The sequence below is a fragment of the Pedobacter sp. Bi27 genome, assembly GCF_918698255.1.
Classification (GTDB): Bacteria; Bacteroidota; Bacteroidia; order Sphingobacteriales; family Sphingobacteriaceae; genus Pedobacter.
The window spans coordinates 1-49601 of record NZ_CAKKMW010000015.1; the positions used below are offsets into that span (position 1 = coordinate 1).

The 49601-nt window shown below is 38.6% G+C and carries 46 protein-coding genes; 31 read left to right on the forward strand and 15 right to left on the reverse strand.

Going from position 1 to position 49601, the window contains the following annotated elements; all coding sequences use genetic code 11:
* The first annotated feature begins 765 nt into the window (after window positions 1-765).
* Window positions 766-2532, forward strand: a complete 1767-nt coding sequence (locus LQ227_RS25120; RefSeq protein WP_371824756.1) for a S8 family peptidase — start codon at window positions 766-768, stop codon at window positions 2530-2532.
* 23 nt (window positions 2533-2555) lie between these two features.
* Here the strand turns inward: LQ227_RS25120 and LQ227_RS25125 are convergent, their stop codons facing one another.
* The 3 genes from LQ227_RS25125 to LQ227_RS25135 are packed head-to-tail and all read right to left on the reverse strand — an operon-like array spanning window position 2556 to window position 5453.
* Complete coding sequence (locus tag LQ227_RS25125; RefSeq protein WP_230151845.1) at window positions 2556-3338, reverse strand: polysaccharide deacetylase family protein; 783 nt, start codon at window positions 3336-3338, stop codon at window positions 2556-2558.
* A 1-nt stretch (window position 3339) separates the two neighbouring features.
* Complete coding sequence (locus LQ227_RS25130; RefSeq protein ID WP_230146417.1) at window positions 3340-4272, reverse strand: glycosyltransferase family 2 protein; 933 nt, start codon at window positions 4270-4272, stop codon at window positions 3340-3342.
* Window positions 4269-5453, reverse strand: coding sequence for a glycosyltransferase family 87 protein (locus LQ227_RS25135; protein ID WP_230146416.1), 1185 nt, complete (start codon window positions 5451-5453; stop codon window positions 4269-4271). The genes LQ227_RS25130 and LQ227_RS25135 overlap by 4 nt, the downstream gene beginning before the upstream one ends.
* Before the next feature lie 172 nt (window positions 5454-5625).
* Between LQ227_RS25135 and LQ227_RS25140 the strand changes: the two genes are divergently transcribed.
* The 7 genes from LQ227_RS25140 to LQ227_RS25170 all read left to right on the forward strand — a co-directional run bounded on the left by LQ227_RS25140 (window position 5626) and on the right by LQ227_RS25170 (window position 16345).
* Entirely contained in the window at window positions 5626-6591 is a 966-nt protein-coding gene (locus LQ227_RS25140) for a phosphatidylinositol-specific phospholipase C (protein WP_230146415.1), read from the forward strand.
* 394 nt (window positions 6592-6985) lie between these two features.
* Window positions 6986-7582 carry an RNA polymerase sigma factor gene (locus LQ227_RS25145; protein WP_230146414.1) on the forward strand — a complete coding sequence of 199 codons (597 nt, stop codon included), beginning with the start codon at window positions 6986-6988 and terminating at the stop codon, window positions 7580-7582.
* A gap of 164 nt (window positions 7583-7746) precedes the next feature.
* A complete protein-coding gene (locus LQ227_RS25150) occupies window positions 7747-8739 on the forward strand; it encodes a FecR family protein (protein ID WP_230146413.1) in 993 nt (330 codons plus the stop codon).
* A gap of 269 nt (window positions 8740-9008) precedes the next feature.
* The gene (locus tag LQ227_RS25155; protein ID WP_230151847.1) at window positions 9009-12302 is read left to right on the forward strand and encodes a TonB-dependent receptor; all 3294 of its coding nucleotides are present in this window, start codon (window positions 9009-9011) and stop codon (window positions 12300-12302) included.
* A gap of 11 nt (window positions 12303-12313) precedes the next feature.
* The gene (locus LQ227_RS25160) at window positions 12314-13693 is read left to right on the forward strand and encodes a RagB/SusD family nutrient uptake outer membrane protein (RefSeq protein WP_230151850.1); all 1380 of its coding nucleotides are present in this window, start codon (window positions 12314-12316) and stop codon (window positions 13691-13693) included.
* A gap of 38 nt (window positions 13694-13731) precedes the next feature.
* Complete coding sequence (locus LQ227_RS25165) at window positions 13732-14853, forward strand: AhpC/TSA family protein (RefSeq protein WP_230151852.1); 1122 nt, start codon at window positions 13732-13734, stop codon at window positions 14851-14853.
* 4 nt (window positions 14854-14857) lie between these two features.
* A complete protein-coding gene (locus LQ227_RS25170) occupies window positions 14858-16345 on the forward strand; it encodes a redoxin domain-containing protein (protein WP_230151855.1) in 1488 nt (495 codons plus the stop codon).
* Between the two features lie 70 nt (window positions 16346-16415).
* On the opposite strand, the gene LQ227_RS25175 is transcribed toward LQ227_RS25170, so the two are convergent.
* Together LQ227_RS25175 and LQ227_RS25180 are read right to left on the reverse strand one after the other, a co-directional pair.
* A complete protein-coding gene (locus LQ227_RS25175) occupies window positions 16416-17078 on the reverse strand; it encodes a Crp/Fnr family transcriptional regulator (RefSeq protein ID WP_230151858.1) in 663 nt (220 codons plus the stop codon).
* Window positions 17079-17150: 72 nt separating this feature from the next.
* On the reverse strand, window positions 17151-17348 hold the full coding sequence (locus tag LQ227_RS25180) for a cold-shock protein (protein WP_230151861.1): 198 nt from the start codon (window positions 17346-17348) through the stop codon (window positions 17151-17153).
* Between the two features lie 942 nt (window positions 17349-18290).
* Here LQ227_RS25180 and LQ227_RS25185 point away from each other — a divergent pair.
* The 7 genes from LQ227_RS25185 (at window position 18291) to LQ227_RS25215 (ending at window position 25925) form a co-directional block, all read left to right on the forward strand.
* Window positions 18291-18368, forward strand: a complete 78-nt coding sequence (locus LQ227_RS25185) for a potassium-transporting ATPase subunit F (protein WP_082035969.1) — start codon at window positions 18291-18293, stop codon at window positions 18366-18368.
* A 39-nt stretch (window positions 18369-18407) separates the two neighbouring features.
* Window positions 18408-20126 (forward strand): potassium-transporting ATPase subunit KdpA, encoded by a 1719-nt coding sequence (kdpA, locus tag LQ227_RS25190; RefSeq protein WP_230151864.1) that lies wholly within the window; start codon window positions 18408-18410, stop codon window positions 20124-20126.
* Window positions 20127-20134: 8 nt separating this feature from the next.
* Window positions 20135-22162, forward strand: coding sequence for a potassium-transporting ATPase subunit KdpB (gene kdpB / locus LQ227_RS25195; RefSeq protein ID WP_230151867.1), 2028 nt, complete (start codon window positions 20135-20137; stop codon window positions 22160-22162).
* A gap of 107 nt (window positions 22163-22269) precedes the next feature.
* A complete protein-coding gene (locus tag LQ227_RS25200) occupies window positions 22270-22830 on the forward strand; it encodes a K(+)-transporting ATPase subunit C (protein WP_230151869.1) in 561 nt (186 codons plus the stop codon).
* Between the two features lie 169 nt (window positions 22831-22999).
* Window positions 23000-24070: a porin gene (locus LQ227_RS25205; RefSeq protein ID WP_230151871.1), complete on the forward strand. Its 1071-nt coding sequence runs from the start codon at window positions 23000-23002 to the stop codon at window positions 24068-24070.
* Between the two features lie 274 nt (window positions 24071-24344).
* A complete protein-coding gene (locus tag LQ227_RS25210) occupies window positions 24345-25475 on the forward strand; it encodes a sensor protein KdpD (protein ID WP_230146402.1) in 1131 nt (376 codons plus the stop codon).
* A gap of 87 nt (window positions 25476-25562) precedes the next feature.
* Window positions 25563-25925, forward strand: coding sequence for a hypothetical protein (locus LQ227_RS25215; protein ID WP_230146401.1), 363 nt, complete (start codon window positions 25563-25565; stop codon window positions 25923-25925).
* A gap of 157 nt (window positions 25926-26082) precedes the next feature.
* Here LQ227_RS25215 and LQ227_RS25220 read toward each other — a convergent pair whose 3' ends face one another.
* On the reverse strand, window positions 26083-26823 hold the full coding sequence (locus LQ227_RS25220) for an SDR family oxidoreductase (protein WP_230146400.1): 741 nt from the start codon (window positions 26821-26823) through the stop codon (window positions 26083-26085).
* A gap of 120 nt (window positions 26824-26943) precedes the next feature.
* Here LQ227_RS25220 and LQ227_RS25225 point away from each other — a divergent pair, with 120 nt between their 5' ends.
* From LQ227_RS25225 to LQ227_RS25265, 9 genes are all read left to right on the forward strand, one after another.
* Window positions 26944-27519: a Crp/Fnr family transcriptional regulator gene (locus tag LQ227_RS25225; RefSeq protein ID WP_230146399.1), complete on the forward strand. Its 576-nt coding sequence runs from the start codon at window positions 26944-26946 to the stop codon at window positions 27517-27519.
* A gap of 227 nt (window positions 27520-27746) precedes the next feature.
* A complete protein-coding gene (locus tag LQ227_RS25230; protein WP_230146398.1) occupies window positions 27747-28541 on the forward strand; it encodes an SDR family NAD(P)-dependent oxidoreductase in 795 nt (264 codons plus the stop codon).
* A 164-nt stretch (window positions 28542-28705) separates the two neighbouring features.
* Window positions 28706-29800, forward strand: coding sequence for a hypothetical protein (locus LQ227_RS25235; RefSeq protein ID WP_230146397.1), 1095 nt, complete (start codon window positions 28706-28708; stop codon window positions 29798-29800).
* Between the two features lie 127 nt (window positions 29801-29927).
* A complete protein-coding gene (locus tag LQ227_RS25240) occupies window positions 29928-30530 on the forward strand; it encodes an RNA polymerase sigma-70 factor (protein ID WP_230146712.1) in 603 nt (200 codons plus the stop codon).
* A gap of 10 nt (window positions 30531-30540) precedes the next feature.
* Window positions 30541-31500 (forward strand): FecR family protein, encoded by a 960-nt coding sequence (locus LQ227_RS25245; RefSeq protein WP_230151874.1) that lies wholly within the window; start codon window positions 30541-30543, stop codon window positions 31498-31500.
* Window positions 31500-33236, forward strand: a complete 1737-nt coding sequence (locus tag LQ227_RS25250) for an STN and carboxypeptidase regulatory-like domain-containing protein (protein ID WP_230151876.1) — start codon at window positions 31500-31502, stop codon at window positions 33234-33236. Before LQ227_RS25245 ends, LQ227_RS25250 begins: the two co-directional genes overlap by 1 nt.
* Window positions 33237-33306: 70 nt before the next feature.
* Complete coding sequence (locus tag LQ227_RS25255; protein WP_230151878.1) at window positions 33307-33468, forward strand: hypothetical protein; 162 nt, start codon at window positions 33307-33309, stop codon at window positions 33466-33468.
* 268 nt (window positions 33469-33736) lie between these two features.
* A complete protein-coding gene (locus LQ227_RS25260; protein WP_230151880.1) occupies window positions 33737-34327 on the forward strand; it encodes a YdeI family protein in 591 nt (196 codons plus the stop codon).
* Between the two features lie 52 nt (window positions 34328-34379).
* On the forward strand, window positions 34380-35348 hold the full coding sequence (locus LQ227_RS25265) for a YafY family protein (RefSeq protein ID WP_230146391.1): 969 nt from the start codon (window positions 34380-34382) through the stop codon (window positions 35346-35348).
* A 327-nt stretch (window positions 35349-35675) separates the two neighbouring features.
* Here LQ227_RS25265 and LQ227_RS25270 read toward each other — a convergent pair whose 3' ends face one another.
* Together LQ227_RS25270 and LQ227_RS25275 are read right to left on the reverse strand one after the other, a co-directional pair.
* Window positions 35676-36134, reverse strand: coding sequence for a DinB family protein (locus LQ227_RS25270; RefSeq protein WP_230151882.1), 459 nt, complete (start codon window positions 36132-36134; stop codon window positions 35676-35678).
* A 102-nt stretch (window positions 36135-36236) separates the two neighbouring features.
* The gene (locus LQ227_RS25275) at window positions 36237-36629 is read right to left on the reverse strand and encodes a helix-turn-helix domain-containing protein (protein ID WP_230146389.1); all 393 of its coding nucleotides are present in this window, start codon (window positions 36627-36629) and stop codon (window positions 36237-36239) included.
* A gap of 92 nt (window positions 36630-36721) precedes the next feature.
* On the opposite strand from LQ227_RS25275, the gene LQ227_RS25280 reads away from it, so the two are divergent.
* On the forward strand, window positions 36722-37462 hold the full coding sequence (locus LQ227_RS25280) for an SDR family NAD(P)-dependent oxidoreductase (RefSeq protein WP_230146388.1): 741 nt from the start codon (window positions 36722-36724) through the stop codon (window positions 37460-37462).
* 75 nt (window positions 37463-37537) lie between these two features.
* On the opposite strand, the gene LQ227_RS25285 is transcribed toward LQ227_RS25280, so the two are convergent.
* Window positions 37538-38296, reverse strand: a complete 759-nt coding sequence (locus tag LQ227_RS25285; protein WP_230151885.1) for a response regulator transcription factor — start codon at window positions 38294-38296, stop codon at window positions 37538-37540.
* An 84-nt stretch (window positions 38297-38380) separates the two neighbouring features.
* On the opposite strand from LQ227_RS25285, the gene LQ227_RS25290 reads away from it, so the two are divergent.
* The 3 genes from LQ227_RS25290 to LQ227_RS25300 are packed head-to-tail and all read left to right on the forward strand — an operon-like array spanning window position 38381 to window position 41694.
* Window positions 38381-38629 (forward strand): hypothetical protein, encoded by a 249-nt coding sequence (locus tag LQ227_RS25290; protein WP_230146386.1) that lies wholly within the window; start codon window positions 38381-38383, stop codon window positions 38627-38629.
* Window positions 38630-38634: 5 nt separating this feature from the next.
* Entirely contained in the window at window positions 38635-39366 is a 732-nt protein-coding gene (locus LQ227_RS25295; RefSeq protein ID WP_230151887.1) for a DUF3667 domain-containing protein, read from the forward strand.
* 54 nt (window positions 39367-39420) lie between these two features.
* Window positions 39421-41694: an alpha-galactosidase gene (locus LQ227_RS25300; RefSeq protein WP_230151889.1), complete on the forward strand. Its 2274-nt coding sequence runs from the start codon at window positions 39421-39423 to the stop codon at window positions 41692-41694.
* A gap of 784 nt (window positions 41695-42478) precedes the next feature.
* Here LQ227_RS25300 and LQ227_RS25305 read toward each other — a convergent pair.
* The 4 genes from LQ227_RS25305 to LQ227_RS25320 are packed head-to-tail and all read right to left on the reverse strand — an operon-like array spanning window position 42479 to window position 45611.
* Window positions 42479-43849 (reverse strand): HAMP domain-containing sensor histidine kinase, encoded by a 1371-nt coding sequence (locus LQ227_RS25305; protein ID WP_230151900.1) that lies wholly within the window; start codon window positions 43847-43849, stop codon window positions 42479-42481.
* On the reverse strand, window positions 43791-44465 hold the full coding sequence (locus tag LQ227_RS25310; protein WP_230151903.1) for a response regulator transcription factor: 675 nt from the start codon (window positions 44463-44465) through the stop codon (window positions 43791-43793). The genes LQ227_RS25305 and LQ227_RS25310 overlap by 59 nt, the downstream gene beginning before the upstream one ends.
* 5 nt (window positions 44466-44470) lie before the next feature.
* A complete protein-coding gene (locus LQ227_RS25315; protein WP_230146381.1) occupies window positions 44471-45322 on the reverse strand; it encodes a hypothetical protein in 852 nt (283 codons plus the stop codon).
* 4 nt (window positions 45323-45326) lie between these two features.
* Complete coding sequence (locus tag LQ227_RS25320; RefSeq protein ID WP_230146380.1) at window positions 45327-45611, reverse strand: hypothetical protein; 285 nt, start codon at window positions 45609-45611, stop codon at window positions 45327-45329.
* Between the two features lie 194 nt (window positions 45612-45805).
* Here LQ227_RS25320 and LQ227_RS25325 point away from each other — a divergent pair, with 194 nt between their 5' ends.
* Both LQ227_RS25325 and LQ227_RS25330 read left to right on the forward strand, forming a co-directional pair.
* Window positions 45806-46603, forward strand: coding sequence for a DUF4382 domain-containing protein (locus LQ227_RS25325; protein WP_230146379.1), 798 nt, complete (start codon window positions 45806-45808; stop codon window positions 46601-46603).
* Window positions 46604-46633: 30 nt separating this feature from the next.
* Complete coding sequence (locus tag LQ227_RS25330; RefSeq protein WP_230151904.1) at window positions 46634-47140, forward strand: hypothetical protein; 507 nt, start codon at window positions 46634-46636, stop codon at window positions 47138-47140.
* A gap of 50 nt (window positions 47141-47190) precedes the next feature.
* Here LQ227_RS25330 and LQ227_RS25335 read toward each other — a convergent pair whose 3' ends face one another.
* Window positions 47191-47361: a quinol oxidase subunit 4 gene (locus tag LQ227_RS25335; protein WP_230151906.1), complete on the reverse strand. Its 171-nt coding sequence runs from the start codon at window positions 47359-47361 to the stop codon at window positions 47191-47193.
* Window positions 47362-47563: 202 nt separating this feature from the next.
* Window positions 47564-47815 (reverse strand): hypothetical protein, encoded by a 252-nt coding sequence (locus tag LQ227_RS25340; protein ID WP_230146375.1) that lies wholly within the window; start codon window positions 47813-47815, stop codon window positions 47564-47566.
* Between the two features lie 598 nt (window positions 47816-48413).
* Between LQ227_RS25340 and LQ227_RS25345 the strand changes: the two genes are divergently transcribed.
* Window positions 48414-49289, forward strand: a complete 876-nt coding sequence (locus LQ227_RS25345) for an alpha/beta fold hydrolase (protein WP_230151909.1) — start codon at window positions 48414-48416, stop codon at window positions 49287-49289.
* The last annotated feature ends 312 nt before the right edge of the window (window positions 49290-49601 follow it).

Sequence of the window (49601 nt, forward strand, 5' to 3'; positions counted from 1 at the left end):
TGCCATTAAAGGGATTAAGATGGGTTAAGGGCCTGTTCCCGCAGATTATGCTGATCTCCGCTGAGTTTTTACACCTTCCGTCCCAGGTTCACTAGCCCTGATGGCAGCGGAAATCCCTTTTTGGCAGCGGTAGATTGTCTATCCCAAGGGTTTCCAAAAAGGATTGCAGCGTACAGCAGGACGGAACCCAAACTATATGTTACTGTTACTGCGCTCCAGATAATCAAAATGAAGGGTTCTGATTAAGTACTATTGGCATAGCTCCAGATGATTTATTTATACCATTAAGGAGTGAAGAGACGTTAAGAACTGTTTATGCTGATCTCCGCTGAGTTTTTACACCTTCCGTCCCAGGTTCACTAGCCCTGATGGCAGCGGAAATCCCTTTTTGGCAGTGGTAGATTGTCTATCCCAAGGGTTTCCAAAAAGGATTGCAGCGGACAGCAGGACGGAACCCAACCTACATGTTACTGTTACTGCGCTCCAAAGCATCAAAATATTAATCATCTGGATTATGCTTAACAAATAACTTAAACGCCGCATTAAGACTATATTTCTCCACAGCGAAGGATAGCTAAGAAATTATTTAAGTTTACCATTCTTAATGGTAAAAGGACCTCGATTATTGCCAGGCATTTAAGGATTAGTCTACTCTTAAAGTAGCTGCTCTAAATTGATTATTATACGCTTGTTAAAAAATGTAAAATCTTTCAACCTCAAGGTAATAAAACCGTATTATTGTAATATTACGTACATATTATGATGATGAATGTGAACCTGAAGAAATTAACTTTTCTTGCTTTTATTTTGTGTATAAATTTTAGTGCTTTTGCTCAAAGTAAAAATGTACAACTCCCTGCCAATTGGTTTAACCTCGATTTATTGGAGAATGGATATTTTGGTATCAGTACAGAGAAAGCTTATCGTGAGCTTTTAAAAGATAAAAAACCTAAGCAAAATATTATTGTAGCAGTAATTGACGGTGGAGTGGATACCGAGCACCCTGATTTGCAACGTGTTTTATGGACGAATAAAAAAGAGATCCCCGGAAATGGAATAGATGATGATGGCAATGGTTATGTTGATGATATTCATGGCTGGAATTTTATAGGTTCAAAAAAGGGTAATCTAGAGTTTGATAATTTGGAACTGGTGCGTTTATTAAGGATTTATACACCAAAATATCAATCGACAACTAATTTGACACCTCTAGATAGTATACAAAAAGAAGAATTTAAACTTTATAAGAAGATGGTTGGCGATTTTGGCAAAAAGTACGAGGATGCCAGCAATACCTTTTCAGTTCTGATTGCCATTAACAATGTTTTAGATTCTGTAGCCAAGATCAATAAAAAAGAGATCCCTACGATGGAGGATATTGACCGTTATAAAGCTGATGATGAAACTGAAGAGCAGGTAAAAACAATCATCAGAAAAGGCGCTAAAGAGGATGGTAGTTTCGAAAAATTTTATAAGAATATAAAAGACGGGTACAAGCAATACGATGCAATGTTGAAGTACAACTTAAACCCTAAGTATGATATGCGTGCAGAATTGGTTGGCGATGATTATAGCAATCCTTATCAGAAAGATTATGGGAACAATGACGTAAAAGGCCCTGATGCTTTTCACGGTACACACGTGTCGGGAATTATTGGCGCTGATCGCACAAATTCTGCAGGTATTTTGGGTGTAGCCAATAATGTGAGTATTATGGCCATTAGGGTGGTACCTACAGGTGATGAGCGGGATAAAGATGTAGCCAATGGCATCAGATACGCGGTTGATAACGGTGCTAAGGTAATCAACATGAGTTTTGGTAAAAGTTACAAGTGGGATAAAAAAGCAGTAGACTCGGCAGTAAAATATGCAGAACTTAAAGGTGTATTGTTGGTACATGCAGCTGGAAACGATAACCAGAATAATGATATCGAAGAGAATTTTCCTAATAAGTTTTTTGAAAGTAAAGAAGCTGAAGCTTATAAGGAAGCCAATAAGAAACCTAGCAAGCCAGATTTTACGCCACCCAAGCCGATGTCACAAAATAACGGAATGGGCATGAGGCCATCTTATGACCGATCTGCATTAACAAAGCCAGTGCCGATAGACTCAGCAAAGTTTAATCTGCCTCATGCCAATAATTGGATTGAAGTAGGTGCAAGTGCTTATAAAGATGATGATAACCTGAAAGCCGATTTCTCTAATTATGGCAAATATAATGTAGATGTTTTTGCCCCTGGATTTCTAATCAACTCAACGGTGCCAGGTAACAAATATGAAGAAGCTGATGGAACGAGTATGGCCTCGCCTGTTGTTGCTGGCCTGGCGGGGTTAATTTTAAGCTATTACCCAGATTTAAAACCAGCGCAGGTAAGAGAGATTATCATGAAATCTGTTTCGAAAGTAGCACACAAGGTGAAATATAAAAATGAAAGAGGTGAGAATGTTAGAACACCTTTTAGCGAAATATGTGTTAGCGGAGGTATTGTTAATGCCTATAATGCACTTAAATTGGCCGAAACGTATAAATAGTTTTCAAATTACAATGGCAGTTATCAGTTTGAAGAAATAGTACGGATAAATTCCTGAAAGGTGCCAAAGGGATAATTTTTAGCCTTCATCCATGAAATAAGATCTTCTGTGCGTTTTGCCATTTTTGTGCCCGTGTTTTTTCTTACGTAAGCCGGGAAACCAAAGCGTTCAAAATCTTCTAAATCTGTAAATTCCCAAGGGTGGAAATAAACATTCAGGTACTTATCTTTTTTGTATGTCCAGCTGGCTAATGTTTTGTAAATGCCTAAAGGCAGATTGTGGAATGACAGCCAAAACAGCGGAAACCTAATTAACGGGCTTACCGAAGCTGGAATCTGTAATACATTATTTTTGATGAAATGTGTTCTGGAAACATTAAAATTGTTGTAGCGCCCTGGCAAATAGGTTGGATTAATAGACGTATTATAAACATATCCGGCTTTTTCAATTTCCTTTTCGTCAACAGGCATCATTCTCGCCATGCGGTAACCTGTAATTTCTTTGCCAGAGAGTTCTTCTAATTTTAGTTTGGATTGGAGAAGATGTTCGGGCTTAAAATCAGAATGATAATAACCATGCGAGGCAAGTTCGTGGCCCGTTTCTGTAATCCTTTTAATCAGATCCGGAATATTTTCAGCAAAGGTAACCGTACAAAAAAAAGTAGCCTTTACTTCGTATTTATCCAAAATGTCTAAAATGGTTATGGTGCCAGCCCTCGAAATGGCAATCTGATCTTGAAATGAAATATCTTTTCCGTATTCAAAAGGCATATCAAACTCTTCGATATCAAAACTTAACAGTACCATCTTATTTTTGCTGAATATTGGTTGAACGGATAATATAATTAGGACGGTTTTTAGACTGCATAAACATTTTACCTACATATATGCCTATAATACCTAAGATAATGAGCTGTAACCCTCCAAAAAAGACGATAGTCATAATTACAGATGCCCAACCAGAAACCTCTACATGATTTACAAATGCGTAAATAATATAGGGTATGTACAATACAGAGGCAAAAGAAAGGATGAAACCCAGGTATACCGCAGAATACAATGGTTTTATGCTGAACGAGGTAACGCCGTGCAGTGCCAGCCTTAACATTTTTTTAAAGGTATACTTGCTATTCCCTGAAAAGCGTGCCGCAGGATTGTAACGAATGGCAAACTGCTTGAAACCAAGCCACTTTACCAAACCACGTAGAAAGGGCTCGTTTTCGTGAAAATTCCTAAAAACGCTAACAACCTTTTGATCAAGCAGGCGGAAATCGGCTGCACCTGGTTCGAGATCAATATCCGATAGCCAGTTTAAGGTTTTGTAGAATAGATTTGATGAACTTCTTTTTCCTTTTGACAAATTTTTATCTTCTTCCCTGATGGTGTATACCACCTCAAAGCCTTCCTGCCATTTCTGTAGCATTTCCGGAATCAGTTCCGGAGGATGTTGCATATCGCAGTCCATAGAAATTACACAATTGCCAAAAGCATGGTCCATACCCGCTTTAACCGCTAATTGATGGCCAAAATTTTTAGAGAATTCGAGAAAGAATATATTGTCTGCGGTTGAAGCATAATCCTTTATTTTTTCGAGCGTATGATCCGCACTTCCATCATCAACCAGAATAATTTCATAATCGTAGTTGATGGTCGAAAAAACTTTTTTTATACTTTCGGCTATTACAAAAATATTATCGGCTTCGTTGTAAGCAGGAATTACTATAGAAACTAGTTTATTCATTTATCGGCAATCAGATAAGACTCAAAATCTTCTTTCATCATTTGATAGACTATGGTTAGCCAAATGATAACGCAAGGTAGGGCTTTAAGCGAATATAGACGAATAAATTCTTTAACCGGCCTTGGGAAAATATCGGTTGGCGATAGGCTGGTTAATATAAATGCAAAAATAAATAAGGCAATTATCCATCCTTTTTTAGGGTTTTGCTGCACCATAAACCAAATGGCAATACCTGCAAAAGCGATAACATAGGTTGGAGATTCAGAACCGCTGCTAAATATAACCGTAAAAATAAGTGTCGATGCCAATAACATTAACCTAAAGCCGAGGTGTTTATATTGCTTAATCCGTAAATAGGGCAAACCAAATAATACAAGACCAACCAATAAAAATGGAGTATTTGGAATGTTTATGTTACCTGTTGCCCTTCTTACAATACCCATTAAAGAAATATCCTGGAATGAAGTCAATGATGCATTTAAATCATTTTTATGGGCAAGGGAATGATACCAGTCGCTATATGATTGAATTACAAATGCCGGAGATGAAATAACCATTGGCAAAGCAAATAATACCGCAAAAGCAATAAAACAGCCTATGATAAATTTTAGCTTGTTCTTGCTAAAAAAGAAAAATGCCAGTCCAACAATTCCATATAGTTTAACCAAAGTACCAAAAGCGATAAAAAAAGCAGACTGTATTTCTTTCTTTTTAATAAGGTAAGAAAAGCTGAGTAAAATAATCCCTGTTAGGGCAATATTAAACTGAAAACTAAAGAGTGCAGTTAAGGCTTCGTGTGCACAGATCCAGGCAATAATAGTGCGTTTGTTTAATGATATCGGAAGACTGTAAATTCCCCAAAGCAAAATCAATACATTGGCTACATTCCAAAAAACAGCACCTAGACCATCGGGCAACAGTGCAAAAGGCGCAATAAAGATTGAAAATACAGGTCCGTAGTGGTTACTGTCTAAATATTCTGGATAATTATTGTATAAATTTTGCAGATCTACAGTATGCCAGTATACATATTTGAAAATCAGATAATTATTGTAAGAATGATGGTGATACTGTTTGTAACCCGCAACAATAGCCAGTAGAAGATAAATGGCAATTACGCATTGCTTTTTTAAAAGAAATGAAGATAGCTTCGTCAGATTGGTTTGTGTGAACGTGTTCATTATGATTAATGCTGCTAATATAACTATTTCGGTCCATCAATCCGAAATGGATCAGCTTAGCCCGATCAATATTAATTAATTATGAAATTATTTATGGTATATCGATTTAGTAAAACCTTTTACTAGCTTTATTATCCTGAACCAAATAGATCATCAATCTTTCTAAAAAACTATGAGAAAATTACAACTACCACTTATTGTGGCCCTGGTGCTAACCTTTAGTGCCTGTAAAAAAGAAGAACAACCAAAAGGCAATTTTTCAAACTCCAATCTAAAAAGCACGGCAAATGCAAATGCTCAATTGTTAAGCTTTTCATTAAACAGTTGGATGAGTGTAGTAGCCGACCAAACAAGCATCGCTGCCATTTCTATTCCTGGTACGCATGATTCTGGCGCAACACAAGAGCAAGTTGCAGGTACTGCAAAATGCCAGAACCTGAGTATTACCGATCAATTAAATGCGGGCGTCCGTTATCTAGACATTCGCTGCAGGCACATTGATAATGCTTTCGCGATCCATCACGGGGCAATTTATCAGAACCTTAATTTTAATGACGTACTAAATGCGTGTATCAATTTTCTGAACAGCCATCCAACCGAAACAATCATTATGAGTGTTAAAGAGGAGCATACGCCAACAAACAACACCAGGTCGTTTGAGCAAACTTTTGATGCTTATGTTCAGCAAAATCCTGCAAAATGGGATTTGGGGAATAATATTCCAACACTGGGCAGTATCCGTGGAAAAATCAGACTCTTAAGAAGGTTTTCCGGATCATCGCCTAAAGGAATCGATGCTACGGCCTGGGCTGATAATACCACATTTGATATCAATAATGCTGCAACGTTAAAAGTTCAGGATTTTTACAATGTTAACGATGTGAATACTAAATGGACAAAAGTAGAAACATTGTTAAATGAGGCAAAAAATGATGCTTCCAATAGGCTTTATCTGAACTATGCAAGTGGTTATAAGGCAGGTATATTCAGTATCCCAAGTATTACTACTGTATCGAATTTCATCAATCCAAAAATCAATACGTTTTTTACCAACAATACCCATGGTAAATTCGGGATTATTCCACTTGATTTTGTTGATTCTGGCAGAAGCCAATTAATCATTAATACAAATTTCTAATCTTAACGCATAGGTTTATTGGTTCAGTAAAATATAAAATGTTGCACTGTATTGTAAAGTACGGTGCAACATTTTATAAAAATTCATACATTTCGATGATTAATTTTAATTCTTGATTTATTTTTGAAGTGACTGATCATATTTTTACTGTTTAGCAGTTTTTATTGTTAAATTATAGAAGAATTAGAAATAATTGTGGGATTTTTTTGTAGTCTTACCAAAAATTATAGATTCGGACCGAAGATATAATTTGCAACCATTGTAGGTTAGGGACTAATTTTTTGGCACTTATGGATTGTTTTTAAATTCAGTGTAATTAATGAATGAGACGTTTTGGCACTGCAAAAACATATCACCAGCCAAAAAACCTGCTTTGAAAATATTATATTAGTATATGCAAAATAAGGAATTGGGAGAGGAAAGGGATTTAATTCTCAAAATAGCTGTTGGCGATCAACAGGCCTTTCGCTTGATTTTTGATGCTTATAAAAATAAAGTTTTTTCTTACGCCAACCGCTACCTTAAATCTAAAGAAAAAGCTGAAGAGATCGTTCAGGAAACCTTCCTTAAAATCTGGTTAAAAAGAGAAAATCTGAATGCTGTTGAAAACTTTGGTGGCTACATTCGAAGAATTGCCGTTAACCTTACTTTAGACTTGCTTAGGGCTATTGCCGCTGAAAACAAAACATCAGACTTACAGAAAGTTGTGTGGAGCGAGCAGGACACAGGAACTGAAGATGCCATTATGCGGAAAGATGCGCAAAGCTACGTTGATCAATTACTGGCTAAGCTCCCTAAGCAACAAGGATTGGTTTATCGGATGTGCCATATTGAAGGGATGAAACAAAAAGAAGTTGCAGAAATACTTCATATTGCACCCGCTACTGTTAAGGTTCATTTAAGAGAGGCCTTAAAAACATTACGCACCCTGGTTGGTGAAAATAATGCCATACCACTCATCTCTTTCGTTTTTCTCGGATTATTAAAATAAGCGCTCCATCAATTCTATTGGATTTTGCTAAGATTTAAGTTGTTTTCTTAGTATTAGGTTGTTTTTTTTAAAAAAAAACTTTTTTTTGACTACCTCTTTTTGTGTTTCACAAACGTCAACTATTAAAACGAACAAAATAATATCTTTTCTATATCGCCATTTGTATGAAAAATGAAGAAATAAGTGAACTTCTGGAGAAGTATGCTCAAAATACGATCTCCGAAGAAGAAAAGAGCGTTTTATTTAATCATCTTAACGCCTCAAGCAATGTTGAATTTGAAAAACGCTTAATGGAAAAGGATTGGGATTTATTTCAATCTGAAGAAACTATAGCAGAAAGTAAGGCCAATAAAATTTTTAATGAAATTGTCAGCGGGGAAGAAAAGAAGTCGTTTAAATTAAATTTTGCCTGGATAGGTTGGGCCGCTATATTATTAATTGCAGGTTTTTCTACTTTTTATTTTTTAAAACCTGCCACACAAAAAATAACCGCTAAAACCAATAGAGCAGTTGTTAATGTAGTAGCAGACACAGAACATAAAAAAATAGTATTACCGGATGGGAGTACAGTGATATTAAATAGTGGTGCGGTTTTGCTGTATCCCCAAAACTTTGATGGCAATACCAGAGAAGTTACACTTAAAGGAGAAGGATATTTTGATATTGTTCATGATTCGGCCAAGCCCTTTATTGTTTATGCAGGAAAAGTTAAAACAACTGTCTTAGGTACCGCTTTCAATATTAAAGCCATTGACGGACAGCAGGTTGTGGTAACAGTAACGCGTGGAAAAGTAAGTGTGCAAGATCATCAAAAGCTTTTAGGGGTACTTACACCTAATCAACAGCTAACCTTTGACGAGAAGAGAAAAATGCCAAGCTTGACCAAAGTGATATCGCAGGAAGTTGTAGACTGGCAGGCAAAAGATATTTTCTTTGAGGATATTACCATGAAAGATGCCATTGACGTATTAGCCAAACGTTTTGGAACCAAAATTACTTTTGTAGATGACCGGGGCAAAAATTGCCGTTTTACCACTACTTTTCAAAAGGGTGAAAGCCTTGATGAGATTTTGCAGGTGATAACTTCTTTTAATAATGCAGCATATGTAACCAAAGCCAACGAGATTTTTATTTCGGGCAAGGATTGCAATAATTAAATAATCAATCAACTAAAACCAAACAGACCAAACTACATGAAAGAACTCTACTATTTCCACATCTGATGAAAAAATCTCCCTGTCCTTGCAAGACAGAGAGATAAAATTTGCACTGTTCCAGCTGGAATTGGAACAGCATGTATTAAACAATTTAGGCATCATTTAAAACATTTAAAATTATGAAATTTTCTGCACAATCAGCAGAGGGCGGGAATCCCTGTAAGAAATTTTTCGCTTCCAAAAAATCACGATATCTAATTCGTCAGATTATGCGTTTAAGCTTTGTATTAGCTATAATAACTTTTGCCACCTCTTCATTAATCTTTGCTTCTAATACCAACGGTCAATCGATCTCCAATACAGAAGTAGTGCTTGGATTAAATCATGAGAGTGTATTCTCTGCTATTGAAAAAATTCAAAAGCAAACACCTTTTATTTTTATTTACAGGAATACCGATCTTAAAGAACTAAAGGAAATAAATATCCCGGTGCAAAAACGTACGGTTCAGGAACTGCTTGATGTGCTGTTTAACTCCAAACGTTTTAAAATAACCCAGTTAAATAACAGAATTTTAATTTCTTCGATAAAACCAGAAGTTAAAGCGGTGCCTGTTGACATCAGAATTTCTGGTATTGTGGTAGATGAAGATGGAGTTCCCATCCCAGGGGTTTCAATCCTGCTGAAACAAAGTAATAAGGTGAGTACAGCGACTGATAGAAACGGCCAGTTTGGAATTAACCTTCCGGATGAGGGAACGAAAGTGCTGCTTTTTACCTGTATTGGTTATCAGAATACGGAACAGGTTATTGGCTCAGAAAATTCGTACAAGATTGTAATGAAACCTTCGGTAGGCAGCCTGAATGAGGTACAGATTATTGGTTATGGCACTACAACCAGAAAAACAAGTACCGGATCTGTTGCATCCATTACGGCGAAAGAGATCGAAAAACAACCTGTTGGTAATCCATTAGCGGCACTATCGGGCAGGATGTCGGGTGTATTGATTGCCCAGAACAATGGTGTTCCGGGTGGAGCGATCCAGGTGCAGATCAGAGGGCAAAATTCACTGTCGCAGGGAGGAATTCCATTATATGTAATTGATGGGGTTCCGTTTACCAATTTTAATGGAGGTCAGCCTGCAACAGATAATTTAAATGCCTTTGGAACTTCTGGCGCAAGTGGAGGTGTAAGTCCTTTTAGCATGATCAATCCATCTGATATTGAGCGTATCGATATTTTGAAAGATGCAGATGCCACTTCAATTTATGGATCGAGAGGTGCAAATGGCGTAGTTTTAATTACGACTAAAAAGGGGACATCAGGACGCGTTAAAATTAATGTAAATTTAAATACTGGCTTTACCGAAGTAAACAGATTTATTCCCGTATTAGATCTCCAGGAGTACCTTGCTTTAAGAAAAGAAGCTTTTAAAAACGACAATGTTGTTCCTGATGCTGCAAATGCACCCGACTTAACTGTTTGGGACCAAAATAGTAGTACTGATTTTCAAAAACTATTAATTGGAAACAGAGGGCATATCAACGAAGTCCAAGGATCGATGTCGGGCGGCAATGATCAGACCCGGTTCTTCTTCAATTCTGCTTACCGCAGAGAAAGCACCGTGTTTTTAGGGGATAACGCAGCAAAAAGATTTTCATCGAGACTGAATTTAGATCATAGCTCGCTAAACAAGAAGTTCAATGCTTCATTTTCAGTTAGCTATAGTAATGATAATACAGATGTACCCACTTCCGATGTATCATCAGTATATAATGTGCCACCAAATTTGCCACTTTACGATGCTGCTGGTAAATTATTTTGGGCTACAGGTTTTACAAACCCCTTGGCCAGTTTATTAAGAAGATATAACGGAGTAACTAATAATTTAATTGCCAATGCCAATCTTAAATATACCATTTTACCAGGTTTAACCGCTAAAGCAAATTTTGGCTATACCAATACCAGGCTCGAGCAGGTTGCCACTACACCCGCATCATCTCAAAACCCTGCAAACAACCCTACAAGTTCTGCAGTTTTTACTAACCTTAACGCCCAAAACTGGATCGTTGAGCCAACATTGGATTATGTAAGAACAATTGAGGAGGGGAAATTTACAGCACTTATTGGAGCAAGTTTTCAACAAAACACATCCAATGGACTTTATCTTTCTGGAACCAATTATAGCAATGAAGCACTCTTGGGCACATTGGGTGCTGCAGGTACTACCACTGTATTGTACAATAATATTGTTAAGTATAAATATGATGCTGTTTTTGCCAAACTAAACTACAACTGGCAGGAAAAATATCTTTTAAACGCCACTTTCAGAAGGGATGGTTCCTCGAGATTTGGCCCTCCTTACCGTTTCGGTAATTTTGGTGCAATTGGCGCAGGATGGGTGTTCTCAAATGAAGGTTTTATAAAAGATAATTTATCATTCTTAAGCTTTGGTAAAATTAGAGGAAGTTTTGGTACTACCGGAAATGATCAGATTCCTAATTTTATTTATCTTCCACTATACTCCAATACTACAGCTTACGCAGGCAATGCAGCAACAGTTGTTACAACTATTCCAAATGAAGATATAAGATGGGAAACCACTAAAAAACTAGAGTTTGGTATTGATTTAGGCTTTTTAAAAGACCGCATTTCATTTACAGCCAACTATTATAGAAACAGGTCATCTGATCAAATAGCTTATAATACTTTGGCTACCCAAAGTGGGTACAATTCATACCAGGCTAACCTACCTGCGTTGATTCAGAATAAAGGTTTGGAGTTAGAATTGAACAGTACAAACTTGGTTATTAAAGATTTTAGCTGGAAAACAAATGTCAACTTCACTTTTACTGCAAATAAGTTACTCGAATTTCCAAATCTCGATAAATCTTTTTCTGCTTCAAGCTACGTGGTGGGTGAATCAATCAATTTATTCCGTCTCTATCATTTTCTAGGAGTAAATCCTACAAATGGAACGGCTATGTATGAAGATAGAGATGGTAATGGTGTAATTGATATAAATGACCGTTATGTAGCCGATCTTGGAACACCTTTCTTTGGTGGCTTTGGTAATACTTTTACTTATAAAGGTTTTGAACTGGGGGTATTCTTCCAATTTAACCATCGCTTTGGTGTTACGCAAATCGTGAATACCAGACCTGGGGCGCTGGCTAACCAGAATGACTATTGGTTGGGAAGATGGACGCCAACGAACACCAATAGCAATATTCCCGGAGCATCGGCAACCGCTGGAAAACCAATAGCTGCATCTTATAATTTGTATACTTCTTCTGATGCCGTGTATGGCGATGCATCTTACCTTAAGTTGAGGTCTGTTAATTTATCTTACACGCTTCCTCAAGAATGGCTGAAGCCTATAAAAGTAGCCAATGCTAGCGTATTCGTTCAAGGCCAAAACTTATATACCTGGGCGAAAAACAAGTATATTTTAGATACAGAAACTACGGTTCAGGGTGGGCCTTCAGGTTTAGGTACTGGTACAATTGGTCAGGTATTACCTCCGTTAAGAACAATTGTATTTGGTGTTAACTGTTCATTTTAACTGATAAAATCATGAAAAAAATATATAAAAATTTCTTTTATAAAACATTAATAATAGGAACAGTTTTAACTGTTTCATCCTGTAAAAAGTTCGTAGAATTGGGTGCCCCACCAACACAAATTTTATTCGAAGATGCTTTCAGAACTGATGCAAGTGCACAAAGTACTGTACTAGGCCTCTACTCTAATAATGTTACAACATCTAGTATTGGTAATTTCAGTTTTTTCTCTGGTATTTCTGCTGATGACCTTCAATATAATGGCGTAGACGCTGCTCTGCAAGAGTTTGCAAATAATGCTATTACTACTACAAATATTACTGCTAGCAATATTTGGGCTAATACCTATGGACTGATAAAAAACACAAACAATGTTATTAGTGGTATTAGTGCATCCAATACTTTAACTCCATCAATAAAGAATCAACTTTTGGGCGAGGCTAAATTTATGAGGGCTTATGCCTATTTTTATTTGGTAAATCTTTATGGTGACATCCCCTTACCTTTAAAAGATGATTATTCTGCATTTGAAAATGCAACGCTTCCACGTATTCCTGCCGCCCAGGTTTATGCACAAATCATCAAAGATCTAACTGAGGCACAAGGTCTGTTACCTGTAGAATATGTCGCTAATAATTTAAGAATTAGAGTGAATAAATATGCTGCAACTGCACTTTTAGCACGTGTTTATCTATATCAAAAAGACTATGTTAATGCAGAGGCGCAGGCTACCCAGATCATAGGTGCCAACATTTATGGTATGCCAGGGCCTAATGCCTCATTTTTAAATAACAGCAGTGAGGTTATATGGCAATTGGCTACCTTAACCGGTTTCTCAACCTTCGGAGCCAACTATGTTACTACAACAGCTACCTCGATACCTGTTTTTTCTTTGGCTGATGTTAGTTATCAGGGGTTTGAGAGTGCCGCAGATTTACGCAGATCAACCTGGATTACTCCCAAAATTGTTTCAGGTAAAACCTACTATGGTATTAGTAAATATAAACTAACGTCGGGTAACGGTACTGAATATAATATTGTTTTAAGGTTGGCCGAACAATATTTGATCCGCGCAGAGGCACGTGCGCAACAAAACAACCTTTCTGGTGCAAAAACAGATATAGATATGGTTAGAACCAGGGCTGGTTTAGATGGTGTGAGTGCTACCTTAGATCAAGGGCAGATGTTAACAGCCATTGAACAAGAAAGAAAAGTAGAGTTTTTTGGAGAATGGGGCCACCGCTGGTTAGATTTAAAAAGAACTGGTCGCGCAAATGTTGTAATTAACGCATTAAAACCAACCTGGAAATCAACTTCCGTTTTATTCCCGATTCCGCAGGCACAGATTCTTGCTAATCCATCTCTAACTCAAAATCCAGGTTATCAAAATTAATTATTGGGAGCTTGTTGGCTCCCATAACTACATCAATCATGAAAAAGACAATAAAATTAATAGCAACAGCTACCTTGGTTATTTTGGTAGCAAGTGCGTTTAACATACAAAGAGGGTATAAATTAACGGGTAAGATAAAAGGGATAGAGACGGGATTAATTTATCTTTCGCATAACATTGGCGAGAAAGAAATTAAGGATTCTGCTGTTATTACCAATGGCAGTTTCACTTTTAGTGGTACCGTGCCTGAGGTTAAAATGTATGCTTTAAAGCTTAAAGGCGGTAAACAACAAAAAAACTTTCTTTTAGAAAATAGAAACATCACAATCGTTGGCGATAAGGATTCGTTGTTTATGGCCAAAGTGATCGGTTCGCCAGAAACCGATGTTTATTTTGGTTTTTATAATGGCCCTTGGAAATCGATAACAGCAAAAGCCGGTGATATTTACCGTCGTTTAGATAGCGCAAACCAAAAAGGTAAAGTAACCTTAAGCCCGGCACAGCATAAACCCTTCGATGATGAATTTAAAGCACTCGATGTGCTTAACCAAAATGCAATAAAAGCTTATGTAATATCACATGCATCTTCGGTAGCAGTTGCGGCAATTGTAGAAGACCGCTTTATTAATTATCCATATCCGGAACAAGCAGCAGCCATGTATGCATTATTTGCACCAGCGGTTAAAGCTTCATTTTACGGTAGAACTATAAAAGAAAGTTTAGCATTAACCAATAAAACTGCTCCGGGAAAACTGGCTCCGGATTTTGTAATGAATGATGTAGATGGAAAACCACTTAAACTTTCTGCACTTCGCGGAAAATATGTTTTAGTAGATTTTTGGGCAAGCTGGTGTGGTCCCTGTCGTAAAGAAAATCCGAATGTAGTTGCAGCCTACAAAAAATACCATGATAAAGGTTTCGAAATTTTAGGCGTATCGTTAGACAGTAAAAAAGAAGCCTGGCTGAAAGCAATTAACGATGATGGTTTAACCTGGAAACATGTTTCTGAACTTAAAGGCTGGTCGAATTCTGCTGCTGCATTATATGGTGTGAAATCGGTTCCCGCAAGCTTTTTATTGGATAAAGATGGAAAAGTGGTTGCAAAAGATTTACGTGGAGAAGAATTGAACAATACATTGTCAAACCTATTTAAAGATTAGTCACATGAGCATATTAAATATCAGTAACAAAATATTAGGATTACTTTCTATCCTCATTTTAGGAAGTGTTAGTGCTTTAAAAGCACAAACCAAACCAGTAGATACAACCAGGATTTATCTAGACAAACTGGTAGCTTCGAAGGAACCTGCAGATAAAGTACTATTGGCAGCCAAATTACAAAAACTGGCTGCTGCAGATCAGGAAAAAGATGTTGACCTGGCCATTAATTACTATTATCGGTTAAAAAACGTAAAAGCTTCCGATTCGCTTGTTCAGGTAGAATTACAGAAGTTTCCTAAAGGTTCGAGAGCGAGGGCGCAGGAAGCCAGCAAAATTTATGATGAGAAAACGGCGCTGGCGAAAGAAAATGCCTATAAAATATGGATTAAGAACTTTCCGGTTTCGGGTTCTGGAGAAGAATTAATTGTGTACGATTATGCGGTATCGGCTATTGCTTCCGAATATGCCAGAGAAAAAAATGCGGCTAAGGCTATTGAGTATATTAACAAGCTGCAGGTAGATTTTTGGAAAGGAAACGGGTTTGGTGGTGTTGCAGAGGCTTTTTATAAAACCGGCGATTTAAAAAATGCAGCTGTATATTATAAAAAAGCCATGGAAAGTGCTAAAACTTATTATGACGGAAAGTTGCCTAACGAAAATTCATCTAAATTTGCCGCATCGGGTTACCCGGGTTTAACCATGACTTATGCAGGTATTCTTTTCGAACAAAAAAATTATAATGAAGCCCTTGTTTATGCCGATTTAGCAGCTAAAAATCCAAAAACTGCTTCGCCGAGATCGAATTTTCAATACGCCAAAATATTAATGGCATTGAATAGAAATCAGGAGGCTTATACTAAATTGGAAGAGGCCGTAAAATCAGGCAAGGCCAATGATGAAATGAGTAGTGCCTTTAAAACACTTTATATCAAAGTAAAGGGAAGTGATGCGGGTTTCGATGCCTATGCTGCTGAAATCAGAAAAGGGATTCTCGCCAATCTACAGCAAAAACTCAATAAAGAAATTATCAATAAACCAGCTGTAGATTTTACATTAACCGATATTGAAGGCAAAAAAGTTACACTAAGCAGTTTAAAGGGTAAGGTGGTAATCCTCGATTTTTGGGCTACCTGGTGTGGGCCATGTAAGGCTTCTTTTCCTGCCATGCAAATGGCGGTTAATAAATATAAAGAAGATCCAAACGTGAAGTTTTTGTTTATTCATACCTGGGAGAAAACAACTACCCCAACTCAAGATGCGAGCGATTATATTAAATCGCAGAAATATAGTTTCGAAGTGTTAATGGATACCAAAGATCCTGATTCGAAAATTAACAAGGTGGTTACTGATTATAAAGTATCGGGCATTCCTTCAAAATTTGTGATCGATCCTGCAGGAAACATCAGATTTAACCTGATGGGTTTTGATGGTAGCAATGAAGCTGCAGTAGATGAAATTTCGATGATGATCGATATGATTAAAAAAGGTTAAATCCTTCGTGTTTACTAGAATTTTTAACCCTGTACAAATAATTGTATGGGTTTTTTTTTAAAAATAGCCACTATTTCTCTATTAATAAGGCAACATCGCGATGTACACTTTTATGCAGTTCTTTGCTTCTAACCCTGCTTAAGGTTTCTAATCTCATTCCTAAATAGCTTGCCAAATAGCGGAGCGGTATTTTGTTTAAGTCTACTTTTCCGCTTTCTGCCAGCTTTTGGTACCGTCGCAATGCATTGGGTATTCTGGCCAGTATAGATCTTTCGGATGCAGCATAATAGTGCACCGCTAACAGTTTTCGCCCGATAATGTTGGCTTCTTCGAAATGGGAATACGCATAGTCGATTAAAGTATAAGGAATGCGGATCAATTCGCAATCTTCTAAGGCCTGTAAATATTCTACAGAGTGGCTAGCTTGTAAATCAGGGTGACGAATGGCGCCTACAATATTATTCCCAAAACAAAACCAAGTGGTAATATCCTTGGCACCATCTTTTATAAAACCACGAACAATACCACTTTTTACAAAGTAAAGTGCTGCATTACTATCAACAGGGGAAACAATGTGTTTATTCTTTCTGACTATGACCAATGAACAATGTTTTTCATACTGTTCAATAAGGCTACTGGAAAGCTTATGGTATTGTTCCATATACTGGAGAAGTGGCAGTACAAAAGAACTGTTGTTAGAATTGGGCATAATGTTATAAACTTTTAGGTTCAAAAAGTGGTCTTTTTTGATAAATAATCATCCTGCTATTTTTATAATATACAAAAATAATCTGAAAACGTACATTTAAATAAGTAATAATTGGCGAAGGTTGGTGGCCGTAAGCCCATGCGCCATTAGTTCGATTTTGAATTCTACCTGGTCACCTATATTAATATTTCCATTAAGATCTGCTAAACAAAATGCAATTTCCTGTTCGTTTTCATCTTGTATAAATCCAAAGCCAACTGATCGATCGATGTGTATTACCGTGCCCTTTCTCATTATACGTCTGTTTGCATTTAACTAACATACGTGTAATGTGGCTACAAAGTTTTTTGGCTCTCTTGGTCTTAGCATCTCGCTAAGGCTAAGTTTTTGCCACGGAGACTCGGAGAACACGGAATTAAATTGTGGGGTCTTAGCGAGATGCTAAGACCAGAAATTTTATTTCTTTAACTGATACGCCCCGGGTGCGATTGTCATCCTGAGCGGAGTCGAAGGATCTCTTTCCTAGTCTTAGCATCTCGCTAAGGCTAAGTTTTGCCACGGAGACTCGGAGAACACGGAATTAAATTGTGGGGTCTTAGCGAGATGCTAAGGCCAGAAATTTTATTTCTTTAACTGATACACCCCGGGTGCGATTGTCATCCTGAGCGGAGTCGAAGGATCTCTTTCCTGGTCTTAGCATCTCGCTAAGGCTAAGTTTTTGCCACGGAGACTCGGAGAACACGGAATTAAATTGTGGGGTCTTAGCGGGATGCTAAGACCAGAAATTTTATTTCTTTAACTGATACACCCCGGGTGCGATTGTCATCCTGAGCGGAGTCGAAGGATCTCTTTCCTAGTCTTAGCATCTCGCTAAGGCTAAGTTTTGCCATGGAGATTCGGAGAACACCAATTACATTATGAGGGGCTTAGCGGGATGCTAAGGCCAGAGTTAGGCTGTCGTTTCTTCTCAGCAATGACGAACTAATTTTTCCCAAATGAAAAAAACCTTTCCAAAATGGAAGGGTTTTTTTATGCCTAATTTAAATTTAAAAGCCTTTTTTGTTTGTAACTATCTGTAAATCATTTGTTTGTGACTTATTTTTCTTTTGTGGTATAAGAGTTGGCTAATGGCATGAAAAATCAATACAATCATGACCATACTCTTTTTTTTAATCCTAATCCTGCTCTGCTGGGCTATTTACAAATCAATCGACTGGTTCGAAAAAATCTAATATTATGATCGCATTATTTATTATCGCCATCGCCGTATTTATCTATATGATCTACGTGCTGATCAAACCCGAAAAATTTTAATCTTTTCTCCTGTACGGAGCGCAATTAACAAATCAAAAAATGAATATTGAATTAACAGGCATTATCGCCACCTTCCTGCTCACCCTGGTCATCGCAATACCATTGGGTAAATACCTGGCTAAGGTTTTTGCAGGAGAAAAAGTCTGGACAGATTTTTTAAAGCCATTGGAAACTGGTATTTACAAGCTTTCCGGAATCAATATTAAAGAACAAATGAACTGGAAACAGCAGTTAAAAGCACTGCTTACCATTAATATACTATGGTTGTTTTACGGCTTTTTTGTACTCATCTTTCAGGATAAACTCCCATTCAATCCGGATGGAAACCCTGGGATGACGCCAGATCTTGCTTTTAACACCATTATCAGCTTTGTTGCCAACTGTAACCTGCAGCATTATTCGGGTGAGAGTGGTGTAAGTTACCTCACTCAGCAATACGTACTGATGTTTCTTCAGTTTGTAAGTGCTGCAACAGGTATTGCAGCTGCAGTAGTCCTTTTTAAAGCCTTTAGAGATAAAACAACTACAGAACTGGGCAACTTTTGGGAGTTTTTTGTAAAATCAATTACCCGTTTATTATTGCCATTATCTTTTGTAATGGCCTTAATCTTGACTTTTAATGGTACCCCTGCGAGCTATGAGGGTAAAGATCAATTTATTTCCCTGCAAGGCGATACCGTACATGTTTCGAGAGGGCCAGCTGCTCAAATGATTGCTATTAAACATTTGGGTACTAATGGTGGAGGTTATTTTGGTGCCAATTCGGCGCATCCATTTGAAAATCCAAGTTATTTTACCAATATGGTTGAGTTGATTGCACAGGTAATCATCCCTATTGCAATGGTTATTGCATTTGGTTATTTCATCCGCAGGAAAAAACTAGCCTGGACCATCTTTGGTGTTATGACCATCGGTCTGTTTATGCTGCTTTTACCGATGCTCAGCTCTGAGCTGGGTGGTAATCCGGCATTGGCTAAAATGGGGATTTCCCAAACCACTGGTGCTATGGAAGGTAAAGAGGTCCGTTTTGGCCCGGCTGCCTCCGCTTACTGGGCAACTGTAACGACAATTATTTCTACTGGATCGGTAAACAGCATGCACGATAGTACCATGCCGATGTCGGGCACATGGCAATTACTTGGAATGATGATCAATTCATTCTACGGAGGCTGCGGCGTAGGTCTATTGAATTATTTTATTTACCTCATTGTTGCTGTATTTATTTCAGGTTTGATGGTGGGAAGAACACCGGAGTTTCTTGGGCATAAAGTAGAGGCCAGAGAGATCAAGATTGCGGCGATTATCACTTTGTTAAGCCCGTTTTTGATCCTTGCCGGAACAGCCATTGCAAGTTATATTTTTACCAGTCATGGCGATGCCGCATGGGCAGTGCAACCTAAAAACTGGCTCAATAACCCTGGTTTCCATGGATTTTCAGAAATGTTATATGAAATGACATCATCCAACGCCAACAACGGCTCAGGGTTTGAAGGATTGGGTGATAACAATATCTTCTGGAATCTATCTACCGGTATTGTGATTTTTCTTGGTCGTTTTTTACCGATTATCGGCCCTGTTGCCATCGCTGGATTATTAGGTGCTAAAAAATTCATTCCTGAATCGGCCGGTACGCTTAAAACAGATACCAAAACCTTTGCCCTGATGACTTTTGCAGTTATTCTGGTACTGAACGCATTATCTTATTTCCCTGCCTTGGCACTAGGTCCTTTGGCAGAATATTTTACCATGCTTAAATAAACATACAAATGAAACCCAATAATAAATTGTTCGAACCTGCCTTGGTGCAGACCGCACTAAAACAATCTTTTATCAAACTAGATCCAAGGGTAATGGTCCGCAATCCGGTCATGTTTACTGTCGAAATCGGAACACTGGTAATGGCTTATGTTACTGTGTACTCTTTTAGCCATAGCGGACAAGGATCACCTTTATACAATTTCTTCATCTTTTTAATTTTATTGCTTACTGTGCTGTTTGCAAACTTCGCCGAGGCCATTGCAGAGGCAAGAGGTAAGGCACAGGCCGACAGTCTGCGTAAAACAAGAGAAGAAACACCTGCAAAAGTACTTTTGGCCAACGGAACCATCGAAATCCGTTCATCCAGCCAGCTAAAAAAAGGAGATGTGTTTATTTGCGAAACAGGCGATACCATTCCAACTGATGGAGAGATTATTGAAGGTATTGCCACTATTGACGAATCGGCCATTACCGGTGAGTCTGCTCCTGTAATACGCGAATCAGGTGGTGATAAATCTTCGGTAACAGGCGGTACAAAAGTATTATCTGATGAGATTAAAGTTCAGGTGAGTACTGCCCCAGGCGAAAGCTTTTTAGATAAGATGATTGCCTTGGTTGAAGGTGCATCGCGTCAGAAAACACCAAACGAAATTGCTTTAACCATTTTACTGGCCAGTTTTACCCTGGTGTTTATCATCGTATGTGTAACGCTGAAACCTTTTGCCGATTATGCCAATACGCCGATTACCATTGCTGCACTGATCTCGCTGTTTGTATGTCTGATCCCAACCACCATAGGCGGACTTTTATCTGCCATTGGTATTGCCGGAATGGACAGGGCGCTAAGAGCCAATGTAATTACCAAATCGGGTAAAGCGGTAGAAACTGCAGGTGATATTGACGTATTGCTTTTAGATAAAACCGGAACAATCACTATTGGTAACCGTAAAGCGACCAATTTTTATCCAACTGCAGGTGTAAACATTAAAGCTTTTACTGATGCCTGTGTGCTGAGCTCTTTAGCGGATGAGACCCCAGAGGGAAAATCAATCATAGAACTTGCTGCTGAGCAGGGGGTTAAATCTGCCGGAACACCTCAGGGATCTACTTTTATAAAATTTACCGCCGAAACCCGCTCAAGTGGATTAGATACCCTTGACGGAAGAAGAATTAGAAAAGGGGCTTTCGATTCGATCAGGAATATTGTAGAAAAAGCTGGAAATATTTTTCCTTTCGATATCGAAAATCATGTAAAGGCCATTGCTACCAATGGAGGAACACCACTTGTAGTGTCTGAAAATGAAAAGGCCCTTGGCGTAATCGAACTTCAGGATATTATTAAACCAGGGATCAGCGAACGTTTCGAACGTTTAAGGAAAATGGGTGTGAAAACCGTGATGGTTACGGGTGATAATCCATTAACAGCTAGATATATCGCAGAGAAAGCTGGTGTTGACGATTTTATTGCTGAGGCCAAACCCGAGGATAAAATGAACTACATCAAAGACGAACAGAACTTAGGTAAACTGGTAGCCATGATGGGGGATGGAACCAATGATGCACCTGCCTTAGCACAGGCAGATGTTGGTGTAGCCATGAACAGTGGAACACAGGCTGCAAAAGAAGCCGGTAATATGGTTGATTTGGATAACGACCCAACTAAACTGATCGAGATCGTAGAAATTGGTAAACAGTTACTAATTACACGTGGTACGCTGACTACGTTTTCCATCGCGAATGATGTGGCCAAGTATTTCGCCATCGTTCCGGCATTGTTTATCGCTTCAATTCCTGCATTGCAAAGCCTGAATATTATGGGGCTGCACTCACCAGAATCGGCAATCATGTCGGCTGTGATTTTTAACGCCATCATTATCCCGATCCTGATTCCACTGGCATTAAAAGGTGTGGCTTACAAACCCATCGGCGCAACTGCTTTATTGCGCAGAAACCTATTTATATATGGTATTGGTGGAGTAGTAGCCCCATTTATTGGGATTAAAATAATCGATTTATTGGTTGGCTTATTTGTGTAAAGTATTCGTCATTCCCGCGTAGGCGGGAATCTTAAATCTATTGCATTAAGATTCCCAATCAAGTTGGGAATGACGAATCGCATAAAAAAAATTAAAAGAATATAAAAATGAAAAAGTATATCATTCAATCTATCCGCTTAACCCTAGTCCTATTGGTACTGTTATGCGTAGTATATCCAATTACTGTGGCCTTTCTTGGCAAAATGTCTAAAGGAAACGGTGGAGGAGAAAAAATCACCAAAAATGGTAAAACAGTCGGTTATGCCTTGTTGGGTCAATCGTTTAGCAAACCGCAATATTTCTGGGGAAGACCATCAGCAGTTACATATAATGCAGCGGGTTCTGCAGGTTCTAACAAAGGGCCATCCAACCCCGATTATTTAAAAGAGGTGCAGTCGCGTATTGATACCTTATTAAAATACAATCCGGGCATCAAAAAATCAGATATCCCTGCCGATATGGTTACTGCATCAGGAAGCGGGCTTGATCCAAATATTTCCGAGCAAGGTGCTGAAATTCAGATCCAGAGGGTAGCAAAAGCCAGAAATATAGACGCGAAAAAGGTGAAAGAACTTATTGCCATGAATACCCTTAAACCGTTTATGGGTGTTTTTGGACCCTCATCGGTAAATGTGTTGAAATTAAACCTTGCCCTTGATGAGCTTTAATTAGTTGTTTTACGCGAGCTCGTCATTCCCAACTTGATTGGGAACCACGCAGTGCTCATCGAAGATAATCGTAATGCTAATTTATATGCATTAAGATTCCCGCCTGCGCGGGAATGACGACACAGTGTTACCCCAATAAAAACAATCAGATAAAAATAATAGAATACAGATGAAAAAATTATTATTACTTGCCGCTACACTTGCCACCACAATTTTTGCAAAAGCACAGGATGAACCTAAAATTAAAGTAACGGGTTACCTTGAGGCCTATTATGGATACGATTTTAACAAATCAGTCGATCATAACCGCCCGGGTTTTATTTATTCACATAACCGTGCAAACGAGGTAAACCTGAACCTTGGATTTATTAAAGCCGCCTACGATACAGGAAATATCCGCGCAAACTTAGCAGTCATGGCCGGAACTTATGCCAATGCCAATCTTGCTGCCGAACCTGGGGTATTAAAAAATATCTTCGAGGCCAATGCAGGCGTAAAATTATCGAAGTCGGAAAACCTTTGGATTGACGCTGGAATCTTTTCTTCGCATATTGGCTTTGAAGGTGCGGTTTCGAAAGACTGTTGGGTACTCACCAGGAATATTTCTTCTGAGAATACCCCTTATTACGAGTCGGGCGCGAAAATTACCTATGGTACCAAAGATGGCAAATTTACAGCAACAGCACTTTACCTGAATGGATGGCAGCGCATTACCCGCCAAAATGGAAACGACAAGCCCGCAGGCGGACTTCAATTAAGTTGGAAACCTACAGCTAAGATTACGGTAAACTACAGCAATTATCTTGGAACGGAGGGCGTTGATTCGGTTAGGGTAAATAGGTTTTACCACAACATTTATGGCATTTTTCAGCTTACCGATAAATTTGGCGTAACCCTTGGATTTGATTACGGAACGCAGCAGAAACAAAAAGGAAGTAATGATAAAAATGAGGTGATCTCACCAGTAGCAATTCTACAATATAAATTTGCACCAAAATGGGCAGTTGCCGGAAGATTCGAATATTATGAAGATAAAAACGGAATTTTTATTGCAACCGGAACGCCAGAAGGTTTTAAAACCAAGGGTTACTCGTTAAACCTTGATTATTCGCCCATAGCAAATGCAGTAATCAGATTGGAGGGAAAAGCCTATGATAGTAAAGACAAAATATTTGCAAGAGAAGGCACTGCGGTAAATGCGAATGCAGCCCTTACAGCGAGTATAGCGGTTTCATTTTAATACGATTCGCTTGCGCGGGAACGACGATTACTCTTTAAGATTTGTCATCCTGAGAGCGATTTATTTTATAAATCAATATAAGTGACATTTAAATTTAAAAGAAATAATATCGTCATTTCGACTGAAGTTTACCGATTTTTCATCGGTAGCGTAATGGAGAAATCTTTAAACTTTTCGGTAACATAGTTCAAAGATCTCTCCATTGCGCTGCGCTTCAGTCGAGATGACGACCCACTATTCGAACTAAAATTAAACAGCTGAAAAGTACATGATCATGGAAGAAGAACAAAAAGAAGAATCGGTCAGGCATTTTTTGGATCTGGTTAAAAAATCCAGGCGCGGAAAGCTCAAGGTCTATATCGGCATGAGTGCCGGTGTGGGCAAGACTTACCGGATGCTCCAGGAATCTCATGCGCTGTTGCGGAATGGGGTAGACATTTATATCGGCTACGTTGAAACCCACAAAAGAGCAGAAACAGAAGCCCTTGTTGCAGGCCTTCCCATTATTCCACGAAGGAAAATCTTCTATCGTGGCAAAGAAATCGAAGAAATGGATTTGAAAGGAATTATGAACCGCCATCCTGAGATTGTTATTGTTGATGAACTTGCTCATACCAATGCCGAGGGCAGCAAAAATACTAAACGTTGGCAAGATGTTTTCGATCTGCTTGAGGCGGGAATCAGCGTGATCTCGGCTGTTAATATCCAGCACCTGGAAAGCATTAATGAGGAAATTGAGCAGATTACCGGAATAGTGGTTACCGAACGTATCCCGGATAAGATATTGGAAATTGCCGATGAAATCGTAAATATCGACCTTACCGCCGACGAATTGGTTACCCGCCTTAAAGAAGGCAAAATTTACGATCAATCAAAAATTGAAAGGGCACTTGGCAATTTTTTTCAGTCTGATAAAATTCTTCAGTTGCGCGAACTGGCCTTAAAAGAAGTGGTGCACCAGGTAGAACGGAAAATCCAGACCGAAATTCCAAAATCAATCAAGCTTCGGCCCGAACGTTTTTTAGCCTGTATTTCTTCTAATGCCGAAACCGCAGGAGTGGTGATCCGGAAAACAGCAAGGCTGGCCTCCTATTACCGATCGCCATGGATTGTACTGTATGTGCAGAGCGATAGTGAAAGCATGGAACGTATTAAACTCGATAAGCAGCGCCATCTGATTAATCATTTTAAACTGGCTACCGAACTTGGGGCCGAAGTAATCAAAATAAAGAGTAATGTGATAACCAAAACCATCATCGATATTGCCAACGCGAAAGAAATTACCACCATTTGCATTGGGAAACCCCATCTTAATATTTTCCAGGTCATTCTGCGTACTGCAGTTTTTAATGGTTTATTGAAAAACCTGGCAATGAAAGACATCGATCTGGTGATTCTCTCTTAAATAACAATGGTTATTCACATCGTTCTCAAATAATCAAAACCATATCCCTTTATATCGGGTTGAAATAATAGGACCTATAGAAGCAATATGGAAAAAAAAGATACCAAAACACATTTGATTAACGAGATAACCACTACAGGATTACAAACTGCGGCTAAGAAATTGGGCGCTTCGGCAAGTAAAGCACAGATTAGAAAAGGTGTTTCTCAAAACATCAGTTTAATTGATAAATTATTGCGCATTGTGCTGATTAAAAGTAAAGATTCGTCGAAAAGAGTACAAAGAGACATAGACTTTGTTGGCCTGGGGATTATTGCAGCACATACCTTTTACCGCGGCTTTAAAAAGAAAAAACGATTGTTGATTTTTGAAGGTATTTTTCTCACCGCTGCACTTGGAGGGGTATTATTGGCCACGCAACTTAAAGCATTAAAACGGCAAAATGCGTGATATTTTGGCATCCCTGAAAGTCGTCATTTCGATCCCAGAGCTATCGGGTGAAACGTAATGAAATGGGGAGATCTCAATAGATTCAGCTTCGCTAAGCACTACCTGGTTTCCAGATTGCGTTACACGCTGATCGAAATGACGATTTCTTTATCGTGGTTTACACCAATACCGAACCACCGTCTACCACAATTACTTGCCCTGTGGCATATTGTTGTTTCATGGTGTATAAAAATGCCTGTGCGATATCGCTGGCTTCACCAACGCGCTTTACAGGTAAACGTTCACCTACACCAACATAGAGGTTATTTCTATCCTCATCGCTCATGCTGTTCCATAAATTGGTTTTAACCACGCCTGGCGATACCGAATTTATACGCAGTGGTGCCAGTTCTACAGCCATTGCACGGGTAAAACCTTCCATGGCGCCACAAATACTGGCCGCTACGCCCCATCCGGCACTTGGTCTTGGGCTGGCAATACCTCCTGTTAAGTTAATAGAACCGCCCGCCTTAATCTTCTTTGCTGCATATTTAACTGCAGCAAAAGCACCCCAATACCTTAATGTGAAAAACTGACGGGCATCATCCAGGCTAGTTTCATTAATCGTATTCAATACTATATTTTCTCCCGCGGTATATACCAGGTGATCGAAAGGTTCGACTGAATTAAAAAACTGTTTAATGTTTTCTTCTTTACTCAGATCTACGGCAAAGCCTTTGCAGTTTTCGGGCAAGGATTTTAACGCCTCATTAATCCTGTTTTCATTACCGGAAACAATTACCACTTTTGCACCATCGTGCGCTGCAGCCTGTGCGGTTGCAAAACCTAGGCCTGAGCTTCCACCTAATATGATCACTGTTTTTCCTTTCAGTGTAAATTCATTTGCTTTTATTTTCATGATGTTGTAAATTGAAGTGCAAATTTTGAGATATTAACGACCAATCCACTTACCAATTGGTAAAAACGGTCTGAGCCTGTATTTTTGTTCAACTCAATTCCATACCATATATAAATCCCAATGCCGAACAAACTTATCAGCTACCTGAAACTGTACCATCAAATTTCGGCAGCAGAAGAACAGTATATCGCGGAAGCCTTTAATCGCAAAACGTTTAAAGAGGGAGAAGCGCTCTCCCAGCCTGGCAGTATTAGCAAAGAACTTTTTTTTATTATTGAGGGCGTACTCCGGATTGTTATCCGAAATGAAAAAGGGAATGAAGTGACCCATTATTTTTTAAAGGAAAACCAGTTTTGTACGATATTGAATAGTTTCCATAAGCAGATACCGGCGGAGGAGTGTATACAGGCAGCCTGCAATTGTGAGGTTTTAGGCATTAGCAGAACAGCGCTTTTGAAACTTTACGAACAGGTGCCATATCTTAAAACAGCTATTGATCAGATTACACAACAAGCTTTAATAGACAAGATCAATATCCGAAATGCCTATTTGGGGCAGGATTCTGCCAATAGATACCGATTGTTTGTTGCCCGTCAGGCCGACATTGCCCTACGCGTATCATTAACAGATGTAGCTTCTTATTTGGGCATCACGCCGCAATCTTTATCCAGGATCAGAAGACAGATCAATAACTAGTTATTATCTTCACTAATTACAAGGGCTCTTTTTTAACGGCAAATGATAGGGGAGGCTATTTTGGCATTTCTTGCTTTAACCTGTCCGTGTTCGAAACAATACCGATTTTTGTAGCCTTGCCATTCATTTTAGCATATTCCTATGACACTTTTTATCCAAAAAATTGTTCAGTTTGTATAACCCTAGGGCAATAATTATTTTGGTATAAACATTATTAAAAAGGAAAAATGGATTTACAATTAAAGCATAAAACGGCTTTTATAAGCGGCTCTACCGCTGGGATCGGATTCGCAATTGCCGAAAGTTTACTAAAAGAAGGTGTAAAAGTAGTTATCAATGGCCGGTCGCAAAGCAGCGTAGACGATGCAGTCAAATCGTTGCAAGGTATTGCCGGGAACGAATTTATTTCAGGAATAGCTGCTGATTTTTCGAAAGCCGATGAAGTAAATGACCTGATCGATAAACTTCCAGAGATAGATATTCTGATCAATAACGCAGGCATTTTTGAACCTAAAGCTTTTGAAGAGATCAGTGATGACGATTGGTTTAGGTTTTTCGAAGTTAACGTAATGAGTGGAATCAGGTTGTCGCGGCAGCTATTCCCCAAAATGTTAAAGAAAAATTGGGGCAGGATTATTTTTATCTCCAGCGAATCGGCCGTGTTTATCCCGGATGAAATGATCCACTATGGCATGACTAAAACTGCACAGCTGGCGGTTAGCCGAGGTTTGGCAGAATTAACCCAAGGCACCGGGGTAACCGTCAATTCAATTTTGCCCGGCCCTACCAAATCAAAAGGGGTTGGAACTTTTATTGAAGATTTAGCCAAAAATGGAAACATCACTATTGCTGAGGTAGAAGCTGATTTCTTTAAGAACATGCGGCCTACTTCCTTACTGCAACGCTTTCTTGATGTGAGTGAAATTGCAAATGCGGTTACTTTTTATGTAAGTCCGTTAGCCTCCGGAACCAATGGTGCCGCCATTAGGGTAGAAGGCGGTTTGGTGAGATCAATATTATAGCTGATTTAGGCGTTTATATTTTATATTATGCTAGTAAACTTTTAATTTATCGTTTTCAGCTGTTAAAAAAAGACTTTTAATAATATTGGGGAGCAAGAAATATTTTTTTGCTGCACGTAGGGGTAAGTGTCGTGTTTGTTGTCTCATTTTAAAATTATACAGAAATGGACACAACTTCGACAAAAATTAAAAACAGCTTTACGGCATGCATCAATTTCAAAAAAGCATCTGGTGTTAAAGCATTGGGTTTAGCTATACTATTAAGCACAGGTTTAAATGGTTTTGCACAAGAAGGCAAAAAAGGTAAAGTAAATGTGGGTTTTGTATACCCAGTAAGCACAAACGGAACCCATGCAACACTAGATACAAATGTATTTTCTTTAAACGCTTTGGTTGGTGTTTCGGCAGCAGAAAAAGGGCTCTCATTTGCAGGCCTTTCCAATATCGTGCGTAAAAATGCAAGCGGTACACAGTTGGCAGGTTTTTCTAACCACATTGGTGGCCAAGCAAGTGGGGCACAGTTTGCAGGTTTCATCAATACTTATGGTGGAGGAAATGGGGCCGCTATTGCAGGTTTCGCCAATATCTCAAAAGAAAACAGTGGTGCACAGGTAGCTGGTTTTATGAACTTGACTTCGAAAAATGTTTCTGCAGTGCAGGTTGCAGGTTTTATGAATAAAGCCGCCGATGTAAAAGGATCGCAAATTGCAGGTTTTATCAATGTGGCAAAGAAAGTGAAAGGCGTTCAGCTTGCTGGTTTTATTAACGTGGCCGATAGCAGCGATTATCCGATCGGGATTATCAATATTGTTAAAAATGGCGAGAAAAGTATTGCTTTAACTACCAACCAGAATTTAACAACCATGGCCACATTCAGATCGGGCGGGAAAGTATTATATGGTATTATCGGAGCTGGTTATAACTTTAAAAATAAAGATGAGGTTTATGCTTTCGAAGCAGGTTTGGGTGCTCACTTTTTTCAATCAGAACACTTTAGGTTAAATGCAGAACTTACATCGGGTTCATTACAAAACTTTAAACGTGGCAATTATTTCAAATCTACGTTTCAGTTACTGCCTTCGCTTAGGATAGGCCAGAATTTAGAAATTTTTGCAGGACCATCGTTCAATTTTGTATCAACCAATACCGAAGAAGGAAAAACCCTACAGAAACACTATGTGAAAAGCTGGGATAGAAAAGACAATACCTTACATGCCCTGTTTTTAGGATATACAGGTGGTTTGGCAATTAGTTTTTAAAAATGAATTATTGAATGACTGAATTTTGAATGATTGAATTTGTGCACTAGCTAATATTCTCTTATTCAGTCCTTCTCTCATTCAATCAATATGTCCTTCTCTCATTCAATTATTAAAAGATATATATTTGATTACAATTAAACCCGTGGAATTAACAGTAGTAGCTTCCGAAATCAGCCATCAATACCATGATGATGCCGCATTTGAACATTTGTTCAAAACGCATTACAATGCACTGCACGCTTATGCTCAGGTGATTTTAAAAGATGAAGATGTTGCTGAAGAAATTGTACAGGGAATGTTCTTAAAGTTTTGGGAAAAAAGAGAGAACCTTAAAATACAATCTATAAAAGCATACCTCTACAAATGTGTTTACAACGATAGTTTAAATTACATTAAACAGGAAAAAACCAAAAGCAAATACCAGGAATTTACGGTACACACCATGAATACAGAACATGAACCTGCTGCTGCAAAAATCGAATTTACTGAACTACAGCAACATTTAAGAGATGCCCTGAGCCATTTACCAGAACAATGCCGCACCATTTTTCAAATGAGCAGGTTCGAAGAATTGAAATACCGCGAAATTGCCGATCATTTAGGTCTGTCAATCAAAACGGTAGAAAATCAAATGGGAAAGGCTTTAAGGATTTTAAGACTAAAACTTGCCGACTTCCTGGTGTTTATTTTACTCGGATTATGGTATTACAACGATTTTTTTAATTAGAAGAAAGCGCATGACTGATGAATTATTGATAAAGGTTCTTCTAAAAGAAAGTACTATAGAAGAAAACGAAAAGGTAGAAAAGTGGCTAAACGCTGCTGAAGCCAATAAAAAGCATTTTACCCAGCTGGAAACCATCTGGCAGGTAAGCAATACCTTAAAAAACGATAACAAAAGGGATGAAGAGCAGGCATGGGCAAGTTTTAAGGCGAGAAGAGCAGATTTAAAACCAGAGAGCGACAACAGCAAACGGTTAAATGCCAGTAGAGTCTGGCTAAGGATAGCAGCAGTTTTGTTTATTGCCGTTGGGGGATGGATCGCATATAGTTTATATGGCCCCGGAAAATATACCGAACTCACGGCTACCTACCAGGTACGTACCGAAACCTTACCTGATGGATCGGCACTTACGTTAAACAAGAATACCAAAATAAGCTATGCCGCTAACTTTAAAAACAACAGAAAACTGAAGTTGGAACAAGGTGACGTGTTTTTTGATGTAGCCAAAGATAAAACGCATCCTTTTATAATTGATATCGAAAAGGTAAGTGTAGAAGTAGTGGGTACGTCTTTCAATATTAAGCATATAAAAAAGGATACCGAAATTAATGTAGAAACCGGAATTGTAAAGGTTCGCCTGGCCAATGATGAGATTAAGCTTTATAAGGGCGAAAAAATCCATATCGACGGCAATACCCGTAAACTGGTAAAAGAACAAAGCACCGATCAGCTCTACAATTACTATCGTAGCAATCTATTTCAGGCGAATAACATTTCTTTATCCAAGCTGATAGTTACTTTGAATGAGGCTTATGGAAGCAACATTATTTTGGATGAAAAGATTAAAGGCTTAACAATTAATACCACTTTAAAAATGGGATCGGTAAACCAGAATCTTGAAATTATCTGCCAAACCTTAAATTTACAGTTATCCCGTAACGGCAACACCATTTTGTTGTCTGCTAAAAAATAATGAAGACAGGACTAATTATTTTATTACTCTTTATTTCGGGCTATTGTTACGCACAGGTTGCCACAGTCGATTATAGAAGGAATTTATCCAAAGGAGTAAGCTTAAATGTTAAGCAGGAACGGGTTGGCAATGTTTTGCAGATGATCAGCAAAGCTGGCGGGTTCTATTTTTCTTATAATGGTGTACTGTTCCGACAGGATAGCCTGGTTAGCCTGAATGTTAAAAATGTTCCGGTACGTGAAGTTTTAGATCAGCTATTTGATGGTAAGGTAGATTATAAAGAAAATGCCGAATACATCATTCTTCGCTATGCCGTAAATCATTTAACAATAGAAGCAGAGCATATTGCCAACGGCGACAATGAATATGCAATAAGCGGTTACGTGGTTGATATCCGAACCGGTAGTAAAGTTAAACAGGCCAGTGTCTACGAAAAAAAACTGCTTCAGGCTGCACTTACAGATAACAACGGTTATTTTACCCTGCGTTTTAGAGGCGAGCACAATGGTGTGATTTTAACGGCAAGTAAAGAAACCTATCGCGATACTGCCCTGGTTTTCCTGGCTGATATTAATATAAAGCCTGAGAAATACGAAGATCCGGACAAAGAAAAAGGTGCATTTTTCACCAATACTTTTGGTGGACGTGGCATATGGCGTTTTTTGCTTTCCTCAAAGCAACGCATCCAGAATCTTAATATTCCAGATTTTTTGGCACAAACACCTTTTCAGGCATCGTTTACCCCTGGCTTAAGTTCGCATGGCAGCATGAGTTCTAGTGTAGTAAACAAGGCATCTTTAAATGTACTTGGTGGTTATACTGCCGGAACAAATGGCTTTGAAATAGCGGGTGCGTTTAATTTAACCAAAGGCGATATTAAAAAGATTCAGGTAGCGGGCTTGTTCAATGTAGTTGGCGGATCAGTAAAAGGAACTCAATTTTCGGGTGCCTACAACGATGTAAATATGAATGTAGATGGTTTGCAGGTGGCCGGTTTATTAAATAGGGTAGAAAGTAAGGTTAGCGGAGCGCAATTGGCCGGGGTGGGCAATCTTGCTGGCAAAGATGTTAAAGGAGTGCAAGTAGCCGGACTGGTTAATGTGAGCAAAAATACCACAGGAGTTCAGCTGGCAGGTGTATTGAATAAAACCTCAGGCCGTTTAAAGGGCATGCAGCTTGCCGGATTGGTTAATCAAACTAAAAACATGGACGGTTTTCAACTGGCTGTGGTAAATCTGGCCGATTCATCATCGGGTATCAGTATCGGGTTGATCAACCTATCCAATAATGGCTACCGCAAAATAACAGTATATAACAACGAGGTAATCAATACCAACATCGCCTTTAAAACCGGAAATGCTAAATTATATACCTTATTAATTGCGGGTAAAAATTTTTCAGATACTGCCCGAGCATTTACTTTTGGATTAGGCCTTGGTCATGATTTTATATTAAACAAACATTTTGCTATCTCCGCCGAAGGAACCATTCAATCTATATATCTCGGCAATTTTGAAGAAGCAAACAACCTTTACAGGCTCCAGGTAAACCTGCAGTTTAATGCTTTGTCGAGGCTTGCTTTTTTTGCAGGACCCGCGTATTCATATTACGTGAAGGGAGAAGCTATTCCTGGCGAAAATTATAAAAAGGAAGTGGCGCCTGCTTGGAGCCATCATTTTAAAAATGGTGCACAAGGTTGGTTAGGCTGGAATTTTGGCGTTATGGTTGCGCTGTAGATCGTTTATTTTTGCCAATTTTATGGCTTCAATTAATTAAATGGCTATATTTGGTTACCAATTTAATCTTATGTTATTATTTGCAGTTCCGCTATATTTTATTGCCTTTTTTGGTTGGATCATTTACGCTGCCTTGATTAAGAAAAACTTGAAACAAAACATGCCAATGTTTTATTTTGGAGGTGTGTTTAGCTTGATCTGGATGGTGATTGTAACCATTGCCTATATTTAATTAGTATTCTACTGTCTCCACTGTTGCATGGCCAGCCTTTTCTTTAATATTGATTACGTTTATTTTGTTTATGCCTTTGAAATCTATTATCCAGATAAAGAAGGAGCGCTGACGGCTCAAACAGAATAAAAATTGTTTTCTAAGGATCTTTATAAAAGATAAAATCACAACTGCCATAGGGTTGTCACTCCGCCTGCTAAATTTGCTGCATGTTTAAAATAATTGACGGATCAATGTTCCTGAAAATTATTTTATTAATTGCGAAATAGTGGAAAACAAAGTAAAAGATATAGAAACTTTTTGTCCTGTCAACATCAAAGAATGGCGGGATTGGTTAGCCACCAATCATGAGCTTAAATCGTCAGTATGGCTTGTTTATGGCAAAAAAGGTTCTGGTTTGCCAAGCATTACCTGGAGCGAAGCTGTAGATGAGGCGCTTTGTTTCGGCTGGATAGACAGTATAAAAAAGCCCATAGATAAGGAGAGGTTTATGCAGTTTTTCTGTAAACGGAAACCCAAAAGCATTTGGTCGAAAATCAATAAGGAAAAGGTAAAGCGCCTGTTGGCACAAAAACTTATCGCAAAAGCAGGTTTAGAAGCCATTAAAAAGGCCAAACAAAATGGGTCGTGGACAGTTTTGGATGCAGTAGAAACACTTAAAATACCTAAAGATTTAGCTTTAGAATTTAAAAACAGTAAAAACGCAAAGATTTTTTTTCTTGGCCTAAGTAAATCCGCTAAGAAAGCCATCTTACAATGGATTGTACTGGCAAAAAGAGCAGAAACCCGGCAAAACAGAATTCTTGAACTTGTAAAATCTTCATCAGAAAAGGTACTGCCTAAGCAATTTCTCCCCTAATGGGCAAGCCGTATAAATTAGCTGTTTAATTAAATACCCAACATTTTTAAAAATGGATATTACCAAAAGATTTGACCGGATATTACAGATATTTTTTCTATTGCAATCTAAATCTGTAGTAACTACTGAAGAATTACAAAAGCGGTTCGAAATTAGTATAAGAACGATCTACAGGGATTTAAAAGCCCTTGAGATTGCCGGTATTCCGATCGTTAATGAATCAGGATCTGGTTATTCGATTATGGAAGGGTTTAGGCTACAGCCATCAAGGTTTAGTCAGGAAGAAATTCTCAGCTTAATGGTTGCCGAAAAAGTGATGCAGAAACATGAAACCGAGTTTATCAAAAAACATTTTGAGGTAGCACTTATCAAAATAAAAAGTTCTTTTCAGGTGCATCAAAAAAGAGATTTCCTGCATTTAGAAGACACAATACATCTTAAAAACGATTTTAAATCTAATGATTACCTGCCTAACATTATCGATGTTTTACTCAATAGTACCTTAAAGAAAAAAATAACCCATATCAATTATCTCAAAGGTGGTGATATTCATCCGATAGGAAGATCAGTAGAGCCAATCGGCGTATTCTACGAACACAGTCTTTGGTATCTTTTAGCCTATTGCCATTTAAGGAATGATTACCGCAATTTTAGGTTAGACAGGATCAAAAAAGTTCTGGTGCTTGAAGAAAACTTTACTATTGCACACCCGCCAATTAACGAATTCAGGGATAAAAGCCTATCTGAAAATGTGATGAAAGTCGAAATTAAGGTAGACCGGAAGTACGCACATTTTCTATATTGGGAACGGCAGATTTTTGGATTTACAGGCGAAGAAATTTCAGATGATTTTGTGGTCATGTATTTCGATTGTTCCCTTTCTGTGGTTTCTTTTGTGCGCTGGTTTGTTAAATTTGTTGATGTTGCCGAGATTATAGAACCAGCCCATTTAAACAACGAGCTGATTGAAATAATGGAAGCTGGTTTGAAGAGAATAAATAACAAAGAGGTTGTATCATAAATATAGAATTGTCATCCTGAGGGATAATTTATTTTATAAAAATGAAAGTGGAATTTAAAAGACAATAAATCCCCTCAAAGTATCGTCATTGCGAGAAGGCTTTTTTAGCCGACGAAGCAATCTCTATGCAAGGAACACTCGCATGAAAGATTGCTTCGTCGTTCCTCCTCGCAATTACGATTTTTTATTGGAGTTCATCAACGGTGGCCAGTTGGAGTAACCGTGTAAATGTCTCGCAAACTTTTCGACAAGCTCCCTGTAGGAGTCCTTTGTACAACATGACAGCATCTGAGGTGAAATAGCCTTTATGATACAGTCTCCTGCTTTTTAATAACGGTCCCAGAAAAATGGAGGCTCAATGCCTAAGGCCCTTAAGTATACAAAACCTTGCCCGCGGTGATGTATTTCGTTATCAATGAAATACAAAAGGTGGCTAATGATCGAAAACTCGTACTGCCCGAATAATTTAATAGTTTCGTGAAGCTGATCTTCAGCGATTTGGTTAAAGAATTCCACAATTTTTGGGGTATCCTCATCCCATTTTGTTAGTAGCTCTTCTTTGTTATTAAGCGGAAGATCATGGCTAAAGGGAGCTGTTTCTCTGGTGACCATTTCTTTTAAACCAGGAACATTAATGGATAACAACTCTTTAATTAATGAAGAAAACGGCCTCATTCCACCGACCGAAAGTTCGAATAATTCTTTCTCGGGAAATTTTTCAATGGTTTTTCTGGTTAGTTTTCTGTGGCCTAACCAATGCTGTAATAATTCGCTTTTAGTAATCATAGTTGCTGACATCTTGTTATATTAATTTAATAGAACAAAACTAAGACAGGCCTATGACAGCTGTTTGTCAGTCGAAAAACAGCATATTATTTTATTGAAAATTTATTTGTCTTGCAATACGTTAGCAGATAAATCTTGTGTTTGGTTAATGTGCTTCCGGTACATATTGCCCCAGTCAGACATCGCATCGAGCATTGGTTTCATGGTACGGCCCAAATCGGTAAGGCGGTATTCTACCCTTGGCGGCACTTCAGGAAAAACAACCCGGGTAATAATCTGGTCTTTCTCCAGTTCTCTCAACTGAGCCACCAACATTCTTTCTGATATGCCGATAATGTCTTTTTTAAGTTCACCATAGCGCATGGTACCATAAGAAAGGCGGCACAATATAGCGGGTTTCCACCTTCCACCGATTACCGCCAGCGACGAGGACATGCCACAGCTGTCGATCATCATTTTTTCGTTCAAAGCATTGGTTGATGTTTCTTTCCTCATTTCTTACTTTTTTGTTAGTACCTAACAATTTGCTGCTTACCTGCAAATGTAAAGTATCTCTTTTACTTTAGCATAAAATTTAAAAAATACAGATGAAAAAACTAACAGATAAAATTGCTTTGGTAACAGGAGGAAGCCGGGGCATAGGTGCAGCGATTGTAAAAAGATTGGCTGCCGAGGGTGCAAAAGTGGTATTTACCTATGCAAATTCACCAGAAAAAGCTTTGGCCGTAGTGGCTGAGGTTGAAGCCGCAGGTGGGCTCGCTGTGGCGATAAAAGCAAGCAGTACCCTACCAGCTGAAGTAACTGGCGCAGTGGTTAAAACAATTGCCGATTTTGGCCACATTGATATCCTGATCAATAACGCCGGTATTTACATTGGCAAAGCCTTTGAAGAACATACACTTGAAGATTATAACGAAATTATGGCCGTTAATGTACAAGCAGTTTTTGTGGCGGCTTTGGCTGCGGTAAAAGGCATGCCCGAAGGCGGCCGGATCATTACCATTGGCAGCAATATGGGCGATAACGCTCTTGGTCCTGAAACCACTTTGTATACCATGAGCAAATCGGCACTTCAGGGTTTTACACGCGGTTTAGCACGCGATCTTGGTGCCCGAAAAATTACGGTAAACCTGATTCAGCCCGGACCAATCAATACCGATATGAATCCCGCAGATACACCATTGGCTGATTTCTTGAGAACCCGTATGGCTTTGCCAGATTATGGTACAGTAGAAGATATTGCATCATTTGTAAGCTTTATTGCAAGCGAAGAAGCCAGATACATCACCGGCTCGTTTTTAACAATTGATGGTGGGTTGAACGCATAAAGCGATCGCCAATAAAGCCAGGCTTTGGCCGGGGCTGCAAACCTCGGCCAAAGTATTGTATAAAAATGGATAAGGCTAAATCATCTTACTATTAACCGCACGTGAAAGTGCTTCAACCATATTACTCACTTCCAATCGTTCAAAAATCCGTCGCCTATAATACTTTACGGTATCGGGAGCGACAAATATTTTTTCGGCAATTTGGTTAATGGTTAAGCCTTGGGCGTGCAATTGCAATATTTCGATTTCCCTCTTGCTGAGTTTTGGTTTCTCTGATTTCTGCCAGATTTTACTTTCGATATTTAGCGCCCATAGCTCATCAGTACCTTGTTTGTATATACAGATATTGCCCGCCTGCTGATGGTGTGAAAGGGAGACAATACACATCGCTTTCCACATTTTACCTTCGCCAGTTAAAAACAAGGGGGTAAGTTTATGGTTAATCAGCGTGGGTTTACCTTCCCGGTTAATCAGATGAAAATCGTAAGTGATACTATAATGTTTTTTTTCTTCATCAGGTAATTTGGCAAAAAAATCGAATCCCGCTTCGTTAATCAGACTCAATAATGTAAGATCCTTTTCAGGTACATTTTTAAAATAAAATTCATAGCCTAAATCCAAAACTTCGTTAGGCGAATAACCACATAAAAATAAGGGGTTTTCTGAAACATACTCAAACGCCATTTTTTCGTAATCGATTACATACACACTTTCGTAGGTTAAGCGTGCAAAAGCTTTTATAGCTTCCATATAATCTTGCTGCTGAAGATCTTCGGTTGATATTTTTTCAACCTTATTCTTGGTTAGCAAAGTGGAGGTAATGGTGTCTTTCATTTAAGGGATGGCTTAATAGCAAATTTACACTAAAGTGTAGCCTTTGAAAATATTTTTGTATCCACTTTTATAGAAAAGATTTGAATGATGAAAAAATGGTCTGAATTAAGCTTGGCAGAATTAAATAAAACCAAGTCGAAGTTAAAGGGTGCCTTAATTGGATTTATCATATTAGGAGTGCTTATTTCTTTAGCCTTGTTTTTTCTCAAGGCAAAATTGGTATTATTCATCCCAGCAATGGTGCTACCCATTACCTGGTTGCCTATTTACATCTCCTTAAAATCGGTAAATGATGAGATCAGATTACGTAATACAACAAATATTAATCAATAAATTATATGCATCCTGATCTAATCAATTGCAGAAACTGCAGCCATGTTGTAAATGATGATTTCTGCGGCCGTTGTGGTCAGCCTGTGCATGTTAAAAGGGTAGATGCGCACTATATCTTACACGAAATACAACATATTCTACATTTCGAAAAAGGAATATTGTTTACCGTAAAAGAACTGCTCATCAGGCCCGGCCAAAATATCAGAACATTCATTACTGAGAACCGCAGCCGTTTGGTAAAACCGGTTATATTTATCATCGTTAGCTCGTTAATTTATACGGTGATTAGTCATTTCTTTCATATTGAAGATGGTTATGTTGAGTTTAAGGAGGTAAAAAAAACGAGCATCGGTTTAATTTTCGAATGGGTACAGGGACATTATGGTTATGCAAATGTTTTAATGGGTGTTTGCATTTCCTTGTGGTTAAAATTATTTTTTAAAAAATACAGCTACAATTTCTTCGAAATATTGATCCTGCTGTGCTTTGTAATGGGAATTGGCATGTTAATCATTTCTCTTTTTGCCATTGCTGAAGGACTTAGTAAAATCAGTTTCATGAAAGTTTCGGGTATTACAGGGGCAGTTTATACTACATGGGCTATAGCACAGTTTTTTAACGGCAAAAAAGTAGCAAGTTACCTAAAAGCAATTATTGCTTATAGCTTGGGAATGTTAACATTTGTCCTTTTATTGGTGTTTTTAGGGGTTTCAGTCGATTTATTGATAAAACATTAAACGTTCGTAAAATCTCCGCAATTTCCATATTTTAGCATGACTGACAACAAGAATATGCTGAAATTAATAGGGCTGAAAAGTACAATCGCCTTGAAACTAACCAAATTGCCTGCAGGTAATCCCCATCCGCTTTATAAAGTAATAATATTGCTGTTTGCGGTGGTTTTAAATTATGGGTTTGCCGAAGTCTTAGCCCAGCAGATCCCAGTTTGGAAAAGCGCCCTGGATAATTTGAGTACTGTAGATTGGCTTGTTCATGCAGAAGGTCATCCTGCAGCTGTTTTTAAAAGTGCAGATCAAAAAGATATTATTTTAAGCAATGGCCTGCTTAAGCGGGTGTTCCGTTTATCGCCAAATGTGGCCTGTACCGATCTTCGTAACCTGACTACCGGAGAGCAGTTGCTCCGGTCAGTTAAACCAGAGGCCCAGGTGAGCATTAACGGCAAAAAATACAATATTGGTGGTTTATATGGCCAGACAGAAAATGCCTACATTACTACAGGCATACTTGGTAGTTTGAAAGCGAATGAAAACGATTTTCAGTTCCAGGCTTATGAAATTGCTGCATTGCCACAGTTTATTAAATGGAAACCAGGCTCCATGTGGACGGCCAACAAGAAAAATCCAACAGGCAAAACATTAACATTTACTTATAAAAGCGCAGACACTAAACTAAACGGTGTTTTTGTTAAGGTAAATTATGCATTATACGATGGACTTCCATTGATGACCAAATGGGTAACAGTCGAGAATAAAACAGATGCGCCAATCAAGATTGATCAGGTGGTAAATGAGGTGCTCGGCGTAGTAGAAGAAGAAAGCGCTGTTGTGGGTGGTACCGATAAAATGAAAACACCACATGGTATTTATATCGAAAGTAATTTTGCCTTTAACAATGCCATGAAGTACAGTTTAAGTGATCAGAGTACGCATTGGAAGGCCGACAGCCTTTATACCTCACAGGTGAATTACGATAAAACCACTCCTTGTTTATTGGAGGTATATCCATATAAGGGCGTGAATGTTGAACTCGCTGCAGGTGAGGTATTCAGCTCTATCCGCACCAACGAGCTTTTAATGGATAGTTATGATCGGGAAAGACGGGGTTTGGCCATTCGTAAAATGTACCGCGTTATTGCACCGTGGACAACTCAAAATCCAATCTTTATGCACCTGGTGAGCAAGAACGATCAACAGGTAAAAAATGCCATTGATCAGTGTGCGGCAACCGGATACGAAGCGCTGATTTTAAGTTTTGGAAGCCACCTGAATATGGAAGATTCTACCGCATTAAATATCCATAAGTGGAAAAACCTTGCCGAATATGCCCATGCTAAAAATATAAAAATCGGCGGTTATTCGCTTTTTAGTTCCAGAAGAATTAGTGATGAAGATGATGTGATTAGTCCGCTGACTGGAAAACCAGGAGGTGCCTTTTTCGGTAACGCACCGTGTTTTGGTAGTAAATGGGGTTTGAGTTATCGCGATAAAATCAAATATTTTTTCAAGAAAACAGGATTCGACATCTGGGAAAACGACGGGCCTTACCCTGGTGATGTATGTGCCTCAACCACACACCCGGGGCACAAAGGGCTGGCCGATAGCCAATGGACACAGATGGAAATGCAAAAAGAACTTTACCACTGGTTAAGTGAACGGGGCGTTTACATCAATGCACCCGACTGGTATTTTTTAGATGGTACCAATAAAATTGCAATTGGCTATCGTGAAGTGAATTTTTCGTTGCCAAGGACTAACCAGATGATTTTGAACCGACAGAATATTTTTGACGGTACCTGGGAGAAAACACCGAGTATGGGCTGGGGTTTTGTGCCACTTACGGCCTATCAGGGAGGAGGGGCAGAAGCCGTACTTGAGCCACTTGCTGATCACCTTAAGGACTATAAACAGTTGATGATGCAATATTATGGGGCAGGGGTTCAGGCCTGTTACCGTGGCCCCCGTTTGTATGATACCGAAGCCACCAAAGAAATTGTAAAAGGCGTAATCAATTGGTACAATCAATACCGCGATATTCTCAATAGCGACATTATACACCTGCGCAGGGCCGACGGCAGAGATTGGGATGGTATTTTACATGTAAACCCCAGCCTGAAAACAAAGGGCTTGTTAATGGTTTATAACCCCTTGGATCAGGATATAGAAAGGGTAATATCAGTTCCTTTATATTATGCAGGCATAACCCGTAATGTAGTTGTAACCGATGAAGCAGGAAAGAAAACGAGTCATGTAGTAGATGCATCACATAAAATTCAACTTAAAATCAAGATCAAAGCAGAAGGGTATACCTGGCTTAAGATGGAATAGACTGTTGAAATATTGCCAAAGAAAATAGGTTGTATCACAAAGGCGGTTTTACCTCAAATGCTGTCATGTTGTCCAAAGGACTCCTACAAAGAACTTGTCGAAACACCTTGAGGCGTATTTAACAGCTCCTTCGACAGGCTATCATTGACAGATTGTAAAAACTGGTCGTCATTCTCACGCAGGCGGGAACCACGAAGTGCTCAGCGAAGCTAATCTTAATGCAGTATATAATCATTTTCGCATTCTGATTTCTTGAAAGGATGGCTAATGACTATATTCGTCTATCAGAAAAATCTGACGCATCTCATGAATGAATTTGAAAAAAAGGGCAGAAACGATATTCTCCGCTCATTGGCAAGTATGTTTTTGTTCAGCATATATGTATTGGTAACTTATCACGTGGCCTTGGGGTACATAGATAAGTCTAAACTTATAGTACAAATTATTAGGTTAGTGCTAACAGTACTCATGCTCTACCTGGTTTTTAAAGGCCATAGTTGGGCTCGAAATCTTTTTAGTGCACTTACTGTTCTGAGTATGTTGATCCTGATACCAGCGATATTCAGTGATAATGCAATTGAGAACAAGATTCCTCTGTTTACCGGTTTGATTATCTATTCTTTAGCTTTATACAGGGTGAATTTTTTAGCAAGTGCAAAAGCTTATTTTGAATATATAAAGGCAAATCGATGAGGATTTGGACAATAATTTTTCTTGCTATCTGTGTCATTCTCACCATTGGAGTAGAAATCTACATCAAACGGAACAAATAACATTTTTAATCTTATCCCTCGAAAATAACTTTAAAACTTGTCCCTTCTCCCGGTATTGAATTCACCTGAATCTTTAAGTTAAGGTAGTTTGCTATGCTTTTTACAATGGCAAGCCCTAAGCCATAGCCCGCATTTTCGGCATGACCGGTTTTTTTAAATCGGTTAAATACGTGTGGTATATCTTCTGCTTTAATGCCTTGGCCACTATCGCTAACCTGAATGGAATAATAACCTTTTTCGAGATGATCAGAAATCTGTATACTTCCATTTTCTTTGTTAAACTTAATGGCATTGTTAATTAAGTTATAAAAGAGCTGAAATAAAAGATCATGATTGATGTTGCTTAAACTTTTGTTATGGCTAAGGTCGATGTCGATCTGAATGTTTTTTTCCTCGAGCCTATGGCTTATTTCTTCCACTATTTCATTAAGGAGTGTTTGTGGCTCTATCTCATCCTGTTTGGAGAATTGCTCATTTTCTATTCTCGAAATGAGTAGTAGCGAACGCGATATTTTCTTTAACCGCTCCAGTGTTTTCATCATATCCACAATGTGTTCCTGTACCGCTTCGGATGCCGATTCTTCAGTAAGCAGGTTTTCCATCTTGTTTTGTAATATACTAATGGGCGTCATAAACTCATGCGAGGCATTTGCCGTAAATTCCCGCTCCTTTTCAAAAGCCTCGTTAATCTGGTCCATTAACGAAATGAGTGAATGATCGAGGTATTTAAAGTCTTGTGTACTGGTTTTAATATGGCCATGTTTCTTTTTAAAGGGAAACCGGCTATTGGTCAGCCTTAATTTGATAATCTGACTAAGTGGTTTGATTAACTGCCGGGTAAAAATCAAATCTATAATAATACTTAGGGCAATAAGAATGATAAGCACGTATAAAGCAAAGCGTTGGAGCGCATCGTTATAAAGGTTAATGCTGGCGGTGGTTTTACCGATTTCTAAGAGGTAGTTTTTTTGGTTTTTTTGAAAAGTAAAACTCAGCACCCGATACGCGATGGTATCTTGTTCTACAATACGTTTGGTATCGCGTATGGTGTCTAATTTCAGTGTTTGTGCTACCGTTTCAAGTGCAATGTATTCATCTTTCAGCATGGTGTAGCTCCCATAACTGTTATCCCCTTCGAAGTAATAATCTATTCCCTTTTTATTGATATTCTGGAGTACTTTTTTCTGTTGGTTTCTAAGCGAAAAGTTGGTGTAGTTAGCAGCAATCTGCCCGATCAGAAAAGGAAGCAAAAGGATAAACAGACCTACAATGGCAAGTTTAGATCCGGTAATAAATAAAATAAGTTTAGTAGATAGTTTCAAATTACTTCTTAATTCTATAACCAACGCCTCTAACCGTTTCCAGCCATTCGGTAGGGGCATAACCGTTTAATTTCTTCCTGATATTTTTAATGTGTGCATCAATGTAATTAGAGTCGTAATCATCATCAACAAAGTTGCCCCAAATATGTTCGCTTAATTGCATCCGGGTAAGCACCCTGTTTTTATGCAGTAAAAGGTAGCTTAAAAGATCAAATTCTTTGCGCGAAAGTTCAATCTGCTCCTCCTCAAAAAATACAAAGCGTTTTTGCAGATCGATGTTAAAGTTTCCGAGTGGAATTAACGCTTCGGCCACTTTAAATTTTCGCCTGGCAATGGCCTGCATCCGCGATTGAAGTTCGGGTAAAAAGAAAGGCTTCGCTAAATAATCGTCTGCGCCCATGTCTAAGCCTGCCACCCGGTCTTCTAATTTTCCTCTCGCCGTAAGAATAATATAGGCCGCATCTGGGTTGCTTTTCTTCGCCTTGCTGAGCAGTTCAAAGCCATCACCATCTGGCAAGCCCAAATCAATCAGCACATAATCATATTGGTTTAGTTCTAGTTTATTAAAACCCTGTTTAAAACTATGGGCCAGATCGCACAAGAAGAAAGCCTTTTTAAGAAACTTTTCCATTTCAAAGGCAAGTGTTTTTTCATCTTCTATGATCAGTACCTTCATGAGGATTAAAATTGATAATAAACTGCTAAACCGAAGAATGATTGTTGATGTTTTACATTTTCTTCTTTTCTGTTTCCAAGTATGGAGAATTGATAACTGGCCTCTGCAAGGAAATTTCCATTACTCCAGTTTAAAGGTAACTTAAAATTGTAAGACAATAGTTTGAACTGATTGACCGTATTTTCAACTACCTCGGTGGTGCTCCCGTTAACGATTCCCGGAGCGGTATCACTTTTTCCCTTTCCATTCCCATTAGCGTTCTGCCTTTTGTTTTTTTCGATGATATAGGTTTCGTAAAAGCGGGTGGTACCTGCTGTAATCTCTACAGCTGGCGTAATTGAAATAAGATTCTTTTCATTGAATACCGTTCCCAATTCGATTTCTTTTGAATTTCCGAAACTGATAAATCCATCGGTTTGCTTTCCGAAGGCCAAATCGAGACTAAGATCTGTTTTAAACCAAGGCCATTGGTAGGCGGCCGATGCATTGATGTTATTGTTGTTGGATGCCTGAAGCAAAGGAGAATTAGCGGGAAAAAAAGAATGGGTATAGGCTAGTCCGGCAGTAAATTTTTCATTAAAATCATAATCGTAACCTACGCCTAAATCTGTTTCCGAAATGGTTGAGCCATAGTTTAAGAGCTTATAACCACCGCCCGAAAAATATAAACCGCTTGGAAACCGTAAGGTAGCGTTAAAGAGTACATACGGATATTTTTCAGGGGTAACCTGCCCGTAATAATTAATGTTACTGTTGTACATGGCCGCAAGTGTAAGCGTAGCTTTTGTCGAATCTTGCTGTGCCTTTACATTTGATATCACCAAAAATGAGAAGAAAATTAAGAGACGGGTGCGCATATAGTTATGGCCTTTTAATCTTAGGTTTAATAATCTTGATGGGTTTTACCTTTACTTTGGGCTTTACCGCCATGGGTTTTAGCTGTTTTTTGGCTTTTGGTACTTCTTTGATCTGAAGTGGCTCAGGTTTTTGGTTTTCGGGCTGTTTGTCTTTTTTTGCCTTATCCTGTTTTTTAATCAGTTCTTCCTGCTGATTTGAAACAGTTAAAGCGGTAGAATCTTGTTGCAGGGCAAAAACACCCGATAACGGGGCAATAGCCAGGCAAAAAATAACGGCGAATCGGATCATTTTATAAATATAAAAAAAGTTTACCCCCTAAGAGGTAAACCCTACCTAAAAACCACCATACATGGTGCGCTCACATTTCAAAAGTAGGATGGCAACATGAAATTAAGATGAAAAAAATAAAATTTAAATTTCATGTTGGTTTCATCTTCGGCCCTCAACTTTGAAGCGTAAAACTTTAAATAAAATCTACAGTTATGAAAACAAATTTTGTAAATACCATTTTAGCCGTCTTCGTTGTAATCGGGATGACTGTCTTTTATGGGTGTAAAAAAAATGAATCAAGCCAGGGAACAACTAAAGTTCAGATTAAAATGACGGATGCTCCGGGTAACTTCGATAAGATTAATTTAAGTGTAAAAGAGATTGTACTGGTATCGGGCGATAAACCTTATGTATTTGCAGCTAGTGCAGGTATATTCGATATCCTTGATTTTAGGATCGGCACCAGTAACCCTGATATTTTGGTTGCTTCAGGTGAAATGCCTTCAGGCGAAATTACCGAAATCAGACTGGTACTCAACGAAACCGGAAATACAATTGTGGTAAATGGGGTTCAACAGGAACTTAAAACACCAAGTGCACAATCTTCTGGCTGGAAAGTAAAATTAACCGCTAATCCTGAATTGGTTGAAGGCGCTGCTTATACATTGCTATTAGACTTTGATGCGGCGAAATCTATCGTAAGCACCGGAAACGGAAAATATTTATTAAAACCAGTGGTACGTGGAATCGCGTCAGCAACTACCGGATTGATTTCGGGAACTGTTTTGCCTTTAGCAAGCCATCCTGAAGTTTTGGTTATTGCTGGTACAGATACTGTGGGTACCGTTGCCGATCCTTTAACTGGTAAGTTTACAGTTGGTGGCTTATCTTCAGGTACCTATTCAGTTAAATTTGCACCGGTTGTTGGTTATAGAGATAGTACCATTACGGCTGTTAAAGTGGCTCTAGGTCAAAACACTTCGTTGGGCACGGTTACCTTAAAACAGTAAAACCCATTATTCATATCTAAATTTAAAACGATGAAAAAGCTATTCTTGCTGTTATTACTTGTGGTAAGCAGCAGCCTCACTTTTAAAGCTCAGGCTCAGGTAAGTGTAAACATAAATATTGGGGCACAGCCTGCATGGGGCCCAACCGGCTATGATTATGTAGATTATTACTACCTGCCCGATATTGAGAGTTATTATTATGTGCCCAAAAAACAGTTTATTTATATGGGTCCAGGAGGTTGGGTTTTTACCACATCGCTTCCACCGAGATATAGCGGGTATGATTTATATAACGGCTATAAGGTCGTAATTAACTCACGTCAGCCTTACCGTTATTTCGAAACCCACAAAGTAAAATATGCCAAATTTAAAGGCAACCATGGGCAATCGGCAATAGGGAAGAGCAAAGGGCAGAAATATGCACCGGCCAAGGGTAATGGCAAGGTTTATAAAGGCGATAAAGGAAAACCCTCACAGCATTTTAATAAAGGAAACGGAAATGGCAAAGGCCATGGAAACGGTAAGGGAAAACATTAGTTGTTTGTGTAATAAAGAAAGAAACCCTCCAAATTTGGAGGGTTTTCTTTTTAATTTCTTTTTTGTTGCCCTGGAGCAAAAGGCCTGGCAGATTTTGAACCTGTTCCTTTTTTAGCTTGCCCTGGAGGGACTTTTCCACTATTACCAGCAGTTCTGATACTATAACAAGCACTGGTAAGCAGCATTACTGATAACGCTACAATAAGATATATCTGTTTCATAGTTATTGATAAGCCATAAGTGTGCCAATTGCTGCCTCCCTTCCTGTCCGTAGCGTTAAGCTTGCCTCTCTATGGGTAATACTGGCATTAAGTTTATGGCCTAATAATACTCGCAAAATTGAGTCTGAGACTCTTTTCTATTGATAAACCTATAAATCTTGCGGAACACAATAGGTAGTGGTAGCAAATTCGCCATCATCTTTTATTTCAAACCTCTTTCTTTTAAAAGGTTCTCTAATTCCTGATTGTTATATTTTGAGTTGTTTGTCAGCTTATAAATGAAAAATAAGGGGATGAGTGTTAAAAAACCCAAACTGTTTTTCATCACGCTGTAAAATACAACACCGATCAGAAATCCAATTAATATGGCATTGGTTATGACTGCCGATTTCCTTTTTTTTGCTTCTAGCAGCAACGCTTCGTCTGTTAATTCCGTTAGATTTTTTTGTTCCATTTTCCGTGGTTTTGAGCGTAATCTCTTGTGGGTAATATTCAAATATACGTGTTAAACGCAACTACTAAAAGTGGTAGATTAGGTTTAATTAAAAAAGCTCATCTTTCGATGAGTTTAGTTAAAAGGTTATTTAACAAAGCCCTTCGACAAACTACCATTAACAGATTCCAAAAGAAAGGCCGTCGTTGCGAGGCACGAAGACAACCGAACGAAGCGAGCTCATGAATGCCTTTGAAAACAACTGCAAAAATGAATAATCTTAAATCGCTCGCTACTAGCGATAGTTGTAAGATTGCTTCGTCGGCTGAAAAAGCCTTCTCGCAATGACGATAATCTGAGGAGATTTAATTTTTTAAATTCTCCTGTCATTAATATTGAATTTTTATAAAATAATTACTCCTCAGGATGACATTCTATATTTATGATACACCATTAGCTGGGTTCATTTGCAATTTTTTCTAAACATACTGGCATCAACCTTCAAATCTGCAATGTCGCAATCCGCCACCGAAGTTGTCGTTTTTACGTCGTGGTAAAGCCCCGAATGAATCTCATATTTGTATGGTTAATATCGTTCAAACTAAATTTAAACAGCTTTATGAAAAATTTATTTCAAAAAGGTAAGATCCTTAAATCAGTACTACTTTTCGCAATCATCATGTTTGCAGCAGCTCAATCAAAAGCGCAACAACTTAAGCCTGCCGAGAGCGGTTATGCACCGGTTAACGGCCTTAAAGTTTATTACGAAGTATATGGTGAGGGTAAACCGCTCATCTTACTGCATGGTGCTTTTATGACTATCGAAACAAACTGGGGGCAATTAATACCCGAATTATCGAAAACCAGAAAAGTAATCGCTATTGAGTTACAGGGACACGGACACACACCTTTTTCTGATCGGAAATTAGACCAGGCTGTGCTGGCAAGTGATGTGGAGGGCGTAATGAAACATTTAAAAGTAGACAGTGCCGATGTTGCAGGGTATAGCATGGGTGGCTCTATAGCCTATAAGTTAGCCATACAAAGTCCTAAACGCGTAAAAAAATTAGTGGTCATTTCTTCTACTTATAAAAGTACTGGCTGGAAACCTGAAATAGCAGATGCATTTAAAAATATGAAACCTGAAATGTTTGCAAATACACCTATGAAAACGGCATATGATGCGGTAGCGCCTGACAAAACAAAATGGACAAAATTTATAGAACAGATGATTGTTTTTGCAGGGACAACATTCGACATGGGCGACGCCAATATTGCGAAAATTACTTCACCCGTATTAATCATCGCAGGAGATAATGACGGCCTGGATAAAGTAGAACTGAGTAAAACCTACCAATTACTTGGCGGCGACAAATTTTCCGATATGGGGGCGATGCCAAAATCTCATTTGGCCATTGTCCCTGGCCAGGGGCATGTGAGTTTAATGATGCAGACGAAAATAATCTCAACTTACCTAAATGATTTTTTAAAGTAACATAGACCAAAAGAAGAGTCTGTGTCACAAGTTCTGATTCCATTCGGATTTGTCAGGTTGTCCAAAGGACTCCTACGGAGAGCTTCCCGATGAATCGGGACAAGTAGTCGAAACGCTTTACGGGCATTAAACAGGGCTTTCGATAGGCTATCAATGACAGATTCCAATAGAAAGATCGTCATTGCTGTAAAGGTTTAGTAATTCGGTAATGAACTAGTTTATTTTTTGTTATTTATATTGACCATTTCCACAGGCTTTTTACCATTAATTCCTTGGTGTGGTCTTTCCCAGTTATAATATACAATATACTTT

Coding starts and splice junctions, on each gene's coding strand:
- LQ227_RS25120 (WP_371824756.1), top strand. CDS start 766: ATGAATGTGAACCTGAAGAAATTAACTTTTCTTGCTTTTATTTTGTGT.
- LQ227_RS25125 (WP_230151845.1), bottom strand. CDS start 3,338: ATGGTACTGTTAAGTTTTGATATCGAAGAGTTTGATATGCCTTTTGAA.
- LQ227_RS25130 (WP_230146417.1), bottom strand. CDS start 4,272: ATGAATAAACTAGTTTCTATAGTAATTCCTGCTTACAACGAAGCCGAT.
- LQ227_RS25135 (WP_230146416.1), bottom strand. CDS start 5,453: ATGAACACGTTCACACAAACCAATCTGACGAAGCTATCTTCATTTCTT.
- LQ227_RS25140 (WP_230146415.1), top strand. CDS start 5,626: ATGAGAAAATTACAACTACCACTTATTGTGGCCCTGGTGCTAACCTTT.
- LQ227_RS25145 (WP_230146414.1), top strand. CDS start 6,986: ATGCAAAATAAGGAATTGGGAGAGGAAAGGGATTTAATTCTCAAAATA.
- LQ227_RS25150 (WP_230146413.1), top strand. CDS start 7,747: ATGAAAAATGAAGAAATAAGTGAACTTCTGGAGAAGTATGCTCAAAAT.
- LQ227_RS25155 (WP_230151847.1), top strand. CDS start 9,009: ATGCGTTTAAGCTTTGTATTAGCTATAATAACTTTTGCCACCTCTTCA.
- LQ227_RS25160 (WP_230151850.1), top strand. CDS start 12,314: ATGAAAAAAATATATAAAAATTTCTTTTATAAAACATTAATAATAGGA.
- LQ227_RS25165 (WP_230151852.1), top strand. CDS start 13,732: ATGAAAAAGACAATAAAATTAATAGCAACAGCTACCTTGGTTATTTTG.
- LQ227_RS25170 (WP_230151855.1), top strand. CDS start 14,858: ATGAGCATATTAAATATCAGTAACAAAATATTAGGATTACTTTCTATC.
- LQ227_RS25180 (WP_230151861.1), bottom strand. CDS start 17,348: ATGAGAAAGGGCACGGTAATACACATCGATCGATCAGTTGGCTTTGGA.
- LQ227_RS25185 (WP_082035969.1), top strand. CDS start 18,291: ATGATCGCATTATTTATTATCGCCATCGCCGTATTTATCTATATGATC.
- kdpA (WP_230151864.1), top strand. CDS start 18,408: ATGAATATTGAATTAACAGGCATTATCGCCACCTTCCTGCTCACCCTG.
- kdpB (WP_230151867.1), top strand. CDS start 20,135: ATGAAACCCAATAATAAATTGTTCGAACCTGCCTTGGTGCAGACCGCA.
- LQ227_RS25200 (WP_230151869.1), top strand. CDS start 22,270: ATGAAAAAGTATATCATTCAATCTATCCGCTTAACCCTAGTCCTATTG.
- LQ227_RS25205 (WP_230151871.1), top strand. CDS start 23,000: ATGAAAAAATTATTATTACTTGCCGCTACACTTGCCACCACAATTTTT.
- LQ227_RS25210 (WP_230146402.1), top strand. CDS start 24,345: ATGGAAGAAGAACAAAAAGAAGAATCGGTCAGGCATTTTTTGGATCTG.
- LQ227_RS25215 (WP_230146401.1), top strand. CDS start 25,563: ATGGAAAAAAAAGATACCAAAACACATTTGATTAACGAGATAACCACT.
- LQ227_RS25220 (WP_230146400.1), bottom strand. CDS start 26,823: ATGAAAATAAAAGCAAATGAATTTACACTGAAAGGAAAAACAGTGATC.
- LQ227_RS25225 (WP_230146399.1), top strand. CDS start 26,944: ATGCCGAACAAACTTATCAGCTACCTGAAACTGTACCATCAAATTTCG.
- LQ227_RS25230 (WP_230146398.1), top strand. CDS start 27,747: ATGGATTTACAATTAAAGCATAAAACGGCTTTTATAAGCGGCTCTACC.
- LQ227_RS25235 (WP_230146397.1), top strand. CDS start 28,706: ATGGACACAACTTCGACAAAAATTAAAAACAGCTTTACGGCATGCATC.
- LQ227_RS25245 (WP_230151874.1), top strand. CDS start 30,541: ATGACTGATGAATTATTGATAAAGGTTCTTCTAAAAGAAAGTACTATA.
- LQ227_RS25250 (WP_230151876.1), top strand. CDS start 31,500: ATGAAGACAGGACTAATTATTTTATTACTCTTTATTTCGGGCTATTGT.
- LQ227_RS25255 (WP_230151878.1), top strand. CDS start 33,307: ATGTTATTATTTGCAGTTCCGCTATATTTTATTGCCTTTTTTGGTTGG.
- LQ227_RS25265 (WP_230146391.1), top strand. CDS start 34,380: ATGGATATTACCAAAAGATTTGACCGGATATTACAGATATTTTTTCTA.
- LQ227_RS25270 (WP_230151882.1), bottom strand. CDS start 36,134: ATGATTACTAAAAGCGAATTATTACAGCATTGGTTAGGCCACAGAAAA.
- LQ227_RS25275 (WP_230146389.1), bottom strand. CDS start 36,629: ATGAGGAAAGAAACATCAACCAATGCTTTGAACGAAAAAATGATGATC.
- LQ227_RS25280 (WP_230146388.1), top strand. CDS start 36,722: ATGAAAAAACTAACAGATAAAATTGCTTTGGTAACAGGAGGAAGCCGG.
- LQ227_RS25285 (WP_230151885.1), bottom strand. CDS start 38,296: ATGAAAGACACCATTACCTCCACTTTGCTAACCAAGAATAAGGTTGAA.
- LQ227_RS25290 (WP_230146386.1), top strand. CDS start 38,381: ATGATGAAAAAATGGTCTGAATTAAGCTTGGCAGAATTAAATAAAACC.
- LQ227_RS25295 (WP_230151887.1), top strand. CDS start 38,635: ATGCATCCTGATCTAATCAATTGCAGAAACTGCAGCCATGTTGTAAAT.
- LQ227_RS25300 (WP_230151889.1), top strand. CDS start 39,421: ATGCTGAAATTAATAGGGCTGAAAAGTACAATCGCCTTGAAACTAACC.
- LQ227_RS25305 (WP_230151900.1), bottom strand. CDS start 43,849: ATGCCCCTACCGAATGGCTGGAAACGGTTAGAGGCGTTGGTTATAGAA.
- LQ227_RS25310 (WP_230151903.1), bottom strand. CDS start 44,465: ATGAAGGTACTGATCATAGAAGATGAAAAAACACTTGCCTTTGAAATG.
- LQ227_RS25315 (WP_230146381.1), bottom strand. CDS start 45,322: ATGCGCACCCGTCTCTTAATTTTCTTCTCATTTTTGGTGATATCAAAT.
- LQ227_RS25320 (WP_230146380.1), bottom strand. CDS start 45,611: ATGATCCGATTCGCCGTTATTTTTTGCCTGGCTATTGCCCCGTTATCG.
- LQ227_RS25325 (WP_230146379.1), top strand. CDS start 45,806: ATGAAAACAAATTTTGTAAATACCATTTTAGCCGTCTTCGTTGTAATC.
- LQ227_RS25330 (WP_230151904.1), top strand. CDS start 46,634: ATGAAAAAGCTATTCTTGCTGTTATTACTTGTGGTAAGCAGCAGCCTC.
- LQ227_RS25335 (WP_230151906.1), bottom strand. CDS start 47,361: ATGAAACAGATATATCTTATTGTAGCGTTATCAGTAATGCTGCTTACC.
- LQ227_RS25340 (WP_230146375.1), bottom strand. CDS start 47,815: ATGGAACAAAAAAATCTAACGGAATTAACAGACGAAGCGTTGCTGCTA.
- LQ227_RS25345 (WP_230151909.1), top strand. CDS start 48,414: ATGAAAAATTTATTTCAAAAAGGTAAGATCCTTAAATCAGTACTACTT.